Annotated in this window: 35 protein-coding genes; 22 read left to right on the top strand and 13 right to left on the bottom strand. The window is 59.3% G+C overall.

The features are described from left to right. The 11 genes from mraY to BZK31_RS07095 form a co-directional block, all read left to right on the top strand. Positions 1 to 463: phospho-N-acetylmuramoyl-pentapeptide-transferase (gene mraY / locus BZK31_RS07150; protein ID WP_083182090.1), on the top strand; the 463-nt coding region annotated here is incomplete at its 5' end. Positions 464 to 468: 5 nt separating this feature from the next. Next, positions 469 to 1,815, top strand: a complete 1,347-nt coding sequence (gene murD, locus BZK31_RS07145; RefSeq protein ID WP_083182089.1) for a UDP-N-acetylmuramoyl-L-alanine--D-glutamate ligase — start codon at positions 469 to 471, stop codon at positions 1,813 to 1,815. Further along, positions 1,812 to 3,026: a putative lipid II flippase FtsW gene (gene ftsW, locus BZK31_RS07140; RefSeq protein WP_083182088.1), complete on the top strand. Its 1,215-nt coding sequence runs from the start codon at positions 1,812 to 1,814 to the stop codon at positions 3,024 to 3,026. Before murD ends, ftsW begins: the two co-directional genes overlap by 4 nt. Next, entirely contained in the window at positions 3,016 to 4,086 is a 1,071-nt protein-coding gene (murG, locus tag BZK31_RS07135) for an undecaprenyldiphospho-muramoylpentapeptide beta-N-acetylglucosaminyltransferase (protein WP_083182087.1), read from the top strand. The genes ftsW and murG overlap by 11 nt, the downstream gene beginning before the upstream one ends. Beyond that, a complete protein-coding gene (gene murC / locus BZK31_RS07130) occupies positions 4,079 to 5,539 on the top strand; it encodes a UDP-N-acetylmuramate--L-alanine ligase (RefSeq protein WP_083182086.1) in 1,461 nt (486 codons plus the stop codon). The genes murG and murC overlap by 8 nt, the downstream gene beginning before the upstream one ends. After that, on the top strand, positions 5,536 to 6,495 hold the full coding sequence (locus BZK31_RS07125) for a D-alanine--D-alanine ligase (protein ID WP_083182085.1): 960 nt from the start codon (positions 5,536 to 5,538) through the stop codon (positions 6,493 to 6,495). Before murC ends, BZK31_RS07125 begins: the two co-directional genes overlap by 4 nt. Before the next feature lie 3 nt (positions 6,496 to 6,498). Next, positions 6,499 to 7,362: a cell division protein FtsQ/DivIB gene (locus BZK31_RS07120; RefSeq protein WP_083182084.1), complete on the top strand. Its 864-nt coding sequence runs from the start codon at positions 6,499 to 6,501 to the stop codon at positions 7,360 to 7,362. Positions 7,363 to 7,376: 14 nt separating this feature from the next. Further along, entirely contained in the window at positions 7,377 to 8,633 is a 1,257-nt protein-coding gene (gene ftsA, locus BZK31_RS07115; protein WP_004881500.1) for a cell division protein FtsA, read from the top strand. Positions 8,634 to 8,703: 70 nt separating this feature from the next. Next, the gene (gene ftsZ / locus BZK31_RS07110; protein ID WP_083182083.1) at positions 8,704 to 9,891 is read left to right on the top strand and encodes a cell division protein FtsZ; all 1,188 of its coding nucleotides are present in this window, start codon (positions 8,704 to 8,706) and stop codon (positions 9,889 to 9,891) included. A 112-nt stretch (positions 9,892 to 10,003) separates the two neighbouring features. Beyond that, complete coding sequence (gene lpxC / locus BZK31_RS07105) at positions 10,004 to 10,915, top strand: UDP-3-O-acyl-N-acetylglucosamine deacetylase (RefSeq protein WP_083182082.1); 912 nt, start codon at positions 10,004 to 10,006, stop codon at positions 10,913 to 10,915. A gap of 705 nt (positions 10,916 to 11,620) precedes the next feature. Continuing rightward, positions 11,621 to 13,234 carry an ATP-binding response regulator gene (locus BZK31_RS07095; protein ID WP_083182080.1) on the top strand — a complete coding sequence of 538 codons (1,614 nt, stop codon included), beginning with the start codon at positions 11,621 to 11,623 and terminating at the stop codon, positions 13,232 to 13,234. 37 nt (positions 13,235 to 13,271) lie between these two features. Here BZK31_RS07095 and BZK31_RS07090 read toward each other — a convergent pair whose 3' ends face one another. Continuing rightward, entirely contained in the window at positions 13,272 to 13,727 is a 456-nt protein-coding gene (locus BZK31_RS07090) for a DUF721 domain-containing protein (protein WP_087881644.1), read from the bottom strand. Positions 13,728 to 14,032: 305 nt separating this feature from the next. Between BZK31_RS07090 and secA the strand changes: the two genes are divergently transcribed. The 4 genes from secA to BZK31_RS07070 all read left to right on the top strand — a co-directional run bounded on the left by secA (position 14,033) and on the right by BZK31_RS07070 (position 19,725). Next, complete coding sequence (gene secA / locus BZK31_RS07085; protein ID WP_083182078.1) at positions 14,033 to 16,771, top strand: preprotein translocase subunit SecA; 2,739 nt, start codon at positions 14,033 to 14,035, stop codon at positions 16,769 to 16,771. Between the two features lie 109 nt (positions 16,772 to 16,880). Continuing rightward, positions 16,881 to 18,098, top strand: a complete 1,218-nt coding sequence (gene argJ / locus BZK31_RS07080) for a bifunctional glutamate N-acetyltransferase/amino-acid acetyltransferase ArgJ (RefSeq protein WP_083182077.1) — start codon at positions 16,881 to 16,883, stop codon at positions 18,096 to 18,098. Positions 18,099 to 18,148: 50 nt separating this feature from the next. Beyond that, on the top strand, positions 18,149 to 18,775 hold the full coding sequence (locus BZK31_RS07075) for a glutathione S-transferase family protein (protein ID WP_083182076.1): 627 nt from the start codon (positions 18,149 to 18,151) through the stop codon (positions 18,773 to 18,775). Between the two features lie 2 nt (positions 18,776 to 18,777). Further along, entirely contained in the window at positions 18,778 to 19,725 is a 948-nt protein-coding gene (locus BZK31_RS07070) for a Nudix family hydrolase (RefSeq protein WP_083182075.1), read from the top strand. A gap of 555 nt (positions 19,726 to 20,280) precedes the next feature. Here the strand turns inward: BZK31_RS07070 and BZK31_RS07060 are convergent. Genes BZK31_RS07060 through BZK31_RS07050 form a run of 3 tightly spaced genes read right to left on the bottom strand, consistent with a single transcriptional unit; the run spans position 20,281 to position 23,876 of the window. Continuing rightward, positions 20,281 to 20,859 (bottom strand): cob(I)yrinic acid a,c-diamide adenosyltransferase, encoded by a 579-nt coding sequence (locus BZK31_RS07060; protein WP_083182074.1) that lies wholly within the window; start codon positions 20,857 to 20,859, stop codon positions 20,281 to 20,283. Positions 20,860 to 20,874: 15 nt separating this feature from the next. Further along, positions 20,875 to 22,911 (bottom strand): sensor histidine kinase, encoded by a 2,037-nt coding sequence (locus BZK31_RS07055; RefSeq protein WP_083182073.1) that lies wholly within the window; start codon positions 22,909 to 22,911, stop codon positions 20,875 to 20,877. 44 nt (positions 22,912 to 22,955) lie between these two features. Further along, positions 22,956 to 23,876 (bottom strand): putative 2-dehydropantoate 2-reductase, encoded by a 921-nt coding sequence (locus tag BZK31_RS07050; RefSeq protein ID WP_083182072.1) that lies wholly within the window; start codon positions 23,874 to 23,876, stop codon positions 22,956 to 22,958. Positions 23,877 to 24,047: 171 nt separating this feature from the next. On the opposite strand from BZK31_RS07050, the gene BZK31_RS07045 reads away from it, so the two are divergent. After that, a complete protein-coding gene (locus tag BZK31_RS07045) occupies positions 24,048 to 24,527 on the top strand; it encodes a YajQ family cyclic di-GMP-binding protein (protein WP_003304827.1) in 480 nt (159 codons plus the stop codon). Positions 24,528 to 24,645: 118 nt separating this feature from the next. Further along, positions 24,646 to 25,476 carry a mechanosensitive ion channel family protein gene (locus BZK31_RS07040; protein ID WP_083182071.1) on the top strand — a complete coding sequence of 277 codons (831 nt, stop codon included), beginning with the start codon at positions 24,646 to 24,648 and terminating at the stop codon, positions 25,474 to 25,476. A 66-nt stretch (positions 25,477 to 25,542) separates the two neighbouring features. On the opposite strand, the gene BZK31_RS07035 is transcribed toward BZK31_RS07040, so the two are convergent. The 8 genes from BZK31_RS07035 to BZK31_RS07000 form a co-directional block, all read right to left on the bottom strand. Next, positions 25,543 to 25,854: a hypothetical protein gene (locus BZK31_RS07035; protein ID WP_083182070.1), complete on the bottom strand. Its 312-nt coding sequence runs from the start codon at positions 25,852 to 25,854 to the stop codon at positions 25,543 to 25,545. Positions 25,855 to 26,030: 176 nt separating this feature from the next. Continuing rightward, the gene (locus BZK31_RS07030) at positions 26,031 to 26,558 is read right to left on the bottom strand and encodes a hypothetical protein (RefSeq protein WP_083182069.1); all 528 of its coding nucleotides are present in this window, start codon (positions 26,556 to 26,558) and stop codon (positions 26,031 to 26,033) included. A 299-nt stretch (positions 26,559 to 26,857) separates the two neighbouring features. After that, the gene (locus BZK31_RS07025) at positions 26,858 to 27,127 is read right to left on the bottom strand and encodes a PAAR domain-containing protein (RefSeq protein WP_083182068.1); all 270 of its coding nucleotides are present in this window, start codon (positions 27,125 to 27,127) and stop codon (positions 26,858 to 26,860) included. After that, positions 27,124 to 28,809, bottom strand: a complete 1,686-nt coding sequence (locus BZK31_RS07020; RefSeq protein WP_167377876.1) for a type VI lipase adapter Tla3 domain-containing protein — start codon at positions 28,807 to 28,809, stop codon at positions 27,124 to 27,126. The genes BZK31_RS07025 and BZK31_RS07020 overlap by 4 nt, the downstream gene beginning before the upstream one ends. After that, a complete protein-coding gene (locus BZK31_RS07015; RefSeq protein WP_083182067.1) occupies positions 28,809 to 30,851 on the bottom strand; it encodes a T6SS effector phospholipase Tle3 domain-containing protein in 2,043 nt (680 codons plus the stop codon). Before BZK31_RS07015 ends, BZK31_RS07020 begins: the two co-directional genes overlap by 1 nt. Beyond that, positions 30,848 to 33,406, bottom strand: coding sequence for a type VI secretion system Vgr family protein (locus BZK31_RS07010; RefSeq protein ID WP_244182644.1), 2,559 nt, complete (start codon positions 33,404 to 33,406; stop codon positions 30,848 to 30,850). The genes BZK31_RS07015 and BZK31_RS07010 overlap by 4 nt, the downstream gene beginning before the upstream one ends. A 327-nt stretch (positions 33,407 to 33,733) precedes the next feature. Continuing rightward, positions 33,734 to 35,284 carry an AmpG family muropeptide MFS transporter gene (locus BZK31_RS07005; protein WP_083182065.1) on the bottom strand — a complete coding sequence of 517 codons (1,551 nt, stop codon included), beginning with the start codon at positions 35,282 to 35,284 and terminating at the stop codon, positions 33,734 to 33,736. 54 nt (positions 35,285 to 35,338) lie between these two features. Then, positions 35,339 to 35,695: an MGMT family protein gene (locus tag BZK31_RS07000; protein ID WP_083182064.1), complete on the bottom strand. Its 357-nt coding sequence runs from the start codon at positions 35,693 to 35,695 to the stop codon at positions 35,339 to 35,341. Between the two features lie 172 nt (positions 35,696 to 35,867). Between BZK31_RS07000 and BZK31_RS06995 the strand changes: the two genes are divergently transcribed. Further along, positions 35,868 to 36,875 carry a DUF481 domain-containing protein gene (locus BZK31_RS06995; RefSeq protein ID WP_083182063.1) on the top strand — a complete coding sequence of 336 codons (1,008 nt, stop codon included), beginning with the start codon at positions 35,868 to 35,870 and terminating at the stop codon, positions 36,873 to 36,875. Between the two features lie 58 nt (positions 36,876 to 36,933). Here the strand turns inward: BZK31_RS06995 and BZK31_RS06990 are convergent, their stop codons facing one another. After that, positions 36,934 to 37,692, bottom strand: a complete 759-nt coding sequence (locus BZK31_RS06990; protein WP_083182062.1) for an SDR family oxidoreductase — start codon at positions 37,690 to 37,692, stop codon at positions 36,934 to 36,936. 136 nt (positions 37,693 to 37,828) lie between these two features. On the opposite strand from BZK31_RS06990, the gene BZK31_RS06985 reads away from it, so the two are divergent. From BZK31_RS06985 to groL, 4 genes are all read left to right on the top strand, one after another. Beyond that, the gene (locus BZK31_RS06985; RefSeq protein WP_083182061.1) at positions 37,829 to 38,560 is read left to right on the top strand and encodes a HugZ family pyridoxamine 5'-phosphate oxidase; all 732 of its coding nucleotides are present in this window, start codon (positions 37,829 to 37,831) and stop codon (positions 38,558 to 38,560) included. Between the two features lie 67 nt (positions 38,561 to 38,627). After that, positions 38,628 to 39,122 carry an FxsA family protein gene (locus BZK31_RS06980; protein WP_083182060.1) on the top strand — a complete coding sequence of 165 codons (495 nt, stop codon included), beginning with the start codon at positions 38,628 to 38,630 and terminating at the stop codon, positions 39,120 to 39,122. A gap of 252 nt (positions 39,123 to 39,374) precedes the next feature. Continuing rightward, complete coding sequence (locus BZK31_RS06970; protein ID WP_004881479.1) at positions 39,375 to 39,668, top strand: co-chaperone GroES; 294 nt, start codon at positions 39,375 to 39,377, stop codon at positions 39,666 to 39,668. Between the two features lie 49 nt (positions 39,669 to 39,717). Beyond that, complete coding sequence (gene groL / locus BZK31_RS06965; RefSeq protein WP_083182058.1) at positions 39,718 to 41,361, top strand: chaperonin GroEL; 1,644 nt, start codon at positions 39,718 to 39,720, stop codon at positions 41,359 to 41,361. Positions 41,362 to 41,427: the final 66 nt, after the last annotated feature.

Genomic DNA, 41,427 nt, shown 5'->3' with positions numbered 1-41,427 from the left:
GGTCGGCGGTGCGCTGGGCATCTTCTGCTACCTGTCGGGTAACGTGAAATTCGCCGAATACCTGCTGATTCCGTACGTGCCGGGGGCGGGCGAGCTGATCGTGTTCTCCGGAGCGCTGATCGGCGCGGGACTGGGGTTCCTGTGGTTCAACACCTACCCGGCGCAGGTGTTCATGGGTGACGTCGGCGCACTGGCGCTGGGCGCTGCGCTGGGGACCATGGCCGTGATCGTTCGTCAGGAAATCGTGCTGTTCATCATGGGCGGTGTGTTCGTGATGGAAACCCTGTCAGTGGTCATTCAGGTTGCCTCTTTCAAACTGACCGGTCGCCGGGTTTTCCGCATGGCGCCCATTCACCACCACTTTGAACTCAAAGGCTGGCCCGAACCACGCGTGATCGTCCGTTTCTGGATCATCACCGTGATTCTGGTGCTGATCGGCCTTGCCACGCTGAAACTGAGGTAGAGCGAGTGTCCCTGATCGTTTCCGACCGCTTCCGCATTGTCGTGGGTCTAGGCAAAAGCGGCATGTCCCTGGTTCGCTTCCTGGCGAACCGGGGCGTGTCCTTTGCCGTGGCCGACACGCGGGAGAATCCGCCGGAACTGGCGACCTTGTGTCGTGACTATCCGCAGGTTGAGGTGCGGTGTGGCGAGCTGGACGTGGACTTTCTCTGCCGGGCCGACGAGCTTTACGTCAGCCCCGGTCTCGCCCTTGCCACGCCAGCCTTGCAGCAGGCGCAGGCACGTGGCGTGAAGATGGCGGGTGACATCGAGCTGTTCGCGCGTTACGCCAAAGCGCCGATCGTGGCCATTACCGGTTCCAATGCTAAAAGCACCGTCACCACGCTGGTGGGTGAAATGGCGTTGGTTGCGGGCAAGCGTGTCGCAGTGGGCGGCAATCTGGGAACGCCAGCGCTGGATCTGCTCAGTGACGACGTCGAGCTGTATGTGATGGAACTGTCCAGCTTTCAACTGGAAACTACCGATCAGCTCAACGCCGAAGTGGCCACCGTGCTGAACATCAGTGAAGACCACATGGACCGTTACAGCGGTCTGCCTGCGTATCACCTGGCCAAGCACCGGATCTTCCGTGGCGCGCGGCAAGTGGTGGTCAACCGTCAGGATGCGTTGTCTCGTCCGTTGATCGGTGAAGGTCTGCCGTGCTGGACGTTCGGCCTGAACAAGCCGGATTTCCACGGGTTTGGCCTGCGTGAAGAGAATGGCGAGAAGTACCTGGCATTCCAGTTCGAAAACCTGATGCCGGTTCGCGAACTCAAGATGCGCGGCGCGCACAATCAGGCCAACGCTTTGGCGGCTCTGGCGCTGGGTCATGCGGTTGGCCTGCCGTTCGATGCCATGCTGTCAGCCCTGCGCGAATTTACCGGTCTGGAGCATCGCTGCCAGTGGGTTCGTGAACTGGGCGGCGTGCACTACTACAACGATTCCAAGGCCACCAACGTTGGTGCCGCGCTGGCGGCCATCGAAGGTCTGGGCGCTGACATTCCCGGCAAGCTGGTGCTGATCGCCGGTGGCGACGGTAAGGGCGCCGATTTCAGTGGTCTGCGCAGCGCAGTTGCCGCGCATTGCCGCAGCGTTGTGTTGCTCGGTCGTGACGCCGATCGCCTCGCCGAGGCCTTGGGCAATGCTACCCGATTGGTGCGTGTCGACACGCTACAGGCAGCGGTCGAGCGTAGCGCCGAACTGGCGCAGGCCGGCGATGCCGTATTGCTGTCTCCCGCCTGCGCCAGCCTGGACATGTTCAAGAATTATGAAGAGCGCGGACGCGTGTTCGCGCAGGCAGTGGAGTGCTTGTCATGATCTTCGGTGTGATCAAGCCGTATCCATCGCCCCTGATCAGCGGACGGGGCATTGACCTCGACTTCCCGATGCTGGTGGGCTGCCTTGCCTTGCTGGGCCTCGGTCTGGTGATGATTACGTCTGCATCGTCGGAAGTGGCTGCCGTGCAGTCGGGCAATACGCTGTACATGATGACCCGCCACCTGGTCTATCTGTTGATCGGTCTGGGCGCGTGTGGCGTGACCATGATGATTCCAGTGGCCACCTGGCAGCGTCTGGGCTGGCTGATGCTGATCGGCGCATTCGGCCTACTTTTGCTGGTGCTGGTGCCGGGGATCGGCCGCGAAGTCAACGGTTCTATGCGCTGGATCGGCTTCGGCGCGTTCAACGTCCAGCCATCGGAAATCGCCAAGGTGTTCGTGGTTATCTTTCTGGCCGGTTACCTGATTCGTCGTCAGCAGGAAGTGCGCGAAAGCTGGATGGGCTTCTTCAAGCCGTTCATCGTGCTGCTGCCAATGGCCGGCCTGCTGCTGATGGAACCGGACTTCGGTGCCACCGTCGTGATGATGGGCGCCGCCGCGGCGATGCTGTTCCTTGGCGGCGTCGGGCTATTCCGTTTCTCGCTGATGGTGGTGCTGGCAGTGGCCTCCGTGGTGGTGCTGGTTCAGGCACAGCCTTACCGTATGGCACGTCTGACCAACTTTACCGACCCGTGGGCCGACCAGTTCGGTTCCGGCTACCAACTCACCCAGGCGCTGATCGCCTTCGGGCGCGGCGAGTGGTTCGGCGTCGGGCTGGGCAACAGCGTCCAGAAGCAATTCTATCTGCCGGAAGCGCACACAGACTTCGTGTTTTCCGTGCTGGCCGAAGAACTGGGCGTCGTAGGTTCGTTGCTCACCGTTGCGCTGTTCCTGTTCGTCAGTATCCGCGGGATGTACATCGGTATGTGGGCGGAAAGGGCCAAACAGTTCTTCGGCGCCTACGTCGCCTACGGTCTGTCGTTCCTGTGGATCGGTCAGTTCCTGATCAACATCGGCGTGAACGTCGGTCTGTTGCCGACCAAGGGTTTGACCTTGCCTTTCCTCAGCTACGGCGGCAGCTCGCTGGTGATCTGCTGCGCCAGTCTGGGCCTGCTGCTGCGCATCGAATGGGAATCGCGCAACAACATGGGCAGCGAAGAGACCGAGTTCAAAGAGAGCGACTTCGCCGAGGAGACGCCTCATGGACGCTAATGTGCTGATCATGGCGGGCGGCACTGGCGGGCATGTCTTCCCGGCGCTGGCCTGCGCCCGCGAATTCCAGGCGCGTGGCTACAAGGTTCATTGGCTGGGCACGCCGCGCGGGATCGAGAATGAACTCGTTCCGCAGGCCGGTCTGCCGCTGCACCTGATCAATGTCACCGGATTGCGTGGCAAGGGCCGCCTTTCTCTGCTCAAGGCGCCACTGATGCTGTTCAAGGCATTGATGCAGGCGCGCAAGATCGTTCGCGAGCTCAAGCCTGCCTGTGTGGTCGGTTTCGGCGGGTATGTGACAGGCCCTGGCGGTCTGGCCGCGAAGCTGGCGGGCGTGCCGTTGATCATCCACGAGCAGAACGCGGTCGCTGGCACAGCCAATCGCAGCCTGGTGTCCTTCGCCAGCCGCGTGTGCGAAGCCTTCCCGAACACCTTTGCCGCCTCGAGCAAGCGCCGCACCACCGGCAATCCGGTGCGGGTCGAGCTGTTCCTGGAAACCCCGCGTCAGGCAATGGCCGGACGCAAGGCGCGTTTGTTGGTGCTGGGCGGCAGTCTGGGAGCTGAACCGTTGAACAAGCTGTTGCCCGAAGCCTTGGCGCAGTTGCCTGTGGACATCCGTCCGGAAGTGTTTCATCAGGCGGGCAAGAATCACGACGAGATTACCGCCGAGCGTTACCGCAACGTCGGCGTCGAGGCGCAGGTCGCGCCGTTTATCCAGAACATGGCCCAGGCGTACAGCTGGGCCGATCTGGTGGTTTGCCGCGCAGGCGCACTGACCATCAGCGAACTGGCGGCCGCCGGCCTGCCGTCGCTGTTGATCCCGTTGCCTTATGCCATCGACGACCACCAGTCACGTAATGCTGACTATCTGGCCCGCGAAGGCGCAGCCTTCGTCATGCCGCAAGCGACAACTGGCGCAGCCGAAATGGCCGCTCGCCTGAAAGAGGTTTTGATGCAACCCGAACAATTGAACAGCATGGCCCGCACGGCACGTCGCCTGGCCAAGCCCGATGCAACCAACACCGTGGTCGATGTCTGTGTGGAGGTGGTCAATGGTTGAGAGTCAACGCGCCATGCCGCAACCTGAAATGCGCCGTATCCGCCGCATCCACTTCGTCGGTATCGGCGGCGTCGGCATGTGCGGCATTGCCGAGGTTCTGCTGAACCTGGGCTACGAAGTGTCGGGCTCCGACCTCAAGAGCTCTCCGGTGACCGAACGTCTCGAATCGTTCGGCGCACAGATATTCCTTGGTCATCGTGCTGAAAACACCGTCGGGGCCGATGTGCTGGTGGTGTCCAGCGCCGTCAACACATCCAATCCGGAAGTGGCCACAGCGCTTGAACGTCGTATTCCGGTAGTGCCACGCGCCGAGATGCTGGCCGAGCTGATGCGCTACCGCCACGGCATCGCGGTGGCCGGCACGCACGGCAAAACCACCACTACCAGCCTGATCGCTTCGGTATTTGCCGCTGGCGGTCTGGACCCGACCTTCGTGATCGGTGGTCGTTTGAACGCCGCTGGCACCAACGCTCAGTTGGGCACCAGCCGCTACCTGATCGCCGAAGCCGACGAGAGTGATGCCAGCTTCCTGCATCTACAGCCGATGGTGGCGGTCGTGACCAATATCGATGCCGACCACATGGCGACCTACGAAGGCGACTTCAACAAACTGAAGAAAACCTTCGTCGAGTTCCTGCACAACCTGCCGTTCTACGGTCTGGCGGTGATGTGCGTCGACGATCCGGTGGTCCGTGAAATCCTGCCGCAGGTCAAGCGTCCGATCATGACTTACGGTTTCAGTGAAGAGGCCGACGTGCGCGCGATCAACGTGCGTCAGGACGGCATGCTGACCTTCTTCACCGTACTGCGTCGTGACCGCGAGCCGCTGGATGTGTCCGTGAACATGCCGGGCAACCATAACGTGCTCAACTCGCTGGCGACCATTGCCATCGCGACCGACGAAGGCGTCAGCGATGAAGCCATCGTTCAGGGCCTGTCGGGCTTCCAGGGCGTGGGCCGTCGCTTCCAGGTCTATGGCGAACTGCCGGTCGAAGGCGGCAATGTGATGCTGGTCGACGATTACGGCCATCACCCTCGTGAAGTTGCCGCAGTCATCAACGCCGTGCGCGGTGGCTGGCCGGATCGTCGTCTGGTCATGGTGTACCAGCCGCATCGTTTCAGCCGTACCCGCGACCTTTACGACGATTTCGTGCAGGTGCTGGCGGACGCCAATGTCCTGCTGTTGATGGAAGTCTACCCGGCCGGTGAAGAGCCGATCCCCGGGGCGGACAGCCGCAACCTGTGCCACAGCATCCGGCAGCGCGGTCAACTCGATCCGATCTACATCGAGCGTGGCGTCGAGCTGGCTCCGCTGGTCAAGCCGCTGCTGCGCGCGGGCGACATCCTGCTGTGCCAGGGAGCGGGCGATATCGGTGGCCTGGCCCCGCAATTGCTCAAGAGTCAGCTGTTCGTTGGCGCAAAAGTGGCTTCAACCGAAGGTAAGCTGAAATGACAGCCGTCGCCCCGTCTTCCCTGCGCTCCACGCTGGAGCCGAGAAGCTTCGGCCGCGTTGCCGTGCTGTTTGGCGGCAAGAGTGCCGAGCGGGAAGTGTCCCTCAAATCCGGTAAGGCAGTGCTTGAGGCATTGCTGAGCGCCGGTGTGGATGCCTTCGGCATCGACGTGGGCGACGATTTCCTGCAACGACTGGTCAGCGAAAACATCGACCGCGCCTTCATCGTGCTGCACGGCCGTGGCGGCGAAGACGGCACCATGCAGGGTCTGCTGGAGTGTCTGGAAATCCCCTACACAGGTAGCGGCGTGCTGGCTTCTGCCCTGGCGATGGACAAGCTGCGCACCAAGCAGGTGTGGCAAAGCCTGGGTCTCGCAACGCCTTTGCATGCGGTACTTGGCAACGAGCAGGATTGTATTTCTGCCGCGACGGAACTGGGCTTCCCTTTGATCGTCAAACCGGCCCATGAAGGCTCAAGTATCGGTATGGCGAAGGTGACCAGCGTCGAAGAATTGATCGCCGCCTGGAAAGCCGCCAGTACCTACGATTCGCAAGTGTTGGTCGAGCAGTGGATTCAGGGGCCCGAGTTCACTGTGGCTTCTCTGCGTGACCAGGTGCTCCCGGTCATCGGGCTGGGCACTCCCCACAGTTTTTATGACTACGACGCCAAGTACCTGGCTTCCGATACCCAGTACCGGATTCCAAGCGGACTCGACGACGCTCGTGAACAGGAACTCAAACAACTGACAGCACGCGCCTGCGAAGCCATCGGCATTGCAGGCTGGGCGCGCACGGATGTCATGCAGGATGCGCAAGGCAAGTTCTGGCTGCTGGAAGTCAACACCGTGCCCGGCATGACCGATCACAGTCTGGTCCCTATGGCGGCGTTTGCTGCGGGCCTGGACTTTCAGCAACTGGTGTTGGCGATTCTGGCCGATAGCGTTCAGGTGAGGGGGTAAGGCATGAACGCTTCGGCACGCCATCAGCCACCCGCTCCCGGCCGCAAGCCGGTGCCTCGTGGCGCCAGCCGGATGGTGGCCAAGGAGCCGCTGTCTGCGCGCATGCCCAAACCGAGCTTCGGTTTTTTGAAGCGTCTGTTCTGGCCGGTCATGCTGGTGGTTCTGGGCTTCGGCACCTATGAAGCGGCCCTGCGCATCATGCCTTACGCAGACCGCCCTATCACCCGCATCAACGTGCAGGGCGATCTGAGTTACATCAGTCAGCAGGCCGTGCAGCAACGGATTGCGCCGTTCGTGGCGTCGAGCTTCTTCAAGATCGACCTGGCCGCCATGCGCACCGAGCTTGAACAGATGCCATGGATTGCACACGCCGAAGTCCGGCGCGTGTGGCCGGACCAGGTGGTGATTCGCCTGGAAGAGCAGTTGCCCGTGGCCCGTTGGGGTGACGAGGCGCTGCTGAACAACCAGGGGCAGGCTTTCACGCCGCGTGAACTGTCCAACTATGAACATCTTCCCCAGTTGTTCGGCCCGCAGCGGGCCCAGCAACAGGTGATGCAGCAGTATCAGGTGTTGAGTCAGATGTTGCGCCCCATGGGGTTCTCCATCGTGCGCCTGGAATTGCGCGAGCGTGGCAGCTGGTTCCTGACAACAGGTGCTGGTAGTGCCGGGCCGGGTATCGAATTGTTGCTGGGACGCGACCATCTCGTCGAAAAAATGCGCCGCTTCATCGCGATTTACGACAAGACGCTTAAAGACCAAATCACGAATATTGCGCGCGTCGACCTGCGTTACGCCAACGGCCTTGCGGTTGGCTGGCGTGAACAGGCAGCGCCGACGACGGACAAACCCGCCGTCGCGAAGAATTGATAAGAGGCAGGACCATGGCAAATGTGCAAAGCGGCAAAATGATCGTCGGGCTGGATATCGGTACCTCCAAAGTGGTGGCGCTGGTAGGCGAAGTCGCGGCCGATGGCTCGCTGGAAATCGTGGGGATCGGGACTCACCCTTCCCGCGGCCTGAAGAAGGGCGTGGTGGTGAATATCGAATCCACCGTTCAGTCGATCCAGCGTGCCGTGGAAGAAGCCCAGCTGATGGCTGGTTGCCGCATCCATTCGGCGTTTGTCGGCGTTGCGGGCAACCATATCCGCAGCCTGAACTCCCACGGCATCGTGGCGATTCGCGATCGTGAAGTCAGCTCTGCCGACCTGGAGCGCGTGCTCGACGCTGCGCAGGCTGTTGCCATCCCTGCCGACCAGCGCGTCCTGCACACCCTGCCTCAGGATTACGTGATCGATAACCAGGAAGGCGTTCGTGAGCCGCTGGGCATGTCCGGCGTGCGTCTGGAAGCCAAGGTGCACGTAGTGACCTGCGCGGTGAACGCCGCCCAGAACATCGAGAAGTGCGTGCGTCGCTGTGGTCTGGAAGTCGACGACATCATTCTCGAACAACTGGCGTCGGCGTACTCGGTGCTGACCGATGACGAGAAAGAGCTGGGCGTCTGCCTGGTCGACATCGGTGGCGGCACCACCGACATCGCGATCTTCACCGAAGGCGCGATTCGCCACACTGCGGTGATCCCGATTGCCGGCGATCAGGTGACCAACGACATCGCCATGGCGCTGCGCACACCGACCCAGTACGCCGAAGAAATCAAGATTCGTTATGCCTGCGCCCTGGCCAAACTGGCGGGTGCCGGTGAAACCATCAAAGTACCGAGCGTGGGCGACCGTCCACCTCGCGAGCTGTCGCGCCAGGCCCTGGCGGAAGTGGTCGAGCCTCGTTACGACGAGCTGTTCACCCTGATCCAGGCCGAGCTGCGTCGCAGTGGTTATGAAGATCTGATCCCGGCCGGCATCGTGCTGACCGGTGGTACCTCGAAAATGGAAGGCGCGGTCGAACTGGCCGAGGAAATCTTCCACATGCCGGTGCGCCTCGGCGTTCCGCATAGCGTCAAAGGGCTCGCTGATGTCGTGCGCAACCCGATCTATTCCACAGGCGTAGGCCTGTTGCTGTACGGGCTGCAAAAACAATCGGACGGCATTTCGCTGTCGGGGATTGTCGGCAACAGCAGTTACGGCGACGAACCCAAGGCACCCGTGCTGGAGCGTATCAAGCGTTGGGTGCAGGGCAATTTCTAAGTTTCACAGCTTCAAAAGCAATAGCGGCAGGCAGTAGGCAAACTAACTAGAGAGCGGAAGGAGAGAGAAAATGTTCGAACTCGTAGACAACGTCCCGCAAAGCCCGGTAATCAAGGTCATCGGTGTAGGCGGTGGTGGCGGTAACGCTGTCAATCACATGGTCAAGAGCAACATCGAAGGCGTGGAATTCATCTGCGCCAACACCGATGCTCAAGCGCTGAAAAACATTGGCGCGCGCACCATTCTCCAATTGGGCACAGGCGTGACCAAGGGCCTGGGCGCTGGCGCCAACCCTGAAGTCGGTCGTCAGGCCGCGCTGGAAGACCGTGAGCGCATTGCAGAAGTCCTGCAAGGCACCAACATGGTGTTTATCACCACCGGCATGGGCGGCGGTACCGGTACCGGTGCAGCGCCGATCATTGCCGAAGTGGCCAAGGAAATGGGCATTCTGACGGTTGCAGTCGTCACGCGTCCGTTCCCTTTCGAAGGCCGCAAGCGTATGCAGATCGCCGATGAAGGCATCCGCATGCTGTCCGAAAGCGTCGACTCGTTGATCACCATTCCCAACGAGAAGCTGCTGACCATCCTCGGTAAGGACGCCAGCCTGCTGTCGGCTTTCGCCAAGGCAGATGACGTACTGGCCGGTGCCGTTCGCGGTATCTCCGACATCATCAAGCGTCCGGGCATGATCAACGTCGACTTCGCCGACGTACGTACCGTGATGAGCGAAATGGGCATGGCGATGATGGGCACTGGCTGCGCCAGCGGTCCGAACCGTGCACGTGAAGCGACCGAAGCAGCCATTCGCAACCCGCTGCTCGAAGACGTCAACCTGCAGGGCGCTCGCGGCATCCTGGTCAACATCACTGCAGGTCCCGACCTGTCGCTGGGTGAATACTCGGACGTGGGCAGCATCATTGAAGCGTTCGCTTCCGAGCACGCCATGGTCAAGGTCGGTACCGTTATCGATCCGGACATGCGTGACGAGTTGCACGTGACTGTGGTTGCGACCGGTCTGGGCGCGAAAATCGAGAAGCCGGTCAAGGTTATCGACAACACCCTGCAGACCACTCAGCAGGCTCAGGCTCAGCCAGCGGCCCGTCAGGAAGCACCTTCGGTCAACTACCGCGATCTGGACCGTCCGACCGTGATGCGCAATCAGGCACACGCAGGCGCCACCGCAGCAGCGAAGATGAACCCGAACGATGATCTGGATTACCTGGACATCCCGGCTTTCCTGCGTCGCCAGGCCGATTGATGAAATGTATCAGGGGTATTAGGGTGATTGGTGTTCAGCAAAGGCATGGTCTGCTATCATCGCCAGCCTTTGTTGATACCAGTTCGCAACTTGCGCTGAAGCGGCCCATGCCATGATTAAACAACGCACCCTGAAGAATATTATCCGTGCCACAGGTGTAGGCCTGCACTCCGGGGAGAAGGTTTACCTGACCCTCAAGCCCGCACCTGTGAATACCGGCATCGTGTTTTGCCGAGCCGACCTCGATCCTGTCGTGCAGATCCCTGCGCGTGCGGAAAACGTCGGTGACACCACGCTGTCGACCACACTGGTCAATGGCGATGTAAAAGTCGACACGGTGGAGCACCTGCTTTCGGCCATGGCTGGCCTTGGCATCGATAACGCCTACGTCGAGCTCTCTGCCTCCGAAGTTCCGATCATGGACGGCAGCGCAGGCCCTTTCGTATTCCTGATTCAATCGGCAGGCCTGGAAGAACAGGACGCGCCGAAGAAATTCATCCGGATCCTGCGTGAAGTCACAGTGGAAGAGGGCGGTAAACGCGCTACTTTCGTGCCTTTCGAAGGGTTCAAGGTCAGTTTCGAGATCGATTTCGATCACCCCGTCTTCCGTGACCGCACCCAGAGTGCAAGCGTGGACTTTTCCAGCACTTCCTTCGTGAAGGAAGTCAGCCGTGCCCGGACCTTCGGGTTCATGAGTGACATCGAGTACCTGCGCAAGCACAACCTCGCACTCGGCGGCAGCGTGGAAAACGCCATTGTGGTCGACAAGGAAGGCGTCTTGAATGAAGACGGCCTGCGGTACGAGGACGAATTCGTCAAACATAAAATCCTGGATGCCATCGGTGACCTTTACCTGCTGGGCAATAGCCTGATCGGTGAGTTCAAGGGCTTCAAATCAGGGCACGCACTGAACAATCGTCTTCTGCGCGCGTTGATCGAGCAGACGGACGCCTGGGAAGTGGTGACCTTCGAGGATGCCAGTACGGCACCTATTTCTTACATGCGTCCTGTCGCGGCCGTGTAAGCAAGCTTTACTCTCTTTCCTTTTGTTCTTTAAAGGCTGCCCTCGGGTGGCCTTTTTTTATGTCGTTCAATAAGCCCTGTTTGTCGATAACGGCCAGCCATCGGTCAAGCATCTGGCTGCAGCCCTTGATTGGCGGCGCTCTGCGGATGAGCCTGCTCGCAACTCAATAGTACACCTGTGCTACTTCCCCGGCAGTTGGCATAACTTAAGCTGTGATCGTTTATGTGTCGCTGACGTCGCTCCTGAGTTTCATAAGTTATACCCGGCACACGACCGTAACGGGTGTGTCGGTGCCTGTCCGTGGTCTGGTCAAGGTTTACATCAGCCGCATGATCAAGAGACGCGCTGCAAGAGTATTTTAATCATTTTGTGGTTCTGAAAGAGGTCGGCGCGCGGGCATCGCCGTACATGACTCCGCTCGCTGAAGCGTGCGCAGCATTTACTGGAATCGCGCTGGAATCACGGCCCGACAGTGACTTTCAAACCGCGCCCGCCTGACCTTCGGTTCCGCTGCGCCAGTTGCATTGAGTTGCTCAATGCGCAAAACGATCTGGCGGCGTCTGAGCAGAAACGCGTGGAATCAGTGGTGAGCTGGTATACCGCTCGGTTACAACTGGCTGCCGATCTGGGGCAGTTGAACGAGCCCTTGTGAAATCGCTGCGACTATGACGGTTCAGGCAGTCGATGGCCTGACGGGGAGGGTGTATGAAAGACCGGAAGGACGCAGAACTGGATCAGGCGAAACTGAGGCTGATCGTGGCCACGTTCGCGATCACCTACGTATCGCTGATCGGATTGCTGCCCGGGCTGAGCGTCGCCCAGTATGAGCCGATCATCTTCTATTACGCGGGCTTTCTGGTGGTTTCACTGATCCTGCGCCAGCACATCGTCAGCTATCCGGGCGTGTTTCCAGCGCGCCGGGTCTTCGGGATGGTGCACGATTACATCGGTATATCGGTCGGTCTGGTGGTGGGCGGCGAAGCGACGTTGCCTATCTTCAGCGTGATGGTCTGGGTCACGCTCGGCAACGGCATGCGTTACGGCTCGCGGTATTTAGCGATTGCCGCGTCGCTGGCACTGGTTGCAATTCTGATCATCTACCAGTTGACGCCTTACTGGCAGGCGCAGCCGTTCATGGTTCTGATGCTGGTCGCCGTCACCATTCTGGTGCCTGCCTACGCCCACATCCTGTTGGTCAGAGCGCGTCAGGCGTCGGAGCAGGCGACCGTGGCCAATCAGGAGAAGGAGCGGTTTCTGGCGCAGGCCAGTCATGACCTGCGCCAGCCGATCCACTCCATCGGCATGTTCACCGCCTGTCTGCGCTCAAGCCCGCTGGGCGATTACGAGCGTCAACTGGTCGACAACATTGATCGCTCATTGCACAACGTATCGCAGTTGTTTCGCTCGATTCTGGACATCTACACGTTGGACAGCGGCAAGGTTTCGGCCAAGTCGGACGTGGTCCATCTCGGTGAAATGCTTCGCGATCTGGCCCTGCAGAATGCGGCGGCGGCTCGCTGGGCAGGCGTGGAATTGAGGGTCAGGCCTTGCCAGCGCTGGGCGCGAGTGGACGGGACGCTGCTCGCCACGATGATCCAGAACATTCTCTCCAACGCCCTCAAGTACGCCCCGGGCCGCCCGGTGCTGATTGGCGTGCGCCAGCGTGCAGGCAGCCTTTCGATCAGCGTCCATGATCAGGGCAGTGGCATTGCGGCCGAGCACCTGCCCAAAGTCTGTGACGAGTTCTATCGGGTCCGGCATGTTCGCGACAAGGACGTAGAAGGTGTGGGCCTTGGCCTGTCGATCGTCAAGCGGCTCAGTCTTATTCTTGAGCTGCAGATCAGGATCGAGTCGAAGGTGAATCGAGGAACCACGGTTACCGTCCATGGGCTCGAGGAGGCACCCGCGCCCGCCAGGCCGGTACACAGAAAAGTCCTGGGTGCCAGCCTGCTCAAGGGCGTGAAGATCTGCCTGGTGGAGGATGACGCTAACGTCATGATGGCAACCGCAGCACTGCTCGAACGCTGGGGGTGTCAGGTGCAGACCGCCTCGTCGGTCGAGGGGCTGGTGACCGATTGCGACATCGTTGTGGCCGATTACGATCTGGGCACGACGGCCAACGGTGTGGATTGCATTGACCTCATCCGGTCGGCGCGTGGTTGGGATGTGCCAGCGTTGATCGTCACCGGACGTGAGCTGGAACGAGTACATGAAGCGTTGCAGGGACGAAGCGTATCGATCCTCTCCAAGCCGTTGCGACCATCCGAATTGCGCTTGAGCCTTTTGTCCATGCGTGAAGCCTTGTCGAGAACCCCCTGACGTGGCGAGGCGACCGCATGTCGGCAAGCCGACCGGCCTATCGCTTGTCTTTGGCGTGGCTGGCCAGACGTTCCAGCGCGGCGCGCAGCTTTGGATCGCTGATACCTTCGGCGGTAGCCTGAATGTTTTCGGCCGCGACGGTCGACAGATCGATGGTGTGCGTGGCTGCTCCGCGAGGCGCAGCGGGTGGTTGTACCTTGAACACAATGCGGGTCAGATTGACGAATTCATCGAACGCGACCAGTTGTCGGTGCAGACGTTTCTGCTGATAGCGCAGGCGGGTAGCCCAATGACCGTCCGTCACGATCAGCAACAGACTGCCTTCGCGCCACGAAGCTACATGGCAATGCTCGCGAGCTGCGGGCTGCAGCTGGCTTTCGAGCAGGCGCTGCAAATGACTCAGACGCTCGGCGTGCCGAAAAATAGCCTTCAGAGGCTTGGCTTCGCGCAGCAGAACCGCGGGCGCGCGAGCATTCAGGGGACGAAAGGCCATGGGGAGATGCCTGTGTGACAAGGCGGCCATCTTAACAGAAAGCCGTGTGACGGCTGCTTTCGAGGGCGTTTCCGTGCTTTCATATGCAAATCAATGAGTAACTTCCCCTGTTTGCGGGTTGAAGTGCTTGAAAATGGCCCCATTGTAAACCTGCCCCGTCACAGCGCTGTGCCAGCATCGTGGAATAACGCCACTTTCCTCACCATCGTTTCCGGGTAGAATGCTCGTTCGCATGCAGCCATAAGGGCTGCACGGGCGACTCACGGGGCCGCCCTCCATTCCTATGTGTGGAAGATCCTGTCGATATGTTTGCGCCTTTGTTAAAAAAACTTTTTGGAAGCAAGAACGAGCGTGAAGTCAAACGCATGCTCAAGACGGTTCAGCTCGTCAATGCCTTCGAAGAGCAAATGGTGGCCCTTTCGGACGAGCAATTGCGCGCCAAGACCGAAGAGTTCAAGGCCCGCATAGCCAAAGGCGAGACCCTCGACCAACTGTTGCCGGAAGCGTTCGCGGTCGCGCGTGAAGCGGGCAAGCGCGTCATGGGCATGCGTCACTTCGATGTGCAGCTGATCGGCGGCATGACCCTGCACGAAGGCCAGATTGCGGAAATGCGCACCGGTGAAGGTAAAACCCTCGTCGGCACCCTGGCGGTTTACCTGAACGCACTGTCGGGCAAAGGCGTGCACGTGGTCACGGTGAACGACTACCTGGCCCGTCGTGACGCCAACTGGATGCGTCCGCTGTACGAGTTCCTCGGTCTGACCGTAGGCATCGTCTCGCCATTCCAGCCGCCGGAAGAGAAGCGTGCGGCCTACGCCGCCGACATCACCTACGGCACCAACAACGAATACGGTTTCGACTACCTGCGCGACAACATGGCGTTCAGCATGGACGACAAGTTCCAGCGCGAACTCAATTTCGCCGTGATCGACGAAGTCGACTCCATCCTGATCGACGAAGCGCGTACGCCGCTGATCATTTCCGGTCAGGCTGAAGACAGCTCCAAGCTGTACACCGAAATCAACCGTCTGATCCCCAAGCTTGAGCAGCACATCGAGGAAGTGGAAGGCCAGGTGACCAAGGCCGGTCATTTCACGGTCGACGAGAAGACCCGTCAGGTCGAGCTGAACGAAGCCGGTCACCAGTTCATCGAAGAGATGCTCACTGAAGTCGGCCTGCTGGCCGAAGGCGAAAGCCTTTATTCGGCGCACAACCTGGGCCTGCTGACCCACGTCTACGCCGGTCTGCGTGCGCACAAGCTGTTCAACCGCAATGTCGAGTACATCGTTCAGGACGGTCAGGTGCTGCTGGTTGACGAGCACACCGGTCGTACGATGCCGGGTCGTCGCTTGTCCGAAGGTCTGCACCAGGCCATCGAAGCCAAGGAAAACCTGAACATTCAGGCCGAAAGCCAGACACTGGCTTCGACCACGTTCCAGAACTACTTCCGTCTGTACAACAAACTGTCCGGCATGACCGGTACAGCCGACACCGAAGCGTTCGAGTTCCACCAGATCTACAACCTGGCCGTGATGGTCATCCCGCCGAACAAACCGCTGGCCCGTAAGGACTTCAACGACCTGGTCTACCTGACTGCCGAAGAGAAGTACGCGGCCATCGTGACCGACATCAAGGCCTGCCTTGCGGAAAACCGTCCGGTGCTGGTGGGTACGGCGACCATCGAAACCTCCGAGCACATGTCTCGCCTGCTTAATGCGGAAGGCATCGAGCACAAGGTTCTGAACGCCAAATTCCACGAGAAGGAAGCGGAAATCATCGCTCAGGCCGGTCGTCCGGGCGCGCTGACCATTGCCACCAACATGGCCGGTCGCGGTACCGACATTCTGTTGGGCGGCAACTGGGAAGTCGAAGTCGCCAATCTCGAAGACCCGACCCCCGAGCAGATCGCGCAGATCAAGGCTGACTGGCAGAAGCGTCACCAGCAGGTGATCGAAGCGGGCGGCCTGCACGTGATTGCCTCAGAGCGTCACGAGTCGCGTCGCATCGACAACCAGCTGCGCGGTCGTGCCGGTCGTCAGGGTGACACCGGCTCCAGCCGTTTCTACCTGTCGCTGGAAGACAGCCTGATGCGTATCTTCGCCTCCGACCGGGTGAAGAACTTCATGAAGGCGCTGGGCATGCAGTCCGGCGAGGCCATCGAGCACCGCATGGTCACCAATGCCATCGAAAAAGCGCAGCGCAAGGTGGAAGGTCGCAACTTCGACATCCGCAAGCAACTGCTTGAATTCGATGACGTGGCCAACGAGCAGCGCAAAGTGATCTATCACATGCGCAACACCTTGCTGGCGGCCGACAACATCGGTGAGACCATCTCCGACTTCCGTCAGGACGTGCTGAACAACCTGATCAGTCAGCACATTCCGCCACAATCGCTGCCCGAGCAGTGGGATGTGGCCGGTCTGGAAGCCGCACTGAACACCGACTTCGCCGTGAAACTGCCGGTTCAGCAGTGGCTCGACGAGGACGATCACCTGCACGAAGACAGCCTGCGTACCAAGATCATGGAGCAGTTGCTGGTCGCGTATAACGAGAAGGAAGATCAGGCCAGTGCCGAAGCGCTGCGCTCCTTCGAGAAGCAGATTCTGTTGCGCGTGCTGGACGATCTGTGGAAAGACCACCTGTCGACCATGGATCACCTGCGTCACGGTATTCACCTGCGCGGCTACGCCCAGAAGAACCCGAAGCAGGAATACAAGCGCGAGTCGTTCACCCTGTTCCAGGAACTGCTGGATTCGATCAAGCGCGACACCATTCGCGTCTTGTCGCACGTTCAGGTTCGCCGCGAAGACCCCGAGGAAGAAGAGGCGCGTCAGCGTCAGGAAGCCGAAGAACTCGCCAAGCGCATGCAGTTCGAACATGCCGCAGCACCTGGTATCGACCAGCCCGCGCTGATCGAAGAAGAAGGCGAGGCCGTCGCGGTTGCTGCCGTGCCGGTTCGCAATGATCAGAAGCTGGGCCGCAACGAACTGTGCTGGTGTGGCTCGGGTAAAAAATTCAAGCACTGTCACGGCCAGATCAACTAAGGCTTTGACACTGTAATACCGCGCCGCGACCGGCTTGCCCGTCGCGGCGTTTTTTCATTGATGGCCGTACCGCTATGGACGGCGCACACACTCCTTGAGGAGCACCCCGATGGCTGTTGGTCTTGGTCCGTTGCCTACGCTGCACCCGGTTCCCGGTTTTGAACTTGGCATCTCTTCTGCCGGCATCAAACGCCCAGGGCGCAAGGATGTCGTGGTCATGCGCTGTGCCGAAGGCTCGAGCGTTGCCGGTGTGTTCACGCTGAATGCGTTCTGCGCCGCGCCGGTCATTCTGGCCAGGCAGCGTGTTCAGGGGCCTGTGCGCTACTTGCTGACCAACACCGGTAACGCCAACGCGGGCACTGGCGAGCCTGGCCTGGCTGCGGCGCGTCGCACCTGTGAAAAGCTGGCCGAGCTGACCGGCGTCGATGCATCCGCCGTACTGCCTTACTCAACCGGCGTCATTGGCGAGCCGTTGCCTGTGGAAAAGATCGAAGGCGCGTTGCAAGCTGCCCTCGATGATCTGTCTGTGGATAACTGGACGGCTGCGGCCACTGGCATCATGACCACTGACACCCTGCCCAAAGGCGCGAGCCGTCAGTTCCAGCATGATGGTGTGACCATCACCGTAACCGGTATCAGCAAAGGCGCGGGCATGATCCGGCCGAACATGGCCACCATGCTCGGCTACATCGCCACCGATGCCAAAGTGTCCCGCAGCGTGCTGCAGGACCTGATCCGCGACGGTGCCAACAAGTCGTTCAACCGCATCACCATCGATGGCGACACCTCGACCAATGACTGCTGCATGCTGATTGCCACCGGTCAGGCCAGTCTGCCTGAGATCACCGAAGCGAAAGGCCCGCTGTTCGACGCGCTGAAGAGAGCCGTGTTCGACGTCTGCATGGAGGTGGCTCAGGCCATCGTGCGCGACGGTGAAGGCGCGACCAAGTTCGTCACCGTCGAAGTCAACGGCGGCGGCAACCATCAGGAATGCCTCGACGTCGGTTACGCCGTGGCCCACTCGCCGCTGATCAAGACCGCGCTGTTCGCCTCCGATCCTAATTGGGGGCGCATCCTGGCCGCCGTCGGTCGCGCCGGTGTGCCGGACCTGGACGTGAGCAAGATCGATGTGTTCCTGAGCGGCGTGTGCATCGCCAGCCAAGGCTGCCGCGCCACGACCTACACTGAGGAACAGGGCTCGGCGGTCATGGCTGAAGAAGAAATCACCATCCGTATCGAATTGGGACGCGGTGATTGCAGCGAAACGATCTGGACCACGGACCTGTCCCACGAGTACGTGAAAATCAACGCGGAATACCGCACCTGATTCATTCCGGCGCGGGTGCTTCGTTCCCGCGCCATTCAATGGAGTTGAGCATGAGCTTGCACCTTATCATCGGTGACAAACGCTATTCCTCCTGGTCGCTGCGTCCCTGGCTGGTACTGGAAATGACCGGTGCGCCGTTCACCGATCAGGTCATTCGCCTGAATCAGCCCGATACCCGCGAGAACATCCTCAAATATTCACCGACCGGCAAAGTGCCTGCGTTGCAGTGCGAGCATGGGACCATCATCGACTCGCTGGCGATTTGCGAGTACCTGGTCGAGCGCTTCCCTGACGCCGATCTCTGGCCGCGTGACATCGCCGCTCGTGCGCAGGCGCGTTCTGCCTGCGCGCAAATGCACAGCAGCTTCGTGAGCCTGCGCTCGAACATGCCGATGGACCTGCGCCACGATCAGGCGCTGGAAGTGATTCCGGTCGACACCCAGAACGACATCGATCGTATCGTCGAGCTGTGGGCTGAATGCCGTCAGGCCGCCACCGAAGAGGGGCCGTTTCTGTTCGGTCGCGCAAGCATTGCCGATGCATTCTTCGCGCCTGTAGCCATTCGCTTGCGCACTTACCGCGTGGCGCTGCCCGACGAGGCGCTGGCCTACATTGAAACCCTTTATCAATGGCCTGCCTTCCAGCGCTGGCAGCAGGCTGGTCTAGAGGAGTCCTGACCGTGAAACGAGTTCACGTGGCTGCTGCCGTCATCCGTGGCGTCGACGGCAAGATCCTGATCGCCAAGCGGGCTGACAGCCAGCACCAGGGCGGTTTGTGGGAATTTCCCGGTGGCAAGGTCGAGGAGGGCGAAGCTGTCGAGACTGCGCTGGGGCGCGAGTTGCAGGAAGAGCTGGGCATCGTGGTCACAGCCGCACGCCCGCTGATCAAGATTGAGCATGACTACCCGGACAAGCACGTGCTGCTGGATGTGTGGGAAGTCTCGGCGTTCACTGGCGAGCCGCATGGTGCCGAAGGGCAGCCGTTGGTCTGGGCCAGTGCTCGCGAACTGGCCGATTACGAGTTTCCCGCCGCCAATCGGCCGATCGTGGCGGCTGCCCGTCTGCCCGGCGAGTACCTGATCACGCCGGAAGGCCTGGACAACATTGAGGTGTTGCGCGGGATTCAGAAGGCCATCGCTGGCGGCATCAAACTGGTCCAGCTACGCGCTCCCGGTGGCTATGACCCGAAGTACCGCGACATGGCGGTGGATGCAGCCGGTCTGTGCGCAGGCAAGGCGCAACTCATGCTCAAAGGGCCGCTGGAGTGGCTGGGCGACTTTCCCTCTGCGGGCTGGCACCTGACCGCCGAACAACTGCGCAAGTACGCAAGCCGTGGGCGGCCATTTCCGGAAGATCGCTGGCTGGCCGCTTCCTGTCACAACGCGGAAGAACTGGCACTGGCTGAGCAGATGGGCGTGGATTTCGTGACCCTGTCACCGGTTCAGCCGACCCTGACGCACCCCGATGCGCCACCACTGGGCTGGGAGCAGGCCGCACAGTTGATCAGCAGCTTCAGCAAGCCGGTTTATCTGCTAGGCGGTGTTGGGCCTGCCGAACGTCAGCAAGCATGGCAAAATGGAGCACAGGGCGTTGCAGGCATACGCGCCTTCTGGCCGGAAGCGCTCTGAAAGGCTGAGCGCTGCTTTGTCGAGCAGCAAACACCGGCCCCGTGGGAGTGAGCCTGTCCTTCGATACACCCTTTTCGCGGACAAGTTGGCTCCCACGCGCCCGCCCTCACTTGTCAGCGCGCCGTGGGAGTGGACTTGTCCACGAAGAGGCCGGTACAGGCGCCAGACATGTAACGCCTGATCCACAGCCTTCGCGGACAAGTCCGCTCCCATATGTCTGTCTTCACTTGTCAGCGCGCCGTGGGAGTGGACTTGTCCACGAAGAGGCCGGTACAGGCGCCAGACATGTAACGCCTGATCCACAGCCTTCGCGGACAAGTCCGCTCCCACATGCCCGCCTTCACTTGTCAGCGCGCCGTGGGAGTGGACTTGTCCACGAAGGGGCCGGTACAGGCGCCAGACATGTAGCACCTCATCCACAGCCTTCGCGGACTAGTCCGCCCCCACATGCCCGCCTTCACTTGTCAGCGCGCCGTGGGAGTGGACTTGTCCACGAAGAGGCCGGTGCAGGCGCCAGACATGTAGCGCCAGACACGAGACGGCTCGACCGCCGTCTCACTCCGGCTTCGGCGCAGGCTGCCATAGAATCTCGGCGATGCCCTGCCGTCTGGCAATGATTCGGGCTGCCACAAACAGCAGATCCGACAGCCGATTGATGTACGCCAGGCCAGCGCCTTCCAGCGGTTCGACCGCATTCAGGTGCTGGCAGCGACGTTCCGCGCTACGCGCCAGGCTGCGACAGACATGCGCCTGAGCAATCAACGCCGAGCCGCCGGGCAGTATGAAGTTTTCCAGCGGTCCCAACTCTTCGTTCCATACATCAATGGCCGCTTCAAGGCGCTCGACTTCCGCGCTGTTCAGCGCCTTGTAGCTGGGCATCGCCAGCTCGCCGCCGAGGTCGAACAGGCGGTGCTGGCAGGGTGCCAGAACCTCGATGATTTCGTTGAGCCCGGAAACGCCCGGTGCCAGCTCAATGAGCCCTGCCAGCAGCAGACCCAGCTGGCTGTTGAGGGTATCGACCTCACCGATGGCCTCGACCCGCGGATGATCCTTGGACACCCGACGGCCGTCACCCAGCCCGGTTTCCCCGGCATCTCCGGTGCGTGTGTAGATCTTCGACAAACGAAAGCCCATGTCAGTGGCTCCTGGTCATAACTTGGAAATAACCTGCTGCTGTACGCTCACCTGATTGGCGACCAGCGGCAGGCGCAAAGTGAAGCAGGTTCCGCTGCCGACGGAAGATTGCACTTCCATCTGGCCCTTGTGGTTGTTGGTGATGATGAAGTACGACACCGACAGGCCGAGCCCGGTGCCCTGACCGATCTCTTTGGTGGTAAAAAACGGCTCGAAGGTGCGCTTTCGCACGCTTTCGGACATGCCGATGCCGTTGTCTTCCACCTGAATCTCGGCCCATGGTGGATTGAGCCGGGTACGTAGAGTGATGCGCCCGGCTTCCTCGCTGTCGGGACGCTGATGAATGGCCTGCGCGGCGTTTTTCAGCAGGTTCAGCAGCACTTGTTCCAGCTCGTTGGCAATACAGGGCACCGGCCCCAGTTCCGGGTCGAACTGACGGATGATGTGCTGGCCCTTGAAATCGAAACCGATGGTCAGGTCAAAGTCATTGCTGGCGATTTCTACTGCCTGATCGATCAGCGCCGGTAGATCGCAAGGCGAAAGCTGGCGATTGCTCAAACGACTGAAGTTGAGCATATGACTGACGATCTTCGCAGCACGCGCACCGGCTTGCTGAATGCCGTCCAGCAACTGCGGCACTTCGCGGCTGGTCAGGTAATTATTGACCACTGCCAGATCGATACCGTCGGCTTCGGCCTGCTCGATGTTCTTGGGCAGATCCGGCGACAGACGCCGACGGATGTTCTGTACGTTGTGCAGAATCGCGCCCAGCGGGTTGTTGATTTCATGCGCCATGCCGGCTGCCAGACCGCCGACCGAAAGCATTTTCTCCGATTGCACCATCATTTCTTCCAGCGAGATCCGCTGGGTGATGTCGTCGATCCGGATGACCACGCCACGGCCTGCGTCACCGGTCAGCGGGTAGAAGGTCAACGCGTAATGACGGGGCTCTTCGTTCTTGATCCAGGTCACGCGCTCGATCTTGGTGACGCTGTGCCGTTCAACGGTGTGCTTGATCTGCGGCAGAAACGAGCGCATCGGTTCGAAGGCAATGAAGATCGGCTGATTCATGGCCTCGTCCAGCGTAGTGCCCGACAAGGCACTGGCTTCCTGATTCCACTGAGTCACGTAAAGCTGTTCGTCCAGTGCGATCATCGCTGACGGCATCGAGTCGATGATGCTGTTGAGGTAGTTCTGGAAGCCGGTGAGCTTCTTTTCGATCTTGCTGCGCACCTGAACTTCCAGCTCAAGCTTGCGGTTGGTGTGTCGGGTTTCCTCGGCCAGACCCTGCGCCTGATCGTAGGCTTCCTGAGAATCGTCGCGGGCTCGTTTGAGTTGCTGCTCGCGGGCTTCGATGCGCGACAGCATGGTATTGAAGGCTTCGGCGAGACTGCCGATTTCGTCTTCGTTGCCGGGTTCGGCGCGCAACGCGTAGTTTTCCTCGCGGGTTACCTGTCGGGACAACTCTTCGAGCTGATAAATGGGCTCGGTGATCAATCGACGAATCTGCCGCGCCACGACCAGCCACAGCAGCACGCTGAACACCAGAATCCCGAGGCTTGCAGTCAGCGTGCCGGTGTAGAACGCAGGCGGCAACTCGCTGCTCGCGACCAACAGCAAGTGTCCCGGTGGCTGCTCGCCTTTGGGCACCGTGATGACCTGTGTGCTGCGAAATTCGGTCAGGCGCCAGCTTTCGAGGTCCTTGAAGTGATGCGGCAATTCGAGGCTGTCACCTTGCTGGACCTGTCCCAGTCGTTCGCCGTCGTTGTCGTAGATGGCAGCAGCGCGAAGCGGGCCGTAACTCTTGAGCTCTCGCAACAGCGCCCGCGCATCGTTAGGCGAGTTCAGCGCATTTTCATTGAGGTTGGCGCTGCTGATCAGGCGGCCGATGGTCTGCAAGGCCTGCGGGGCCATGGCTTCCTGCGAAATGTAGTACGCCGCGCTGATGAAGGTCAGGTTGGCAACCAGCAGCACGGTGGTCATCAGAACCAGCAAGGCGGCCAGCAATTTCTGGCCGACAGGCAGGTTTTCCAGGCGTTGGCGCAAAGGCATGGGGCAGGTCGCAGTGGCAGGTGGAGCAAGCAGGGTAGCGCGGGCTAGTCGGTACGCAAACCCTTGCTTGCCAGAAGCGTGGCCAAGCGCGTCTGCAATTGCAGCAAGTGGGGAGCCGGGCAGCGATGGCGCGCGGCGGCCGCACAGGCGTAACCCAGCAGGTAACTGATTTCGGTGCGCCGCCGGTGCGCGACGTCCTGATACATCGACGAGTAATTGGCCGCCGTCGCCTTGATCACCCTCAGCACCTCGCTGTGCAGGTCCTCGGCGGCCGCTGGCTGACCGCAGCACCGCAGCAGATCGGCCAGCTCGGCGCACAGCGTGGCGACTTCACAGTGATGGTCCAGCAGGCCGCCGTTGCGGCAATCGTAGAGCACCGTCAGCGGGTTGATTGCGCAATTGAGCGCCAGCTTGCGCCACAGGCGGGTGAGAATGTCCGGCGTCCACTCGTGCGGGATCGCACTCGCCCTCACATCCTCGAGCAATGACGGCGGGGCCGGGTCGGTGACACTGCCGAGCCAGGGGAAGCCATGACCGGCAAACACCACCTGCCAGTCGGCCTTGCGGAAGGCACCTTCAGTGCTGGAGGCAAACACGCAGCGCGCATGGGGCACCTGCGCCGCGACAGCGTCCTGACTGCCGAGGCCGTTCTGCAACAGGATGACTTCAGCGTCGGCGTTCAAGCGGTGGGCCAGTTGCGCCACAGCCTGTTCGGCGTCATAGGCCTTGCACGCCACCAGCAATCGGGCGATCGGCACCTGATCGTCAAGCGTCTGGGCAGGTATCGGGAACGAACGAGACGCATCGTTTTCTATCAAAGTCAGGCAGCCACCGGCCGCCTCATACGCGGCCACGCGAGCGGCGTCACGCAGCACCAGACGCACTGGCACGTTCGCCCGCGCCAGTCGCGTGGCCCAGAGACTGCCCAGACTGCCCGCGCCCAGTACATGCCAGAGGGCGCTCATCGGCGATTCATCTGTGAGGAGAAAAGCGACTCTGTGGCAGTGAAATCAGTATTCGACATGAAAGGCTCAGCGTGAAGGCCGGAAAAGTCTCGTTATAATGAGCGTTCTTTCATACCGTCAAGTCATGCGCGCCGTTGATTGCAGTGCGCGCCGTTCAACTGGAGAACATACATGCCCTCGTTCGACGTAGTGTCCGAATTGGATAAACACGAAGTCACGAATGCCGTCGACAATGCCATCAAAGAGCTGGACCGTCGCTACGACCTAAAAGGCAAAGGGACGTTCGAGTTCAAGGAACTGACTGTTACCCTGACCGCCGAAGCGGATTTTCAGCTCGAAGCCATGATCGAGATCCTCAAGCTGGCCCTGGTCAAGCGCAAGATCGACGCCAAGTGCCTGGAAATCAAGGATGCCTACGCGTCCGGGAAGCTGATGAAGCAGGAAGTCATCCTGCGCGAAGGTATCGACAAGGAACTGGCCAAGAAAATCGTCGCCCACATCAAGGAAGCCAAGCTCAAGGTCCAGGCCGCGATTCAGGGCGAGCAGGTGCGCGTTACCGGCAAGAAACGCGACGACCTGCAAGAGGCCATCGCGGCGCTGCGTGCCTACGATTCGGGCATGCCCCTGCAATTCAATAACTTCCGCGACTGACCATTCGCCGTGATTGCCGGGAACCCTTGGTTTCCCGGTCAGTCCGAATCGCCCTGTGCATTGAAACGACAGCCGTCGCTGTCCCTCGACGCCAGTTCGTCAGGTTAAGGAGAGAAAGATGGATTTAAACGCAGAAGTCGGTCACCTGTGGCAAGCGTCGCAGGCCTGGATTCCGATGATCATGCAGTACAGCAGCCGCCTGCTTCTGGCGCTGGTTACGCTGTGTATCGGTTGGTGGCTGATCAACCGACTGACCGGCAAACTCGGTGCGTTACTGGCACTGCGTCACGCGGATCTGGCGTTGCAGGGTTTCGTCAGCAGTCTGGCCAACATCATCCTGAAGATCCTGCTGGTGGTCAGCGTCGCGTCGATGATCGGCGTCGAAACCACCTCATTCGTGGCAGCCATCGGTGCGGCCGGTCTGGCCATCGGTCTGGCGTTGCAAGGCAGTCTGGCGAACTTCGCGGGCGGCGTGCTGATTCTGTTGTTCCGTCCGTTCCGCATCGGTGACTGGATCGAAGCGCAGGGCGTAGCGGGAACGGTCGACAGCATTCAGATCTTTCACACCGTGCTGCGTACCGGCGACAACCGGACCGTGATCATGCCCAACGGCAACCTGTCCAACGGCATCATCACCAATACCAATCGTCAGCCGACCCGCAAGGTCGTGTTCGACATCGGTGTCAGCCACGACGCAGATCTTCGCCAGGCTCTCCAGGTCCTGCTGGACATGGCCAAGGACCCACGCGTGCTCGACGATCCGGCCCCGCAGGCCGTTGTCGCGGCGCTGGGCGAGAACGCCATCACCCTGTCGCTGCGGGTCTGGACCAAGACTGGCGATTTCGGCGACGTGGTGTCACTGTTCAACATCGAAGCGCGTGACCGGCTCAAAGACGCCGGCATCGACATTCCGGCGCCACAGCGGATGATGCGGGTGGTTCAGGAGTAACCGCTAGCAGCAAACAAAAAGCCCTGTCTCTCGCGAGCCAGGGCTTTTTGTTGGGCGGCGTGTCCGTTACAGGTTGGCCAGTGCCACCACGATACCGACCGCCGCGACGCCTGCACCCAGCACGTTCAGGAAAAACCCGAAACGCAGCGCTGTCGAGAGCCTCCACGGCTTGAAGCAGAACGCATAGACGATCAGAAAAATGATCGCGAAAATCTCAAGCTGGCCCAGCAGCACGATGGCACTGCCAACCGTCATCGGCTCAGCGGCGCTTGAGGCGGCATACGCCAGCGCGGTCCAGACCACAGGCACCCAGATACCCAGCCCGATCAAGGCAAGCATCAGGTATTGGTTGAAGCTTGGTTTTTTTGCGGTGTTCACTTCCAGTCCTTGAGCAGGTGAGAGGCAGGCTGAGGTGCCTGGCAGTCAGTAAAGTTCAGACCATCCTAACGCTTTTGGTGCTGGTACGCTTAGCTGAGGTGATGATCAGGATGGCTGATCCCGACCAGACTGCTTCTCGATGAAAGCAAAGGTGTGGCGCTTCCGTCATGTGTTACCTACCTGCCATATTCCTTGCTGTATTCGTAGCGGTCGTCTTTATCCCATTCGTCCACGTCTTTCAGCACGTCTTGTCGAGGTACCGAGTAAAGGCCCATGACTGCTGCGTAACCTACGGATACTCCCATAAGGACAGGCGTGGGCAGCGGATATCTCAACGTATCACGATGGGTATCTTCGGTGGGGTTGAGCGGGCTGCCAACTGGCAGCTTCATGATCGTAAAGCCATTTTCTTTCAGCATGCACGTAGGGTGCATTGGCTGGTCTTCGAACATTTCCGCGATGTCTGCGCTGGATAAGGGTGTAAAGGACTCGTGGATTAACGTCCCCGAATCGTTGAGGGTCATCGTGAAAGTTTGGTCTTTCTTCTCGATACGCACAACTGGTCGATTTTCTGGTTGCAGTGCGTAGTCGCCCACCAGTTCATCGCAGGGCGAAGCCGCTTGCTGGGCATTTACGTAGAACGGTGTGGCCACGCAAGTGCTTACAAACAGTCCGGTCAGAATTTTGAAAAAACGGGTGCTCATGTACTTTCCTTGTATGTTTGGGTGGTTCTCTCGTCTCTTAATCAACCCGAGTCATGGGTGCATGATCATCAACGAGAAGATAAAAGCTGATAGCGCGGTCAGTCCTGCTGCCCAGGCATGAGTCAAAAAGTGGTGCGAATTCCGTTGGAGAGTCTCAATGGTTTTTCCAGATAGCCGTATATCAGCAGGACTAAAGTGGTGATGAGCTCCGCGCACAGAAATGAAAACATCATTCCTACGACGGTCAGCCCTCCCGTGCCTAAATTACTGGTCGTCCCTTAAATGGGTGCGACCAACAACTACGCTACGCGCACATTCACCGCATGGCTGGCGACACCCCGACAACCGCACGCCAACCGATGGCCATGCAGCACCTCCGGGAGGCCGTTCAGCTTTCGGGTGGGATGGCCTTCGATAAAGGCGAATTCACCTGAATGAAGCGGGCAGGTGGCTTTGTCACCGAGCACTGCCGGTGACTTGCCGTTGAGAGTGTGGGTGCCTGCCAGTTGGCAGGACACCACTCGGCCACCACTGCTGGTGGCGTCGCCCAGGCAGACAGGATGGCTCACTCGGCGACAGCTCCGCTTTTTGGCGAGCCATAGGTAAACGGGTCTTTGCCGCGCGTCTGACTATTTTTTGCCTTGCGGGCTTCATCCGGCGGGCGGACCATCTGCACGGTCAGGCTGCCATCGGTACCGGCGTAGACCACGGCGCTGACCCCGCCCTCCTTGTAGCTGGCGATGGTGGCCAGATTGATTTCCACCAGCGCGCCGCTGACCCCGGTATTCCCGAGGCGGCGGCCGATATCGAAGCCTTCCTCGACGTTGCCCAGTTCAAGACCGTGGCCGTCCTTGTTCAGGTCGTGCAGGGCGTTGTTCAGGGCGATTTCGGCCTCGGGGTTGTTGGTGCTGTCGTAGAACACCCGCACAGGTTTCTGACCTTCGGGCAGGGTCTCCAGTGCTTGCACCCAAGCGGCCTGCAGGGCTTTGGCTTGCAAGCCCGGTTTCAGGCGCTTGCCGTTTTCGTCCGTCATCGATGCTTTGATCGGACGGTGCAGGTAGCCGAGTACCGGCGCAGCATCGAATTCCTTGACCTGATGCTCAGCCCAGCGGATGGGCAGCCAAGGGGAGGGCTCGAAATTGCCGGGACCGCGGTTGCTGATGGTTTTCCAGAAGGCGGGGAGTTGGGCCTGCCAGTAGGCGGTGGACATGGTACCGGGGGCAAGTGGAATTACAACACCCTTGGCTCTTTGTTCGTTTTCATACTGTTCCGTAAATGCGACATCACGATTCCAGTAGAAATCCCAAAGCTTGCCCATATCGGTATTGTTGTTCTGATTGTCTTCCGTTTCGTCGGTCGCATAGGTACGAATATATCGATCTACCCTGTCGGAACGGGTGACCAGCAATCCGGTCATGCTCTCGAATATAGTGGGTACTACTTGAGAGTTTTTTTGTAGACCTGGAGTGCCTGCCACACGCAAACCATTTCGCGTGACGTCACCATCTTCACTTACGATCAGCGCTTCAGGCACCCTGGGATTGTCGTCAAAAAAACGGAATAAACGCTCAAGCATTTTTTGAGCATGAGTAGTGTTTTCAGCGTCTTGCCACAAAACGAGCGTGACCCCAAGGGTCGCTGCATTTCGACCACTCATTATATTACTTGCCGCTCCCATGTCCGAGGGCTGTTTGGGAGGCGCGATTGCAAATGTTGGAACAGGCCAATACGCAACAGATTCTCCAGCGGAGTGCTGGAATGCCACGCGTGTGTTTATGCTTCTAGTGATCTCGCGCGAGCTCAGGCCTGAATCATATTCCTTTGGGGAGGATGAGTATATTGATGCAAAATTGTTGTTCTTCGTGACTATTTCTCTCCACACTGAAGATTGATGCCAATCATGGACCGTTATGCCCACCCCCCTTATTTCCAGCGAATAATTTCGTTTTTGCGCCTCTTGCTGTTCTGATGCCTGACTCATCACTTTGGATTTATAGGCGACTAGCTCGGCTTTTTCATGTGCGACGGCTTTACCCCACCAGTGTCCGCTGTAAGCGAAGAGCGTAAAGCCTAAAACTGCTACCACACCCCAGCGTGTTACTGAATTTATTGCACGCAGTTCCATGTTGTTTTCCTGTGCTTTGAAATGGACAAGCAGGACGAATCCTAACCAAAGTATCAGCAGCATTCCGGTTATCCAGAAGTAAAGCTTCAGCTTCGGTCTTGTTGATACTTTATTTTTTTGCTCCATCACTGAGCCTCACTTTTTTTTGAGGCAATATCGATTAGAGAAGGGGGGGTCAAAGATACCAGGCTGGCAGAGGGGAACTTTCCGTATTCGTAATATTTATGGCTGGCTGCTACCAGTAACTGCGCGTCAATACTGAGTCGTTCCCAACTAGGCATTTTTAGGACATATCCGAACATCTGTTTATCCATCTTCCAATCCGCAATCGCCACCAGCACATCACGCATATCCGGATCGTCCAGACACTTAGCCTGGCCAATCGCAATATCCATGGCCGTCACCCAGCGCTGGTTTTCCGGGCTGCGCAGCAGGCCCGAGTGATAGCTATTGGGGGCCAGTACGTCAGTGCTTTTATCCATGTATTCACGTATTTCGTTCGGGGTCTCTTCCCGTACGATGTCGTAACGATCGGTCGGCCGCGGCGCACCGTCGCCTGTTACCCGACGTTTGCGCATGATACGGGTTTGATCTCCTGGGGCTTTGCCCATGTTCCATTGGGCCAGCTCTCGTTCCAGATCTATCGATCCGGTATGGCTGCGAACGTAGCGCCAGTTGAACTTTGCCATGGGATTGCCCATTGCAGATGCCTGGTTCGAGTCGTCTGGTCGGTCACGACCCGATTTGGTTGGCGTTCCCTCTTCTTCCTCTCCACCAAACATTTCCGGGGCATGGGGCGGGTACAGTTGTTCTGCGTTGATCAGGCACAGATGTCCTTTTTCCACGGGAGCTTGCGAAACGAAACCCGTGATCATCTCGCCGCCGGGATAGCGAGATTCGTTGTTAGCGCGTAACAGCTCATACCCCGGGGGCTTTCCAACCATCACCGGTGATCCGTCACGGTGGCGTTTCGTCCACATACGTTGATAAAAGCGCAGGGCCTTTAATTCAGCCATGGGGTTGCGATTGCTTTTTTTACCGTGCGTATCCCACACGCCGTATGTGCCGATACCTCTCACATCATCCAGTGCGACGGTGGTGTCGTCCGGGCAGAAATACAGATACACCTTGCCTCGGTTATCGCGTTCGGGAAATACCGTCAGGTTACCAACCCGGTCCTTGCGCATTCCTTGTGTCGGCCCCCACTGCGGGCCGCTGCGCCCACAATAATGTGCAGGGTCGCGCAGGTCCGACAGCGGCGGCTGGGAATGGGGTGCTTGAGTGACCTCATTCACGATGCGGGTCAGTGTGGTCAGCGTGTCCTGACCTTCGGGCGTGGCTTCCGGGAACAGGCAGTAGGGGGTGTCGACCATGATCAGGGTATCTGCGCAACGATCTCCGCCATCGACCAGTAGTGCTTGCGCCAGCAAGGTAATAAGTGTGCCCTGGCTATGCCCCATGATCGTGACAGTCTCGTCAGGCGACACTCGCCGGATCTCTCGAACCATCATGGCCAGCCGGTGAGCGGCGAGGACGTAATAGCGCCGGTGCGGGTTTCCACCAATGTAATGAGTATTGGGCAGAAATCTACGAGCCATTTTGTAACGCCCGTTGAGCGACACGCCCTTTTCATACATGTCCAAGATGTTGTTGGTGGCGTTAACGAAGAAACCACCCGCCTTGCCGAAATGTCGGTCCAGGCGGTTGCCCTGTATGTCCTGGTACTGATTGCGCAGTCTGGTGGGGTCGTTGTTCTTGTCCCGACTGATTTCACCGGGCTCAGCCCGATACCCCCAATAAAAGGGAATCAGCAAGCTGCGAGTTTTCGGGTCCTCCGTATCGCGTTTGTAAAGATTGGTGTCAGGATCGTCGAGCAGTTGTTCCTCTCGATCTCCCAGCGTTTGTTTATCTTGGCGCTTGCGCCTCGCTAGAGCGTACTCAAACCCATACCTCCCCGCCACCAGATCCGGCCGATCCAGCCGCTCATTGACCCCCTGACATAACCCGGTTTCCACCGACTCATACGATGCCCCAGGGTCGTTTACTCCATGCAGAAAGATCACTACGCCGGGCAGGTCGGCGGGGACTTCCATCTTGCATTCCGTGTTCAGGTTGGGGATCAGGCGTGTGGTGCCTTTGGCAACGGCGTACTCATCTGCACCGTTCATTGCGAACCTCCCTTTGGCGTGCCGCTGCGTAACGCAGATACCTGGGCCTGGTGCATCATTTCGCGCTCCACGCGTTCGGTCAGTCCGCCTGCGTCCGTTTTCCCTTTCACCATGCTGCCGTCTTCCAGTTTGATCTCATAAGCGTGATCCACTGCTGCCCGCGGACTGTCCTCACTATGACCGGGATAGTGGAAGGCAAGGCGCTGTGCGGCGGGGTCGCGGCCGAAAGCCGGGATCGGGGCGCTGTCTGTCTTTGGGCCAACCCAATCATGTTCGCTGGCGTGGACGGTGACCTTGCTCTGCGAGCCGATCTCAATGCCGCCGCCGATCTTGATGTAGCTGCCGTCATCGGCCACCAGACGAATAGTCGGTGCAGTGATGACGACTTCGCCTTCGACTGCCGAGGCGTGCAGGTTTTTCTGAGCGTTAAGGGCGATGTCGTCTTCCTGCGCCTGCACCAGCACCTTGCCGCGGTTGGCAATGGCGCTGATGCCAGCGTCCTGAGCAAAGGCTGAAATGCCTTTGCCTGCTTGCAGGTGCATTGCTGCCCCGCTGGTCATTTGCAGGTGGTTCTGCGCCGTGGTGTCGTGGTTCTCGCCCGCGTAGTGAGCCTGTGAACGCGGTGTGGCGCTGGCGATACCCGCTTCGGCCGTGACGGCCAATACAGGATCGCCCGCTGCGTTGCTCTCCGGGGTCGGCCATTGGCTCAGCGACTGACGCAGCGCCTCGATACCCTGAGTGTCCACAGCCTGCCCACCGCGAGCGGCTGCGGTTTCGCCAAGCGATTTGAACAGTTCGCCGCATTCGGCCAGCAGCTTGAGCAGTTCCTCGCGGTCCAGTTGCGAGCCTCTGGCGTCCTGGCGGGCATAGGTGGTCAGCAGCATGCCTTGCGCGGCACGCAGGGCAATGGCGGCATCGGTGCGCAACTCTGCACCGTTGCCGCGCGGCTGGGCGGTGCCATCGATGCGGGGAGCGGTCAGTTTGCCCAGGTTGAGCGCGGAGGCGTGATGGGTGGTGCCCACGCGTGCCCGCAAAGCACCGGGCGTGTCATCGAACAGCAGTTCGTTGAAACCGCTGCCTTTATGCTCCTGGGTCTTGATGCCCGACAGGGTTCGGTTGCCCGGCAGGCCCGAGGCTTTGCTGAAACTGGGGGGCATGTTGTGGGTGTTGTACAACACGGAGGTGACCAAGGGGCGATCAATGTCACCCGCCAGAAACGTCACCAGCACTTCCTGCCCGATGCGCGGCAGAAACTGATGCCCGAAGCCGCCGCCCGCACTCGGCATGGCGACCCTTACCCAAGTCGTGCCCTGCGGGAGAGAGTCGCCGCGCTGCCAATGAAAACGAACCTGAATGCGCGCCATTTCATCGGTGAAGACTTCTTCGCCTTCCGGTCCGACCACCATTGCGCTCAGCGGGCCAGGCACGGTGGGGCGCGGCACGGTGATCATGTGGCGGTAGGGAATCTTGTGACGAATGCATTCGAACTGGTTGGTATAGCCCGCGTCGTCATCGGACAGGTAATTGTTGCGTCCCTCGTGCTTGACCTTCAGCAGCAGGAAGCGCCTGTCCTCGGCCGACCCGAAGTCATGATCGAAATGCTGGGTCAGCTCAAAGGTGCGGCCCGGGTACATGGCGCGGCAGTTGCTGCTGCCTTTGAACGTCTTGGCCTGAACTTCCATCGCTTCCAAACGATGACGCACCAGGTGCTCGCCATCACTGGGCTTACCGTGACTGTAGTGATCAAGAAAGTCATAGACCTCATAGGACTCGGCGTTGCCTTGTTCATTCAGGCTGGGCATGCTGACCGGCAACTGATTGCGCGGTTGCTTGTAATCGAATGTCTGAATCGACAAGCGTCCTGATTGCAGTACGCGATTGCTGCTCCATTCGGTGATCGAGTCGGCTGTCTCGGTCACCGATGCGCTGTGGTAGCGAATGACCGGCTGTTGTGTCAGTGGAGAAAGATGCCGGGACTGGTCGGTAATGATCAGCGTGTGGGTATCTTTCTTGTGTTCGAAGTAGAAAAACAGGCCTTCGTGTTCCATTAGCCGCAATACGAAATCCAGATCGGTTTCCCGGTATTGCGTGATGTAGCTGCGGGGCGTAAGTGGCTGGCCTAAATGAAACTCGAAATCGGCCAAGGCGCCGTAGGCGGTAAATACTTGACGCAGCACATCCTCGATCGTCTGGTCCTGAAAGATCCGGGAATCAACACGGCGTGACAGTATCCACAGCCACGGACGCAGCTTTGCGTTGTAATGCGCGATACCGTCGGCACTGCCTTGCAGTCCGAATTCGCTGATGTAGCCGTGAATATGACGTACGTCGTCCGTCGCCAACTCAATTTCAAGCAGGGCAGGCTGGCCTATCTGGGATTTAAGCTCCAGCATTGCGTCGCGGCTGATCATCGACAGATCAAAGCTGAACAGCTCCGACAAGCCTTCAGTGCCGGAGAACGCTTCCAGCAACAACTCCTGCTCGTTGCGCGCGACAGTCGTCAGCTTGATCAGCCGACGGTTCTGCGGCGCGAAAACGCCTGTCAACTCCCTCAACGTTGTTACTCCATTATAAAAAGGCGTTTCTTTGATGCAGCCGCCGACAGGGGCACGCTCTGAGGCGAGCATCCATGCAATCCGGCAATATGATGATCATTGCCAGAAGCTGCACTAGTTGAGATTAATGCTTTTAGTGACGCGTTTGTGGTTGCGGCACGGCCATCAGAATGCCAGCCCTTTCGTAAGTTCCCGTAGGGCCTTTCTTACGGACAAATAAATGTTCAACTAAGGGAGGTGCATCGCTGCAATCTAGAGAGTAGAAGGGCGCAGCTATAAGATCTGGCTGAAGAAATCGTTTCATTCAGCCAGCGTAGAGGATTGTCATCACGGTTTTTCGACAGTCTGTACTTCTACAGGATGCTCGGTTTTTCCGATGCGCGCTTCCTTGCTCCACTGCAGAATGATCATCGCCAAGGTAGGCACCCCCAGCAGTGCGGTGATCAGGAAGAAGTTGTGGTAGCCGAACTTCTCGACCATCACGCCCGAATAACCACCGATCAGGCGTGGCAGCAGCAGCATGATCGAGCTGAGCAAGGCGTATTGCGTGGCGGAGAACTTGAGGTTGGTCAGGCTCGACAGGTAGGCCACGAACGCCGAGGTGGCGAGGCCGGAGCTGAGGTTGTCCAGCGAGATGGTCAGGATCAGCATCTTGATGTTGGGACCCATGTCTGCGAGCAGCAGAAACAGGATGTTGGTGGACGCGGAGCTCAGGCCACCAATGAACAGGATCGGCATGATGCCGAAGCGCACGATCAACAGACCGCCGACACCGGCACCCAGCAACGTCATGATCAGACCGAAGATCTTGCTGACGCTGGCGATCTGATCCTTGGTGAAGCCCTGGTCAATGTAAAACACGTTGGCCATGACGCCCATGACCGTGTCCGACATCCGGTAGGTCGCGATCAGGCCCAACAGCAGCAACGCCTGCCAGCGGTAGCGCATGATGAAGTCGTTGATCGGCGTCAGCACCGGCGCCAGGCCGCGGCGTCCCATTGAGGACAGGCAGCCGATGGTCAGCAGCGTGTAGAGGATCGCGCGCAAAAACGCCCGGTCCTCCAGCAGCAGGTCCATCCAGCTGGTGCCGTCGAACAGCACGCTGGCGAAGTCGGTGTTGTACAGCTGAGTGAACATGGCCGGAACCGACACCAGCAGCACGATCAGCACGAAGACCGAGGCCAGTTGGTGAGTGAAGCCGTAGCGCGCTGCCGACAGTTGAGTGCGCAGCGGCACGGGCGGCTCGCGCATGATCAGGGTGGTAATGAGCGCCGGCAGCATCAACAGGCCGAACAGCACATAGGTGCCCGTCCAGGCCGAGTGCTTATAGGCGAAGCCGGTCGAGCCGAAACCCTCTGCGAAATATAGCGCGCCTGCGGTGGCCAGCAGCGCAGCGACGCGGTAGCCGGACATGTAACTGGCGGCCAGTGCGGCCTGCTGCGTGTCCTGAGCGATTTCGAGGCGATAGGCGTCGATGGCGATGTCCTGAGTCGCGGACGCAAAGGCGACGACCACGGCAATGGCGATCAACCACGACAGATGTTGCTGCGGATCGCAGAACCCCATGCCGATCAGGCCCAGCAGCACCAGACTTTGGGACAGCACGAGCCAGGAACGGCGACGTCCGAGCTTTCCGAGCAACGGCAGGCGCCATTGATCCAGCAGCGGTGACCAGACCCACTTGAACGCATAGGCAAGGCCAATGAGGCTGGCGTAGCCAATGGTTTCGCGAGCGACACCCGCTTCGCGCAACCAGACGGATAATGTAGAAAAGACCAGCATGTAAGGCATGCCCGCAGCGAATCCGAGCAGCAGCAACACTAGAGTCGATGGGCTGGCATATGCGGCGAGCGCGGCGCGCCAGGTTTTACGGGGCATGGGCTGGAATCTGCCTCAGGTTACGAAAACAAAGGGCGCACTCTAACCGTTGAGCTATGTGGGGCGCCAGCCATGACGTTGCATATCAACCCGATTGTTCAGAATGGTAAGGCCTTCGGCACGTAAACGGGCGCGCTGTTCGTCACCTGAAGGGCTGCCCACGGGCAGACTGAGCCTGCCGCCAGCGCCCAGAACCCGATGCCAGGGCAGGGAAGAACCGTCCGGCAGTTGGCTCAATGTGCGGCCGACCCAGCGCGCCGCTCGGCCTAGCCCGGCCAGTTCCGCTAACTGGCCGTAACTGACGACTTTGCCTTCGGGTACCTGAGCGAGCGTCAGATAAAGCGCCGTACGCCGTACGTCGGCCGGGGAAAGGCCGCTCGGGTCGTTTTGCTCTGCCACGGGGTCAGTCACCTGTTTATCCTGTATAAAACGCGATTGATTGTCGTTTCCTGGAACTACGGACGGATCTTACGGTCTGTGATTCCTGTGTCTGGTAGTCCATGGTTCCTCCCATGCGTTACCTTGCCGTCTTTCCAGCGGGATGATGCCCGATTTCCCGCCAAACAGAGCCTAGTAGTCGCTTATGTTGTCCAGAACCCTTCTGTGCCTTGCCATCACCACCGCTTCCACTCCCTTGCTTGCCGACACCGTCTGGTTGAAGAACGGCGATAGACTGACCGGGACCATCAAGGTTTTCGACGGCGGTAAATTGCTGCTGCAGACCGCGTACGGTGGCGCCATTCCACTCGACTGGAAACAGGTCAAGACCCTGGAGAGCGATCAGCCGCTGCTGGTCAAGCAGGATCAGTACACGGGCGAAGTTGCCAAGTCGCTGAAAGCGTCCGACGACGGCAAGGTCGTCCTGGCCAACGGCGAAGCGCCCAAGACGGTCGAGCTGGCGAGCATTCAGCAGATCATCAAGCCCAAGCCGGTTATCACCGATCTGGTCTGGAAGGGCAACATCGACGCCGCGCTGGATTTCCAGCAGGCCGAGAACGACACCAATGACTACAACGTTGCCTTCAAGACGTCGGCGCGCCATGGTCAGTGGAGACACAACGCCCGAGGCGAATACAACCGCGAGACGACAGATGATGTGGTCGGCACCGACAACTGGAGCGCCGAGTACTCGATCGACCGCTTCCTGACCGAGAAATTCTTCTGGGACGCCCGCGTTACCTACAAGCGCGACAAGATCGAAGACCTGTCCCGCCAGCGTGTTGTGGGTACCGGTCCCGGCTATCAGTTCTGGGACGACGAACTGGGTGCCTTCAAGGTCGGAGCGCTGCTCAACCGCACCGATTTCGAGTTCTCCAACGGTGAGAAGGAAAACTTCTACTCCGTTGCCGGTACATGGGATTACAACCGCTACCTGATCGGCAAGAAAGTCGAATTCTTCACCAACGGCGAGCTGGGCAAGCCGCTGAGTGGCGTTGCCGATTACTCGCTGGATGTCGAGGCGGGGCTGCGCTACAAGGTCACCGAATGGGCCTCGCTCAACCTCAAGGCCGAGAAGGACGTCATCAGCGGTTCCAACAATGGCGATGTCGACAAGACGCGCTACACCGCAGGCTTCGGCGTCGCCTGGTAAAACAGGCGGTCAGACGACGCGCTGTTTCTGGCGCGTCGCTGACACGTTACGTCACATCTTACATGCGCATGGCACCATCCAGTTCAAGGATGCGTCCGCTGAAATAATCGTTTTCCAGAATGTAAGCCACCGAGTGGGCGATTTCGTCCGGCTTGCCCATGCGTTTGAGCGGGATGGCCGAGGTCATCTTTTCCAGCGCTTCGGGCTTCATGCTGCCGGTCATTTCGGTCTCGATGAAACCGGGGGCTACGCCTGCGACGCGAATCTCATAACGAGCAAGTTCCTTGGCCCAGGTCACGGTCGCCGCTGCAACACCCGCCTTGGCGGCCGTGTAGTTGGTTTGCCCGATATTGCCCGCCCGGGAAATCGACGAGATATTGATGATCGCGCCCTGAGTCTGCTGCTCGATCATCTTCGCCGCCACTTCGCGTGTGCACAGGAAAACACCGGTCAGGTTGACGTCGATGACGGACTGCCATTGCGCCAGGCTCAGCTTGGACATGACGCCGTCCTTGACCTTGACCAGCAACCCGTCGCGCAGGATGCCCGCGTTGTTGACCAGGCCATGAATGGCCCCGAATTCTTCAGCGATGGTGTTCACTGTCGCCACGACCTGATCTTCATTGGCGACATTGCACAGGTAGGCCCGCGCTTCTACACCCTTTGCCTGGCAGGCGGCCACTGCCTGGTCGAGCTTTTCCTGATTCAGGTCCACCAGCGCCAGCTTCGCGCCTTTACCGGCCAGATACTCAGCCATTGCCCGGCCGAGCCCCTGGCCGCCGCCGGTGATCATGATTACCTTGTCTTTCAATTCCATATGCGTGCCCAATCGGATTATTGTCTTCATGGCTTCGCTGACTCATGCGAGTCCGAATGCCATTGCCAGAGCACGTTATATTCTGTTTCCGCGCGTTCGTCTTCAACTCGACGAAAACGTTATAAGGAGTCACAAGGTGAGCGCGAAAGCCTCTAAGAATGCCCGACACCTGCTGCTCAAGGAGTACAGGGCGGTACTGTCCACGCACTCCAAATCCATGCCGGGTTATCCGTTCGGTTCGGTCGTGCCGTTTTGCCTGGATGATCTGGGCTGTCCGCTGGTGTTGATCAGCCGTATTGCGCAGCACACGCACAACCTGACGCTGGACCCCAAGTGTTCGCTGCTGGTGGGCGAGCGGGGTGCCGAGGATGTTCAGGCGGTGGGTCGTGTGACGGTTCTGGCGCAGGCCCGCAAGCTCGATGACGGGGATGCCATCGAAGCCGCGGCACGGCGTTACTACCGGTTCTTTCCCGAGTCGCAGAGCTATCACACTGCTCACGATTTCGACTTCTGGGTGCTGGCACCTGTGCGTTACCGCTACATCGGCGGTTTCGGGGCCATTCACTGGCTGGACGATGTCGCACTGGCCAACCCGTTCGCCGGTAAGGTTGAAACCGGGATGGTCGAGCACATGAATCAGGATCACGCCAAGGCCATTGCCCATTACGTCGAGCTGTCCGGCTTGCCCCGCACAGAGCCTGCGCAACTTGTGGGCATCGACAGTGAAGGCATGCACCTGCGCATTGCGCAAAGTCTCTACTGGTTGGCGTTCAGCGGCCCTTGTAATACACCGACACAAGTGCGCGAAGCCTTGGTTCAGCTGGCTCATGCGCAGAAATGGCCAGTGATTGAAGAACAGTGCGCTTGAATTAACGACTTTCTGACATCACATACGGTCTACTGGCAAGGCACCCTTGCGCTGAGGAACTGATTTGATGCGTGTTTTTTTGCTGATGTTCTTACTTTTTCCGGTACTCGAACTGTTTCTGCTGGTTCGGGTCGGCATGTCCATTGGCTTTCTCTGGACATTCCTGCTGGTCCTGGCGACTTCGATGCTGGGGCTTTTTGTCATGCGCGTGGCCGGCTTTGCCACGGCTCTGCGCGCTCGTGAAAGCCTGTCGCGCGGCGAATTGCCTGCCCAGCAGATGCTTGAAGGTCTGATGGTGGCGGTAGGTGGCGGCTTGCTGCTGTTGCCCGGCTTCATCAGTGACATTCTGGGCGTGATCTGTCTGTTGCCTGTCACGCGCCGCGTGCTGATCAACAAAGTGCGCGAGCGGGCCGAGGCTCAGGCCATGCGTCAGCGGGCCTTCGCCGACGATCTGCAGACCCGTGCCAATCAGGAGGCGGCCGGCAGTCGCCCCCACGCGATTCATCAGCCCACCCGTGAGCCCGACGTGATCGAAGGTGAGTTCGAACACCGCGACAAGTAATCCGCCCCGCCTCCAGCACGGCACCTTCGGGTGCCGTGTCCGTTTTCATGCCCCGCGTCGGCGTAAAAAAATTCTTGCCCAAGCCTTGTAATACCCTTGCCCGCCCTTATGTATGGGTCACCGCAAGGTTTCTGGCCTCAACGCCAGACCGTATTCTGCGGTTCGCGCGTCGAACCGTAACCGGCAAGTCCGGATTTATAACCGGCCGGTGCATTCACCGGGCGCTCAAAAACCATAATCAGGAGATCGACAATGAAGCTTCGTCCTCTGCATGACCGCGTCGTAATCCGTCGCAGCGAAGAAGAAACGAAAACTGCCGGCGGTATCGTTCTGCCAGGTTCGGCTGCCGAAAAGCCAAACCGTGGCGAAATCGTCGCTGTTGGTACCGGCCGCGTGCTGGACAACGGTGAAGTACGTGCGCTGGCCGTGAAAGTGGGTGACAAAGTGGTGTTTGGCCCTTATTCCGGCAGCAACACTGTGAAAGTAGACGGCGAAGACCTGCTGGTGATGAGCGAGAACGAGATTCTCGCTGTTATCGAAGGCTGAGTGCTCGCGCTGATTTCCGTTACTACAAAGTATTCAAGGAATAATGATCATGGCTGCTAAAGAAGTTAAATTCGGCGATTCTGGCCGCAAGAAAATGCTCGCCGGTGTAAACGTCCTGGCTGACGCAGTAAAAGCGACCCTGGGCCCAAAAGGCCGTAACGTCATCATCGAGAAGAGCTTCGGTGCTCCGCTGATCACCAAAGACGGTGTGTCGGTCGCCAAGGAAATCGAGCTTAAAGACCGCTTCGAAAACATGGGCGCGCAACTGGTTAAAGACGTTGCCTCCCGTGCCAACGACGACGCCGGTGACGGTACCACCACCGCTACCGTTCTGGCTCAAGCCATCGTCAACGAAGGCCTGAAGGCCGTCGCTGCCGGCATGAACCCGATGGATCTGAAGCGCGGCATCGACAAGGCGACCATCGCCATCGTTGCTCAGTTGAAAGCGCTGTCCAAGCCATGCACCGACACCAAGGCGATTGCCCAGGTCGGCACCATCTCGGCCAACTCTGATCACTCCATTGGCGACATCATTGCCGAAGCCATGGAAAAAGTGACCAAAGACGGCGTTATTACCGTTGAAGAAGGTTCGGGCCTGGAAAACGAATTGTCTGTCGTTGAAGGCATGCAGTTCGACCGTGGCTACCTGTCCCCGTACTTCATCAACAAGCCGGACACCATGGTTGCCGAGCTGGACAGCCCGCTGCTGCTGCTGGTTGACAAGAAGATCTCCAACATTCGCGAAATGCTGCCGGTTCTGGAAGCCGTCGCGAAAGCAGGTCGTCCTCTGCTGATCGTTGCCGAAGACGTTGAAGGCGAAGCCCTGGCGACTCTGGTTGTGAACAACATGCGCGGCATCGTGAAAGTCGCAGCCGTCAAGGCTCCAGGTTTCGGCGACCGTCGCAAGGCAATGCTGCAGGACATCGCTGTCCTGACTGGCGGTACCGTTATCTCCGAAGAGATCGGCCTGAGCCTGGAAACCACTACCCTGGAACACCTGGGTAATGCCAAGCGCGTCGTGCTGAACAAAGAAAACACCACCATCATCGACGGTGCTGGCGTCAAGACCGACATCGACTCGCGCATCGCTCAGATCCGCCAGCAAATCGGTGACACCAGCTCCGACTACGACAAAGAGAAACTGCAAGAGCGTCTGGCCAAGCTGTCTGGCGGCGTTGCTGTGATCAAGGTCGGTGCCGGTTCCGAAGTTGAAATGAAAGAGAAGAAAGCCCGTGTTGAAGACGCCCTGCACGCTACCCGTGCAGCCGTTGAAGAAGGCGTGGTACCTGGCGGCGGCGTGGCACTGGTTCGCTCCCTGCAGGCTATCGAAGGTCTGAAAGGCGACAACGCCGATCAGGACGTCGGTATCGCTCTGCTGCGTCGTGCCGTCGAAGCACCGCTGCGCCAGATCGTTGCCAACTCCGGTGACGAGCCAAGCGTCGTGGTCGACAAGGTCAAGCAGGGTTCGGGTAACTTCGGTTACAACGCTGCTTCCGGCGAATACGGCGACATGATCGAAATGGGTATCCTGGACCCGGCCAAGGTCACTCGCTCTGCTCTGCAGGCAGCGTCCTCGATCGCCAGCTTGATGATCACCACCGAAGCGATGATCGCTGACGTGCCTGAAGACAAGCCAGCAGGCGGCGGCATGCCGGACATGGGCGGCATGGGTGGTATGGGCGGCATGATGTAAGCCAGCTTTACCCCTCAAGTTTCACCCATAAAAAACCCCGCCTGGTGCGGTAATGCTGTTCACTTA

It is taken from the genome of Pseudomonas floridensis (assembly GCF_002087235.1).
Taxonomy (GTDB): domain Bacteria; phylum Pseudomonadota; class Gammaproteobacteria; order Pseudomonadales; family Pseudomonadaceae; genus Aquipseudomonas; species Aquipseudomonas floridensis.
This window is presented reverse-complemented; position numbering and strand designations above follow the sequence as displayed.

Coding starts and splice junctions, on each gene's coding strand:
- BZK31_RS06990 (WP_083182062.1), bottom strand. CDS start 37,692: ATGGAATTGAAAGACAAGGTAATCATGATCACCGGCGGCGGCCAGGGG.
- BZK31_RS07060 (WP_083182074.1), bottom strand. CDS start 20,859: ATGGGCTTTCGTTTGTCGAAGATCTACACACGCACCGGAGATGCCGGG.
- argJ (WP_083182077.1), top strand. CDS start 16,881: ATGGCTGTTGGTCTTGGTCCGTTGCCTACGCTGCACCCGGTTCCCGGT.
- secA (WP_083182078.1), top strand. CDS start 14,033: ATGTTTGCGCCTTTGTTAAAAAAACTTTTTGGAAGCAAGAACGAGCGT.
- BZK31_RS07005 (WP_083182065.1), bottom strand. CDS start 35,284: ATGCCCCGTAAAACCTGGCGCGCCGCGCTCGCCGCATATGCCAGCCCA.
- ftsZ (WP_083182083.1), top strand. CDS start 8,704: ATGTTCGAACTCGTAGACAACGTCCCGCAAAGCCCGGTAATCAAGGTC.
- BZK31_RS07125 (WP_083182085.1), top strand. CDS start 5,536: ATGACAGCCGTCGCCCCGTCTTCCCTGCGCTCCACGCTGGAGCCGAGA.
- murC (WP_083182086.1), top strand. CDS start 4,079: ATGGTTGAGAGTCAACGCGCCATGCCGCAACCTGAAATGCGCCGTATC.
- BZK31_RS07095 (WP_083182080.1), top strand. CDS start 11,621: ATGAAAGACCGGAAGGACGCAGAACTGGATCAGGCGAAACTGAGGCTG.
- ftsW (WP_083182088.1), top strand. CDS start 1,812: ATGATCTTCGGTGTGATCAAGCCGTATCCATCGCCCCTGATCAGCGGA.
- BZK31_RS06980 (WP_083182060.1), top strand. CDS start 38,628: ATGCGTGTTTTTTTGCTGATGTTCTTACTTTTTCCGGTACTCGAACTG.
- lpxC (WP_083182082.1), top strand. CDS start 10,004: ATGATTAAACAACGCACCCTGAAGAATATTATCCGTGCCACAGGTGTA.
- BZK31_RS07020 (WP_167377876.1), bottom strand. CDS start 28,809: ATGGAGCAAAAAAATAAAGTATCAACAAGACCGAAGCTGAAGCTTTAC.
- BZK31_RS07045 (WP_003304827.1), top strand. CDS start 24,048: ATGCCCTCGTTCGACGTAGTGTCCGAATTGGATAAACACGAAGTCACG.
- BZK31_RS07120 (WP_083182084.1), top strand. CDS start 6,499: ATGAACGCTTCGGCACGCCATCAGCCACCCGCTCCCGGCCGCAAGCCG.
- groL (WP_083182058.1), top strand. CDS start 39,718: ATGGCTGCTAAAGAAGTTAAATTCGGCGATTCTGGCCGCAAGAAAATG.
- murG (WP_083182087.1), top strand. CDS start 3,016: ATGGACGCTAATGTGCTGATCATGGCGGGCGGCACTGGCGGGCATGTC.
- BZK31_RS06995 (WP_083182063.1), top strand. CDS start 35,868: ATGTTGTCCAGAACCCTTCTGTGCCTTGCCATCACCACCGCTTCCACT.
- BZK31_RS07030 (WP_083182069.1), bottom strand. CDS start 26,558: ATGAGCACCCGTTTTTTCAAAATTCTGACCGGACTGTTTGTAAGCACT.
- BZK31_RS07040 (WP_083182071.1), top strand. CDS start 24,646: ATGGATTTAAACGCAGAAGTCGGTCACCTGTGGCAAGCGTCGCAGGCC.
- BZK31_RS07075 (WP_083182076.1), top strand. CDS start 18,149: ATGAGCTTGCACCTTATCATCGGTGACAAACGCTATTCCTCCTGGTCG.
- BZK31_RS07055 (WP_083182073.1), bottom strand. CDS start 22,911: ATGCCTTTGCGCCAACGCCTGGAAAACCTGCCTGTCGGCCAGAAATTG.
- BZK31_RS07090 (WP_087881644.1), bottom strand. CDS start 13,727: ATGGCCTTTCGTCCCCTGAATGCTCGCGCGCCCGCGGTTCTGCTGCGC.
- ftsA (WP_004881500.1), top strand. CDS start 7,377: ATGGCAAATGTGCAAAGCGGCAAAATGATCGTCGGGCTGGATATCGGT.
- BZK31_RS06970 (WP_004881479.1), top strand. CDS start 39,375: ATGAAGCTTCGTCCTCTGCATGACCGCGTCGTAATCCGTCGCAGCGAA.
- BZK31_RS07050 (WP_083182072.1), bottom strand. CDS start 23,876: ATGAGCGCCCTCTGGCATGTACTGGGCGCGGGCAGTCTGGGCAGTCTC.
- BZK31_RS07015 (WP_083182067.1), bottom strand. CDS start 30,851: ATGAACGGTGCAGATGAGTACGCCGTTGCCAAAGGCACCACACGCCTG.